Origin of the sequence: Snuella lapsa, assembly GCF_039539345.1 — a bacterium.
Classification (GTDB): domain Bacteria; phylum Bacteroidota; class Bacteroidia; order Flavobacteriales; family Flavobacteriaceae; genus Snuella; species Snuella lapsa.
In genome coordinates this window covers 1-57,671 of record NZ_BAABCY010000015.1, presented here as the reverse complement: position 1 = coordinate 57,671, position 57,671 = coordinate 1, and the positions used below count along the sequence as shown (strand labels likewise).

At 35.0% G+C, this 57,671-nt stretch carries 42 protein-coding genes (1 of these 42 running past the window's edge); 38 read left to right on the top strand and 4 right to left on the bottom strand.

Features of this window, described 5'->3' with window-relative positions:
- From ABD792_RS02255 to ABD792_RS02200, 12 genes are all read left to right on the top strand, one after another.
- Nucleotides 1–1,594 carry the 3' portion of a molybdopterin-dependent oxidoreductase gene (locus ABD792_RS02255; protein ID WP_345004131.1) on the top strand. It extends 692 nt beyond the left edge of the window, so only the last 1,594 of its 2,286 coding nucleotides appear in the window; its start codon lies beyond the left edge, outside the window; it ends in the stop codon at nt 1,592–1,594.
- A gap of 3 nt (nt 1,595–1,597) precedes the next feature.
- Complete coding sequence (locus tag ABD792_RS02250) at nt 1,598–2,293, top strand: multiheme c-type cytochrome (RefSeq protein WP_345004130.1); 696 nt, start codon at nt 1,598–1,600, stop codon at nt 2,291–2,293.
- Entirely contained in the window at nt 2,286–2,903 is a 618-nt protein-coding gene (locus tag ABD792_RS02245) for a cytochrome c3 family protein (RefSeq protein WP_345004129.1), read from the top strand. The genes ABD792_RS02250 and ABD792_RS02245 overlap by 8 nt, the downstream gene beginning before the upstream one ends.
- Before the next feature lie 34 nt (nt 2,904–2,937).
- On the top strand, nt 2,938–4,017 hold the full coding sequence (locus ABD792_RS02240) for a 4Fe-4S dicluster domain-containing protein (RefSeq protein WP_345004128.1): 1,080 nt from the start codon (nt 2,938–2,940) through the stop codon (nt 4,015–4,017).
- Nucleotides 4,018–4,027: 10 nt separating this feature from the next.
- Nucleotides 4,028–5,245 carry a sulfate reduction electron transfer complex DsrMKJOP subunit DsrP gene (gene dsrP / locus ABD792_RS02235; RefSeq protein ID WP_345004126.1) on the top strand — a complete coding sequence of 406 codons (1,218 nt, stop codon included), beginning with the start codon at nt 4,028–4,030 and terminating at the stop codon, nt 5,243–5,245.
- Between the two features lie 158 nt (nt 5,246–5,403).
- A complete protein-coding gene (locus ABD792_RS02230) occupies nt 5,404–6,162 on the top strand; it encodes a Crp/Fnr family transcriptional regulator (RefSeq protein ID WP_345004125.1) in 759 nt (252 codons plus the stop codon).
- Nucleotides 6,163–6,664: 502 nt separating this feature from the next.
- On the top strand, nt 6,665–8,059 hold the full coding sequence (locus ABD792_RS02225; RefSeq protein WP_345004124.1) for a CmpA/NrtA family ABC transporter substrate-binding protein: 1,395 nt from the start codon (nt 6,665–6,667) through the stop codon (nt 8,057–8,059).
- Between the two features lie 8 nt (nt 8,060–8,067).
- On the top strand, nt 8,068–9,174 hold the full coding sequence (locus tag ABD792_RS02220; protein ID WP_345004123.1) for an ABC transporter permease: 1,107 nt from the start codon (nt 8,068–8,070) through the stop codon (nt 9,172–9,174).
- 63 nt (nt 9,175–9,237) lie between these two features.
- Nucleotides 9,238–10,083, top strand: coding sequence for an ABC transporter ATP-binding protein (locus ABD792_RS02215; RefSeq protein ID WP_345004122.1), 846 nt, complete (start codon nt 9,238–9,240; stop codon nt 10,081–10,083).
- An 86-nt stretch (nt 10,084–10,169) separates the two neighbouring features.
- A complete protein-coding gene (locus ABD792_RS02210) occupies nt 10,170–10,928 on the top strand; it encodes an ABC transporter ATP-binding protein (protein ID WP_425568099.1) in 759 nt (252 codons plus the stop codon).
- Between the two features lie 142 nt (nt 10,929–11,070).
- Nucleotides 11,071–12,339, top strand: coding sequence for an alginate export family protein (locus ABD792_RS02205; protein ID WP_345004120.1), 1,269 nt, complete (start codon nt 11,071–11,073; stop codon nt 12,337–12,339).
- A 180-nt stretch (nt 12,340–12,519) separates the two neighbouring features.
- A complete protein-coding gene (locus ABD792_RS02200; RefSeq protein ID WP_345004119.1) occupies nt 12,520–13,674 on the top strand; it encodes a TlpA family protein disulfide reductase in 1,155 nt (384 codons plus the stop codon).
- A 148-nt stretch (nt 13,675–13,822) separates the two neighbouring features.
- Here the strand turns inward: ABD792_RS02200 and ABD792_RS02195 are convergent, their stop codons facing one another.
- A complete protein-coding gene (locus ABD792_RS02195) occupies nt 13,823–14,497 on the bottom strand; it encodes a response regulator (RefSeq protein ID WP_345004117.1) in 675 nt (224 codons plus the stop codon).
- Nucleotides 14,498–14,499: 2 nt separating this feature from the next.
- Nucleotides 14,500–16,674: a tetratricopeptide repeat-containing sensor histidine kinase gene (locus ABD792_RS02190; RefSeq protein WP_345004116.1), complete on the bottom strand. Its 2,175-nt coding sequence runs from the start codon at nt 16,672–16,674 to the stop codon at nt 14,500–14,502.
- A 391-nt stretch (nt 16,675–17,065) separates the two neighbouring features.
- Between ABD792_RS02190 and ABD792_RS02185 the strand changes: the two genes are divergently transcribed.
- The 12 genes from ABD792_RS02185 (at nt 17,066) to trxB (ending at nt 35,215) form a co-directional block, all read left to right on the top strand.
- Nucleotides 17,066–18,511: a DUF6242 domain-containing protein gene (locus ABD792_RS02185; RefSeq protein ID WP_345004115.1), complete on the top strand. Its 1,446-nt coding sequence runs from the start codon at nt 17,066–17,068 to the stop codon at nt 18,509–18,511.
- A 138-nt stretch (nt 18,512–18,649) separates the two neighbouring features.
- The gene (locus ABD792_RS02180; RefSeq protein WP_345004114.1) at nt 18,650–21,796 is read left to right on the top strand and encodes a SusC/RagA family TonB-linked outer membrane protein; all 3,147 of its coding nucleotides are present in this window, start codon (nt 18,650–18,652) and stop codon (nt 21,794–21,796) included.
- A gap of 11 nt (nt 21,797–21,807) precedes the next feature.
- Nucleotides 21,808–23,217, top strand: a complete 1,410-nt coding sequence (locus ABD792_RS02175) for a RagB/SusD family nutrient uptake outer membrane protein (protein ID WP_345004113.1) — start codon at nt 21,808–21,810, stop codon at nt 23,215–23,217.
- Nucleotides 23,218–23,356: 139 nt separating this feature from the next.
- A complete protein-coding gene (locus ABD792_RS02170; protein ID WP_345004111.1) occupies nt 23,357–24,598 on the top strand; it encodes a thioredoxin family protein in 1,242 nt (413 codons plus the stop codon).
- A gap of 85 nt (nt 24,599–24,683) precedes the next feature.
- Nucleotides 24,684–25,193: an SRPBCC family protein gene (locus ABD792_RS02165; RefSeq protein WP_345004110.1), complete on the top strand. Its 510-nt coding sequence runs from the start codon at nt 24,684–24,686 to the stop codon at nt 25,191–25,193.
- 90 nt (nt 25,194–25,283) lie between these two features.
- Nucleotides 25,284–25,571, top strand: coding sequence for a hypothetical protein (locus ABD792_RS02160; protein WP_345004109.1), 288 nt, complete (start codon nt 25,284–25,286; stop codon nt 25,569–25,571).
- A gap of 425 nt (nt 25,572–25,996) precedes the next feature.
- The gene (locus ABD792_RS02155; protein WP_345004107.1) at nt 25,997–28,804 is read left to right on the top strand and encodes a M16 family metallopeptidase; all 2,808 of its coding nucleotides are present in this window, start codon (nt 25,997–25,999) and stop codon (nt 28,802–28,804) included.
- A gap of 320 nt (nt 28,805–29,124) precedes the next feature.
- Nucleotides 29,125–29,574, top strand: a complete 450-nt coding sequence (locus tag ABD792_RS02150; protein WP_345004105.1) for a protein-disulfide reductase DsbD domain-containing protein — start codon at nt 29,125–29,127, stop codon at nt 29,572–29,574.
- Between the two features lie 30 nt (nt 29,575–29,604).
- A complete protein-coding gene (locus tag ABD792_RS02145; protein ID WP_345004102.1) occupies nt 29,605–31,563 on the top strand; it encodes a protein-disulfide reductase DsbD family protein in 1,959 nt (652 codons plus the stop codon).
- A gap of 48 nt (nt 31,564–31,611) precedes the next feature.
- Nucleotides 31,612–32,625 (top strand): thioredoxin-like domain-containing protein, encoded by a 1,014-nt coding sequence (locus tag ABD792_RS02140; protein ID WP_345004100.1) that lies wholly within the window; start codon nt 31,612–31,614, stop codon nt 32,623–32,625.
- A 100-nt stretch (nt 32,626–32,725) separates the two neighbouring features.
- On the top strand, nt 32,726–34,240 hold the full coding sequence (locus tag ABD792_RS02135; RefSeq protein WP_345004097.1) for an aminotransferase class V-fold PLP-dependent enzyme: 1,515 nt from the start codon (nt 32,726–32,728) through the stop codon (nt 34,238–34,240).
- A 12-nt stretch (nt 34,241–34,252) separates the two neighbouring features.
- A complete protein-coding gene (gene trxB / locus ABD792_RS02130; RefSeq protein WP_345004095.1) occupies nt 34,253–35,215 on the top strand; it encodes a thioredoxin-disulfide reductase in 963 nt (320 codons plus the stop codon).
- 137 nt (nt 35,216–35,352) lie between these two features.
- On the opposite strand, the gene ABD792_RS02125 is transcribed toward trxB, so the two are convergent.
- Together ABD792_RS02125 and ABD792_RS02120 are read right to left on the bottom strand one after the other, a co-directional pair.
- Nucleotides 35,353–35,904, bottom strand: coding sequence for a response regulator (locus tag ABD792_RS02125; protein WP_345004093.1), 552 nt, complete (start codon nt 35,902–35,904; stop codon nt 35,353–35,355).
- Nucleotides 35,905–36,388: 484 nt separating this feature from the next.
- Nucleotides 36,389–36,826 carry a hypothetical protein gene (locus tag ABD792_RS02120; protein ID WP_345004092.1) on the bottom strand — a complete coding sequence of 146 codons (438 nt, stop codon included), beginning with the start codon at nt 36,824–36,826 and terminating at the stop codon, nt 36,389–36,391.
- A gap of 455 nt (nt 36,827–37,281) precedes the next feature.
- Here ABD792_RS02120 and ABD792_RS02115 point away from each other — a divergent pair, with 455 nt between their 5' ends.
- The 14 genes from ABD792_RS02115 to ABD792_RS02050 all read left to right on the top strand — a co-directional run bounded on the left by ABD792_RS02115 (nt 37,282) and on the right by ABD792_RS02050 (nt 57,608).
- The gene (locus ABD792_RS02115; protein WP_345004091.1) at nt 37,282–37,818 is read left to right on the top strand and encodes a hypothetical protein; all 537 of its coding nucleotides are present in this window, start codon (nt 37,282–37,284) and stop codon (nt 37,816–37,818) included.
- Nucleotides 37,819–37,898: 80 nt separating this feature from the next.
- Nucleotides 37,899–38,036, top strand: coding sequence for a hypothetical protein (locus ABD792_RS02110; protein WP_345004090.1), 138 nt, complete (start codon nt 37,899–37,901; stop codon nt 38,034–38,036).
- Between the two features lie 28 nt (nt 38,037–38,064).
- Nucleotides 38,065–41,487 carry a VIT domain-containing protein gene (locus ABD792_RS02105; RefSeq protein WP_345004089.1) on the top strand — a complete coding sequence of 1,141 codons (3,423 nt, stop codon included), beginning with the start codon at nt 38,065–38,067 and terminating at the stop codon, nt 41,485–41,487.
- A gap of 430 nt (nt 41,488–41,917) precedes the next feature.
- Nucleotides 41,918–45,046 (top strand): Eco57I restriction-modification methylase domain-containing protein, encoded by a 3,129-nt coding sequence (locus ABD792_RS02100; RefSeq protein WP_345004088.1) that lies wholly within the window; start codon nt 41,918–41,920, stop codon nt 45,044–45,046.
- 2 nt (nt 45,047–45,048) lie between these two features.
- Entirely contained in the window at nt 45,049–45,480 is a 432-nt protein-coding gene (locus tag ABD792_RS02095) for a hypothetical protein (protein ID WP_345004087.1), read from the top strand.
- Nucleotides 45,480–45,605 (top strand): hypothetical protein, encoded by a 126-nt coding sequence (locus ABD792_RS02090; RefSeq protein ID WP_345004084.1) that lies wholly within the window; start codon nt 45,480–45,482, stop codon nt 45,603–45,605. Before ABD792_RS02095 ends, ABD792_RS02090 begins: the two co-directional genes overlap by 1 nt.
- 126 nt (nt 45,606–45,731) lie before the next feature.
- Complete coding sequence (locus tag ABD792_RS02085; protein ID WP_345004082.1) at nt 45,732–46,799, top strand: hypothetical protein; 1,068 nt, start codon at nt 45,732–45,734, stop codon at nt 46,797–46,799.
- A 43-nt stretch (nt 46,800–46,842) separates the two neighbouring features.
- On the top strand, nt 46,843–46,992 hold the full coding sequence (locus ABD792_RS02080) for a hypothetical protein (protein WP_345004080.1): 150 nt from the start codon (nt 46,843–46,845) through the stop codon (nt 46,990–46,992).
- Nucleotides 46,985–49,393 (top strand): DISARM anti-phage system protein DrmE domain-containing protein, encoded by a 2,409-nt coding sequence (locus ABD792_RS02075; RefSeq protein WP_345004078.1) that lies wholly within the window; start codon nt 46,985–46,987, stop codon nt 49,391–49,393. Before ABD792_RS02080 ends, ABD792_RS02075 begins: the two co-directional genes overlap by 8 nt.
- Nucleotides 49,374–53,075 carry a helicase-related protein gene (locus tag ABD792_RS02070; RefSeq protein WP_345004076.1) on the top strand — a complete coding sequence of 1,234 codons (3,702 nt, stop codon included), beginning with the start codon at nt 49,374–49,376 and terminating at the stop codon, nt 53,073–53,075. The genes ABD792_RS02075 and ABD792_RS02070 overlap by 20 nt, the downstream gene beginning before the upstream one ends.
- Nucleotides 53,076–55,070 carry a DrmB family protein gene (drmB, locus tag ABD792_RS02065; RefSeq protein ID WP_345004074.1) on the top strand — a complete coding sequence of 665 codons (1,995 nt, stop codon included), beginning with the start codon at nt 53,076–53,078 and terminating at the stop codon, nt 55,068–55,070.
- A 6-nt stretch (nt 55,071–55,076) separates the two neighbouring features.
- Nucleotides 55,077–56,144, top strand: coding sequence for a DUF3800 domain-containing protein (locus ABD792_RS02060; RefSeq protein WP_345004072.1), 1,068 nt, complete (start codon nt 55,077–55,079; stop codon nt 56,142–56,144).
- Nucleotides 56,145–56,161: 17 nt separating this feature from the next.
- Nucleotides 56,162–57,289: a hypothetical protein gene (locus ABD792_RS02055; protein WP_345004070.1), complete on the top strand. Its 1,128-nt coding sequence runs from the start codon at nt 56,162–56,164 to the stop codon at nt 57,287–57,289.
- A 166-nt stretch (nt 57,290–57,455) separates the two neighbouring features.
- A complete protein-coding gene (locus ABD792_RS02050; protein WP_345004067.1) occupies nt 57,456–57,608 on the top strand; it encodes a hypothetical protein in 153 nt (50 codons plus the stop codon).
- Nucleotides 57,609–57,671: the final 63 nt, after the last annotated feature.

The window sequence follows — 57,671 nt, the reverse complement described above, 5'->3', positions numbered from 1 at the left end:
GACCACGCGAACTAGTATGGCTGCCGATAAATCTATTATTTTTAAACCTCAAACAGATTTGGCGGTTGCTAATGCTATCTGTTATGAAATTATAAAAAATGGCTGGGTAAACAAAGCTTTTGTAGAAAAGCACTGTAGCTTTAATAAAGGCTTGACCAATATGGGGTATGGTCTGGAAGACGGTTATAAGTTTAATGATAAACCAGAAAAAATTGATTTTGAATCGTATAAAGCTTTCCTAGAGGATTACACTCCAGAAAAAGTAGAAAAGATTTCTGGAGTATCGGCAAAAGACATCAAGTACATGGCGGCCTACTATGGCGATCCAAACAAAAAAGTAATGTCTTTATGGTGTATGGGAATGAATCAGCATACACGAGGAACTTGGATCAATAATTTGGTGTATAACATGCACTTGTTAACTGGTAAGATATCGACTCCAGGCAACAGTCCGTTTTCTTTAACCGGTCAGCCAAGTGCCTGTGGAACAGTTAGGGAAGTGGGGACATTAACCCATAAGCTACCCCACGGTGTGGTTATGAATAAAGAACATAGAGAACATGCTGCTAAAATATGGGATGTTCCTGTAGAAAATATCCCTTCTAAGCCTACTTATCACACTGTTGAAATGTTTAGAGCATTAGATAGGGGCGATATACGGTTTATGTGGATACAAGTTACCAATCCTATGGTAACCATGCCAAAGCTTAAGCGTTATCGCGATGCGACCAAGAAAGAAGGCCGTTTTATTGTTGTTTCAGATATTTATCCGACGCCAACAACAGACATTGCAGATGTTATTTTGCCATCGGCTATGTGGATAGAACGTGAGGGTATGTATGGTAATTCCGAAAGGCGAACACAATATTTCGAACAGATGATTGACCCGCCGGGAGAAGCTATGAGTGATACCTGGCAACTTATAGAGGTAGCCAGAAGATTGGGGTATGAAAAACAATTCTACTATAAAAAAGAAACACACATAGAGGAAATTTATAACGAATATAGAAAGCACCACGAAGGTAAGAAACATGCCATGGCACCTTTAGAAGTATTAAAAAGTCAGCCCGGAGCACAATGGCCTTATGTGGATGGGAAATCAACACAATGGCGCTTTAATGCAAAATACGACCCTGCTTGTAGTAACGGTGAAGATTTTCATTTTTATGGCAAACCAGATGGCAAAGCCGTTATATGGCAGCGTCCGTATGAACCAGCACCAGAAGTACCAGATAACGAATATCCTTTTTGGCTATGTACCGGACGGGTGGTAGAACATTGGCATACAGGATCCATGACCCGTAGAATACCAGTATTGCATCGCGCCATGCCCCATGCTTATGTCGAATTGAACCCAGAGGAGGCTAAGCAAATGCAGATACGAACTGGAGACAAAGTAAAATTAACCACAAGACGTGGTGAAATTATTCTGCCCGCTTCGGTTAATGAGCGGGGCGTGCCAGAAAAAGGACAGGTATTTGTGCCGTTTTTCGATGAGAACATGTTAATAAACGATGTTACTTTAGATGCTTTTTGTCCGATTTCGAAACAACCCGATTATAAAAAATGTGCTGTAAAAGTAGAAAAGGTTTAGACTATGAAACGATTAGGTATCATATCATTATTCGTACTTTTATTTGTTGCTTTTATAGCTATTTGGGACTTGAGTTATAGACAAGGGTTGGAATCCGCCTACGTTCCAATAGATAATGGAGCATCAATACCGTTAATTCCTTCGGAAGAAGGTGTGTTTAAGCGTTCGGAATTTGCTTTGGACTATATTTTCAATATGCCTGTCGACGAGACCCACCAGCGTTCGTTACAAAGCTATTATAACAATCGTGCGTTTCATGGAGCACCTCCAAGTATACCGCATCCTGTTACCGACGAGCGAAGTATGGGGGAAAAGCAATGTTTAAAATGCCATCAAAATGGCGGTTTTGTAGCGAACCTAAATGCGTATGCACCAGTAACGCCACACCCTGAAATGATAAATTGCAGGCAGTGTCATGTACCACAACATACAGACGACGTATTTAAAGGAACCAACTTTAACAAAGGAGCGGCTACTTTGGTGGGAGTAAATAATGCATTGCCAGGTAGTCCACCAGTTATTCCGCATCAAATACAAATGCGCGAAAATTGCTTGGCTTGCCATGCGGGACCAAGCGCTCCAAAAGAAATTAGAGTATCGCATCCCAATAGGGTTAACTGTCGACAATGCCATGTGCCAAGCAACAAAGAATTAGTACAAGGTGAAATATTTAAAAGAAACAACAATGCATATGAATAGTTTTAAATGGTTTGTTTTTGCTGCGGCTTTTGTGTTATGCTTTTTATCATGCAAACAACATCATGAAGAATACCATGGTGTTATGGATAAAATTGAAGCAGAAGGAAAACAGTATCATGGTGTAAGTGTTTCCTCTGAAGATTATTTACAAGGTATAGAAACGATAGAAATCACCGAAGGCGATCATACGTTTTTAATTCCAGAACGTAAAAGCCATATCAAATCCTTTAAGTGTACAGAATGTCATACCAAACCTTTAAAAGAATTGCAAAAGGGTTTTTATAAAAAAGCCCATTGGGATATAGATTTGGATCATGCCAATACCAATACCATGAATTGTGTTACATGTCATGATGCGAATAATATGGATGCATTAAAAAGTTTAACGGGCAATAGTGTCGATTTTAATAAAAGTTATAATCTGTGTAACCAATGCCACACCAAGCAGTTTGAAGACTGGAAAGGAGGGGCACATGGAAAACGTATAGGCGGTTGGGCACCTCCACGTGCAGCAATGACCTGTGTAAATTGTCATAATCCGCACAAGCCGCATTTTGAATCCAGGTGGCCTGCCAGGTATAACACCCAAAAAGTAAAGGAAAGAGAATAAGTGGCGCCGTTAATTGTAATAATAAAAATTAGGTATGAGCAGTAAAAGCAAAAAATGGTTTTCTTTAAATCTAGGCAAAAAGGATAAGCATCCAGAGAATACTTGTGGTTGTGGAAAAACCACTGGAGGTTTTGGTTCTCATGATTTGGCTATTGGAGAGGAAACAAGGAAGGATGGCTTCGACCAGGTGTTCGATGTTAAAATGAGCAGACGTACAGCCTTTAAACAGCTTACGGCCAGTTTAGCAATAGGTGCTGGAGCAATAAGTACATCCTGTAGTATGATTAGTGGCGACGAGACTAAGGAACAAGCGCAAATAGACTGGGAAGAACAGTTTAAGGGAAACTACAAGTTGATGACCAATGAAGAGAAAAAAGCAACAGTAGACAGGTTGGTAAGATCCTATCAATTAAGAACAGGCAAAACCTTAAACATGTCTTCAAAAAATGCTGAACCAGATGTGCTGTTTGGTTATGCATTTAACATTTCCAAATGTCAGGGGTATATGGATTGTGTTACTGCTTGTGTTGAAGAAAACAACCAGGACAGAAACTCTCAAATGCAGTACATACGTATTCATGAGATGAAAGATGGAAAAGGGTTTAATTTTAATGAGGCTGACGATAATTATTACCATGAAGTACCGGCCGAAGGGCACTTTTATATGGGAACCCAGTGTTTTCACTGCGATAACCCGCCTTGTGTTGAAGTGTGTCCGGTACAAGCAACATGGAGAGAGGACGATGGATTGGTCGTGGTAGATTACGATTGGTGTGTAGGGTGTCGTTACTGTATGGCAGCCTGTCCTTACGATGGAAGGCGTTTTAATTGGAGCAAGCCAGAGGTGCCTGAAGCAGAAGTTAATAAAAATCAGCATTATTTAGGAAACCGTATGCGTAAAAAAGGCGTCATGGAAAAATGTACGTTTTGTGTGCAGCGCTCACGAGCTGGTAAAAATCCTGCTTGTGTTGAAGCTTGTCCCACAGGGGCTCGTATATTTGGAAACTTGCTCGACCCCAACAGTACCATTCGATGGGTGCTTGACAATAAAAAGGTATTTCGTTTAAAAGAAGATTTGGGTACCGAACCCAAGTTCTGGTATTTTATGGATTAATTATAGTTACATGAGACGGTTAAAAGTTTTTAGAAGTTTAGTTAAAGATAGCTTGGATACCATTACCCATGGTTCAAAAAAGTACCATTTATGGATGGCACTGTTGACTTTTGTAATGCTGGTAGGGATGTATTGTTATTCCATTCAGTTAGAACAAGGTTTAAGTGCTACGGGGATGACCGATAGAGTGAGTTGGGGTCTGTATATTTCAAACTTTACCTTTTTGGTAGGGGTTGCTGCTGCTGCGGTTATGTTGGTAATGCCCACATACGTACTCAAGGATGTAGACTTTAAGCAGGCGGTATTAATTGGAGAAGGACTAGCTGTTGCCGCACTTATAATGTGTTTGGCTTTTGTTATAGCCGATATGGGAGGGCCATCGGTGTTATGGCATATGATACCCGGAATAGGTGTTTTTAATTTTCCTAATTCTATGCTAACATGGGATGTATTGGTGCTTAATGGATATCTGTTTATTAATATTACCATTCCTTTTTATATTTTGTTTAGACATTACCAAGGAAAAGAAGCTAAATCCAATGTGTATGTTCCAGGTGCTTTTTTGTCCGTTTTTTGGGCTGTTGGGATCCACTTGGTGACAGCCTTTTTGTATCAAGGACTTCAGGCACGTCCTTTCTGGAATAATGCCTTATTAGGACCACGCTTTTTAGCCTCTGCTTTTGCAGCTGGGCCAGCACTTATTATTTTGGTTTTAGCAATTATAAGAACTTTTACAGCTTTTAAAATTGAAGATAAAACCATAAAGAAAATAGCAATGGTGGTTACGGTTGCAGCTCAAATTAATTTAATTATGCTGATTTCTGAACTGTTTAAGGAGTTCTATGCGCCAACACATCACAGTGAAAGTGCATACTACCTGTTTTTTGGGCTACATGGAAAAGATGCATTGTTGCCTTGGATATGGACTGCTATTCCATTAAATGTGTTGGCTACAGTTTTATTAACATTCCATAAATTAAGGAATAATTTTAAAGTGTTGTTCTTTGCGTGTTTTATATTGTTTGTAGCTATTTGGATAGAGAAAGGGTTTGGATTAATTGTACCCGGATTTATACCTGGTCCATATGGTAAAATAGCAGAGTATACACCAACACTTATAGAAATAGGTGTAACCTTGGGGATTTGGGCATTAGGTGCTTTTGTGTTTACTATTTTGGCTAAAACAGCTATCGGTATAGAAATTGGGAAACTCCGATATAAAAATTAGGTAGAATTATATTTTGTGTATTAAAAGTCCTTAAATATTCGAATTGTACAAGAATAACCTACAACTTTTATAGAACTCTCAAAAATAAGTAGTTTGTTTATTTTGTTAAGTAATAATACTTATATTTGTTCGGATTAGGTTATTAGTTATAATTACTTTTGTATACCGCTGTTGTAAATACCGTTTCTACTTCAACTCGTAAGCGTACGTCTTATGATATCTCTTGTAATGCATGTGAAAATCAAAACTGTTTAGTTAAAAGAAACTTAGCAGCATTAGAGAATTATAAGCTTACTGTCGAGAAAAATAATTTGAAGTGCAAAAAAGGGCAGCAATTTATAATGGAGGGAGCTCCTGTTAATAGTTTGTTCTTTATCATGAAAGGGAAAGTTAAAGTATTTAGAACAGGAATTAACGGTAGAGAGCAAATAGTTCGGTTTGCAAAATCAGGAGAGATTATTGGACATCGCGGTTTTGGAACAGAAGAACATTACTCTATTGGAGCTATTGCTTTAGAAGACACTACACTATGTTATTTTTCCAAAAACAATTTGCAACAAGCCTTGCTAAGCAATCCTAAATTTGCTTACGACTTCATGCTCTTTTATGCTAATGAGCTTAACAGAAGTGAGTCTAAAGTTAAGACTATTTCTCAAATGACCGTTCGCGAACGTGTTATTGATACGTTGTTGTATATCAATAGAAAATTTGGTGACAATAAAGGGTTTCTTGATGTGTTTTTAAGTAGGCGCGAATATGCCGAATATGCAGGAACAACAGAAGAGCAGGTTATTAGAGTGTTCTCAGCTTTAAAAAAGGAAAATCTTATTGTTACCAGAGGAAAAAAAATAGGCATTGTTGATTTACAGCTCCTTAAAAACGAAATTAGCGAGCATAATTTCTATTTAGACAGCTAGTTTTTGAGCTGTCTAATATTATTCAACTTTAAATTCACATACATAAATACGCCTTTTTTGCACCATGCATCATTATGAAAAATGAACCGTAGCCATTGCTATACTTGGGTTTTTCCTTTTTTGCCTAGTACTAAAAATCTATCATTTTCTATTGAGAAAATTTAAAATCGAATAGATATCATACTTCCATTTGTATCTAGTTGAATGTGTTATACGTATTGTTTATGCGTTTGATTTAGTTTGTAATTAGCATTGAATCAGTTTGTTATGTTGGTTTTGTGGTTTTTGGCAGGTTTAAAGATGGGATAAAAAGAGGTTGTTAGGTGGGTATTCTCATATAAAAGAAATAAGCTTACTTATATATTTGCTTTATAAATAAGTATAAATACTTAGTGTAATTAAAACTATTTAATATGAAATGCCCATTAACAGTTTGTGTAAAACAACCTAAATGATAGTTAGGGCATTACATCTAACCATTAAAAACAATAAACATTAACAGATGAAATCACTAGTAACAAAAACAGTATGGCTTTTATCCTTTTCTTTCCTATTGTTCTCCTGTGGGGGCAAAGGTTCGAAAAAGATGTCGGCCCAAGGAGAATTAGTCGAATTGTCAAAAACGGAGTCACTTGAAATTGAGAAACCCCAATTAACTTTTGGATTTATAAAATTAACTGATATGGCTCCTTTGGCCATTGCTAAAGAGAAGGGTTTTTTTGAAGATGAAGGCCTGTTTGTGTCCGTTGAAGCGCAGTCTAATTGGAAAAATGTTTTAGATCGTGTAATAGATGGACAATTGGACGGTTCGCATATGCTTGCAGGACAGCCGATTGCTGCAGGAGCAGGTTTTGGAAGACAGGCAGCATTGGTAACACCCTTTTCTATGGATTTAAATGGCAATGGTATTACGGTGTCTAATGATGTATGGACAAAAATGAAGCCCAATGTTCCTGTGGGAGAAGATGGTAAACCTGTTCATCCTATCAAGGCCGATGCATTAAAACCTGTTATTAATGAATATAAAAATTCTGGTAAGGCGTTTAAAATGGGCATGGTATTTCCCGTTTCAACACATAACTACGAGATTCGATACTGGTTGGCCGCGGCCGGTGTACACCCCGGTATGTATACCGCAGAAAACGTGCAAGGACAGATAGATGCCGAAGTTTTACTATCAGTTACTCCACCACCACAAATGCCAGCTACGCTTGAAGCAGGAACCATTTATGGTTACTGTGTAGGAGAGCCCTGGAATCAACAAGCTGTTTTTAAAGGTATAGGTGTGCCCGTAACTACTAATTACGACATCTGGAAAAACAATCCAGAAAAAGTTTTTGTAATGACCAAGAAGTTTGTGGAAGAGAATCCTAACACGGCTATTGCGGTTACCAAAGCCCTAATTAGAGCAGGAAAATGGTTGGATGAGCCCAAAAACAGGACAGAAGCCGTTAAAATATTATCTATGCCACAGTACGTTGGTGCCGATGCGGTAGTTTTGGCTAACTCAATGACAGGCACTTTTGAATTCGAAAAAGGAGATAAGCGTGCCATGCCAGACTTTAATGTTTTCTATAAATACAATGCAACATATCCTTTCTACTCAGATGGTATTTGGTTTTTAACCCAAATGCGCCGTTGGGGACAAATTCCCGATTCAAAACCAGCTGCGTGGTATGGAGAAACCATAAAAGAGATATACAGACCAGATATTTGGAAAAAAGCAGCCAATTTGTTGGTGTCTGAAGGTCTTATACCAGCAGAAGATATTCCAACTACCGATGGTTATAAACCAGCCACAACCGATTTTATAGATGGAAAAGTATATGACGCTAAAGACCCAATAGGATATATAAACAGTTTCGCTATAGGAAACAAAGAAGAGGCAATTAAATAATTAAGAATATGAAGCAAAGCATCACATTAGGTAAAGTAACAAGGATTATTGGGCTCGGGTTCTTAGTGACGATCAAGGATTTGTTTACAGGGAAAATGGAAAGAGAACAATTTAAAGATTTCTTGAGAAAATTTATTGTACCCATTGCCTCGATTGTGCTGTTTATTGGTTTGTGGCATATGGGAGCTAAAACACTGTATAACATTGAAGCTTCTTATAAAGTCGATAAAGCAGCAACAGAGCAGGGGCAAGAAGCGGCTGATGCGATGCGTGCTTGTATTGCATCTGGAGATGTAAGTTGTCAGCCAAATACCTTACCATCACCCTTACAGGTATGGGAGTCCTATAAATCGCTACTTCGGGATCACAATAGTATTGCAGCCGATAAACGTGCATTTAAGGAAAAAACAGCTGCTCTTAATGCCAAGCGTTTGGCAAAAGGCAAAGACCCTATAACTTACACAGGACGTCCATCATTTGTCGATCAGATATTTACGAGTTTAAAGACCGTCTTTGCAGGGTTTTTGCTGGCATTATTTATAGCCGTACCCATAGGTATTGTTATAGGACTTAGTAAAACCCTGAGAAGTTCATTTAATTGGCTGATCCAGATCTTTAAACCCGTATCACCAGTAGTTTGGTTATTGTTGGTTTTTATGATAGTAAAAACGCTTACAAAAGATTCAAACTCAGATAGTGCTTTCATTATCTCGTTTATAAGTGTCGGGCTGTGTTCTATGTGGGCAACCCTTGTAAATACAGCAATGGGCGTATCATCTGTAGATAAGGATTATATAAATGTTGCGAGGGTTTTGAAACTGGGACCAGTACAAAAAGTATTCAAAGTCATTTTACCATCGTCGCTACCTTTAATCTTTACCGGATTGCGAATTACATTGTCGGTTGCCTGGATGGTACTTATTGCTATTGAGCTATTGGCACAAAGTCCTGGACTAGGATCCTTTGTTTGGGAAGAATTTCAAAATGGAGCAATTGATTCTAACTCAAAGATTATAGTCGCTATGTTCATTATAGGAACCATTGGGTTCCTATTGGACAGAATGATGTTGACCATTCAGAACATGGTATCATTTAATAAAAATGACGGAATATAATCGATGCCTTTACAATCTAAACCAATTAACGATTAATCAGTTTAACGAATCAATAAAATAAAAATGGCATATCTGGAATTAAAGAATGTATATAAGACTTATGCGCAAGATGATACAGGTACCCAGGTACTTTCAAATATTAATTTGTCCATTGAAGAAGGTGAATTTGTTGCCATTGTGGGATTTACAGGAAGCGGGAAGACCACCTTGGTTAATTTAATAAATGGATTATTAACACCAACACGTGGTCAGGTCTTATTTAAAGGCGAACCAGTTTTGGGAACAAGTCACGAGCGTGGTGTTATTTTTCAAAACTACTCGTTATTGCCATGGCTAACTGTAGGTCAAAATGTATATATGGCCGTGAAGGAAGCCTTTCCTAAAGAAAAGAAATCCGTATTGCACGATATGGTAAACACTTATGTTGATATGGTAGGATTAACCCCGGCAATTAATAAACGTCCTAAGGAGTTATCGGGAGGCATGCGGCAACGGGTTGCTGTTGCGCGTGCTTTGGCTATGAAGCCCGAAATGATAATTATGGATGAGCCTTTAGGGGCTTTGGACGCATTGACCCGTGGAAACCTGCAGGATGAGATTTTAAACATTTGGGAAAAAGATAAACGAACCGCTTTATTGATAACCAACGATGTGGATGAGGGCATTTACATGGCAGACCGCATCATACCCTTGCGTCCTGGCCCCAATGCTACTTTGGGACCTGAATTTGCAATAAATATTGAACGCCCCAGAGATAAAACAGAGCTAAATGATGATCCTAATTTTAAAACAACAAGAAATGCCATTATCGAGTACTTAATGGAAATTGGAAACGAAAGAAGAGTCGAGACAGAAGAAGCTTATGTATTACCAGATTTAAGTCCGAAAAACTTTGTTGAACAATTTTAAAAAATGGAATTATGAATACAAATACCTTAGATCATAAAACTGTCAATATTGTTAAAGAGAATGGTATTGCCTATCCCTCAAAAGTTATGTTAGATTTGGTTAATCTTAAAAAAGTATACCCAACACCTAAAGGAGATTACACCGTTCTCGAAGACCTGAATCTTCAAATAATGAAAGAAGAGTTCGTTACCATTATTGGGCATTCCGGTTGTGGTAAAACAACTATGTTATCTATGATAGCCGGACTTAATGCTATCTCAGGTGGTAATATTGCCGTTTTAGGAAAACACATTAAAGGGCCTGGCCCCGACAGAGGAGTTATTTTTCAGTCGCCGAGTTTAATGCCCTGGATGACCTCGCTTCAAAATGTGCTTCTAGGGGTAAATCAGGTATTTCCCCATGCAACAAAATCCCAACGTACCGATATTGCAAAATATTACCTTCAAAAGGTGGGGCTGGAAGATGCCTTTCATAAAAAAGCCATTGAGCTTTCACAAGGGATGCAACAACGCGTGGGTATTGCAAGAGCATTTGCCATAAAACCCAAAGTATTGTTGCTTGATGAACCTTTTGGTATGCTGGATTCCTTAACAAGAGGTGAATTACAAGACATTCTTATCGAAATATGGAACAAAGAAAAGATCACTGCGGTCATGATAACACACGACGTAGATGAAGCTATCTTCTTAGCCGATCGCGTGGTAATGATGACAAGTGGCCCCAAAGCTAAAATAGGCGATATACTTTCTATAGACTTTGAAAGACCAAGAACACGAAAGGCTGTTTTAGAGCATGATGATTATTACAAATACCGAAAACACCTTATAGATTTTTTAGAACATTAAAAGGATGTTCTGTAAATATTAGCAAACATGAGATTTGTCATAAGATGGTATAATGACTACCTATATATTTGCTAATCACGAATTAATAATAATCTTTAAAATAGATTTATAAACAAACCGATTAAAAGTAAAAACGAAAAAAATGAAAAGACAATACATAATTTTAGGACTGTTATTAGGATGCTTACAATTAGCACAGGCACAGTTTACTTTAGATGGTGAATTTAGGCCACGTACAGAATACCGCAATGGCTATAGTAGTTTAATTGCTGATGATGCCGATGCTGGTTTTGGCATTTCAACCCGTATACGTTTGAATGCAGGCTATGAGGTGGATGCTTATACCTTTTATGTAAGCTTGCAAGATATTATGGTTTGGGGAGAGAATAGGCAAATTTTACCTTACGACCAAAACAATTCCTTTGCCGTTTTTCAGGCTTGGGCCGATATTAACCTGGGCGAAGGGTTTTCAACAAAGCTTGGACGTCAGGTTATTTCATATGACGATCAACGTATTTTTGGAGGACTGGATTGGGCGCAACAGGGAAGAAACCATGATGCCGCTTTATTAAAATATAAAAAAGGTAGCTTTTTAATGGATATTGGTTTGGCTTTCAATCAAGATTATTCACATCCAACAGGATTTGTTAATGCTGGTACAGCATACAATACAACAGGCTTCTTTTCTTATAAAACAATGCAGTATGTGTATTTAAAGCAAGCTTGGGAACATTTCTCGGGAAGTTTGTTGTTCCTAAATAATGGCTTTCAAAAATTTGAAGCCGATGACATAACACCCGATGGTATAAATAGTCTGCAGACGGTAGGAACACATTTAGATTATAAAGCAGGTAGCTTAGGGATTGCTGCCAATGCATTTTTGCAAACTGGGGATGTGGTAAAAAGCGCTTATCTTTTAGGATTGGGTCTTACTTATAAAGCCTCTTCTAAAGTAGGGCTTGGTGCAGGACTAGAAATTATAAGTGGTAACGATGTGTCGACCTCAAAAAATGAAGCTTTCTTTCCTCTTTACGGTACAAACCATAAGTTTAACGGATTTATGGATTACTTTTATGTAGGTAACCATGCTAATAACGTAGGGCTGTTTGATATACACGTAAGCGCTAATTTTAAATTATCGGATAAGTCCAGTCTTTTGGTAAAAGCACTAAACTTTAGTAGCGATAGGGAATTAGCCAGTGGTGAAAAATCTCTGGGAACCGAATTGGATTTAGTTTTTTCACAAGCATTTAAAGGCTATGCCTTAAAAATAGGTTATTCTCAAATGTTTGCCGCAGACGGTATGTATGAGTTAAAGGGAATAACAGAAGATGCTGCCGCTAGTGGGCAGAGCTGGGCATGGGCTATGTTGGTAGTAAAACCAAAGTTTTTAAATGGAGGAGCTAATTAATGTGCCTAGCGTAGACTCATAATCAATAATAACTCAGATATAAGGAGCTGTCTAAAAATCTAGATAGCTCCTTTTTTGTTGTCATTATTACTAACCTATTATTAAAAATGAGGAATCTTCCTTATATGCACTCCATACAGTATAAATACTTTTACTCCAAATTAAACTAAATAGTAACAGATGAGAAAGTATATTGTAATATTGGGTATAATGGCAATGGCGTTTTATTCTTGTAATAAACAATCAGAACAACCCCAAGTACGTAAAATTCAAATAAAAGGTCATGTGAAATTTGCTGATAACAAAGACAAATTTGGGATTACGGTAAATAAGCGAAATGACGATAATGAATACGATGTTGTTAAGGAAATTGTATTGGATTCTGCAAATAATTTTGTGTTTGAACTAGAAACCAATACACCCGATTTCTATACTTTAGACGTATACAAACAACAACGTGTTGAATTTTATGCAGATGACGAAAATTTGGAAATCAATTTCAGAGGTGTCGATACAGCAAAGATTAAGATAAAAAATCCTCCTCACGTGCATATTGCCGGTGGTGAAAAGAATAATGTTTTAAATGCATTGCATTGGGCTTCTTACCAAAATTACCAATACATGATAGCGACAGGGCAGGCACAATACAGGGCTTCTTTATCAGACTGTAAAGAATGGAAAGATGACGCGGCAAAAGCTTGGGATATCATGTATGATGTGCACGAAAGGGATATTAAAAACATTATTACCATGTATAAAGATCAACCCACTGTTGTTAAGGTATTACAAAGTTTATCATGGAAGAGACACCAAGAGTATATGGTAGAACAATACGAACAGCTAGCAAAAAAGTTTCCAAACGTTGCTTACATTCAAAATGCAAAGTCTGATTTATTGGATAAAATTGAAAGCGTTGCAAAAACAGAAATAGGGAAAGTAGCTCCCGATTTTACCTTTCCAGATATAGAGGGCAATGATGTGTCACTTAGTTCTTTTAAGGGAAAATACGTGTTGATTGATTTTTGGGCATCGTGGTGTGGTCCATGTAGAAAAGAAGCACCTAATGTAAAGGAACAATACCAACTTTATAAAGATAAAGGCTTTGAAGTAGTAAGTGTTTCCATTGACAAGAAAATGGATGCCTGGAAAAAAGCAGTGGCAGAAGATGGGACCGAAGGAGTTTTATTGATTGCCCAAAATTCTAAGCAAATTATGAAGGATTACACGTTTTCAGGAATTCCCTATATGGTTTTATTGGATAAAGAAGGGAAAATAATAGCTAAGAACTTAAGAGGGGAAGGGTTACAGGAAAAGTTAAAGGAGCTCTTTAAATAGTCTATTAAAATAAAAAGTGTTGTCAAATGAGATAATACATCTCTTTGTCAGGTTGAGCGCAGTCGAAACCTATTCAGGTATCAATAAGTCAAAACATTTCGACTGCGCTCAATGTGACAGCAAAGTTATATTCTTTAGACAACACTTTTTATTTGTTAAAAACCGAGTTGTATAAAGACTCAACTAAAGACTTGTTTTTTATAGCGATAGCCTGTAAATTGTTATAACCACTAATGTCTAACTTCTTTGCGATGTTTGTGCGGTGGTTATCAATTGTTTTTGGGCTGTTAAACAAAGCTTCCGCAATTTCTTGGGTAGAGAGGTTTTCAGAAATTTTAAAAAGTATTTTAATTTCTGTCTTTGTGAGATCTTTTAAGTTTTCCATTAAATGTTCGGTATCTACAATATCACTTTCGTGCCTTTCAAAAAATGCCCTACAATTACGTCCCCAATAGTAGTTTCCTTTCTTTAATTCGTTAAGGCATATTTTAATTTCTTCGTGCATACCGTCCTTGAACAGGAAACCATTGGGTTTTAAATTTTTTGCCCGGATAAGGGTTGGTATATCCATTGAGTTGGTAAGTAGTACCACACGCTTTTCAGGATGTCTGGTTTTTATGTGTTCCAAGGCCCTTATGCCATTAACAACAGGCATTTCCAGATCCAGAATAAAATAATCCGCGCACTCAACCTGATCTATAACATCCTGTCCGTTTTCGGCCTCCATAACAACTTTAAAGCCCTCAAATGAATCCACAAGGATTTTTAAACCCAACCTAACAATATAATGGTCGTCTGCTATGAGTACTTTTAACTTATCCATGGTTAATGCATTGGCTTTATTTGTAAAATAAAAATAGAACCTACAGGCTCATTTTTTTCATAAATAATTTGAGAATCAATATTTGTTAGCATCTTTTTACACAAAGATAACCCAATTCCATAACCTTCTTCCTTATCTGTACCCGAAAAGCTGGGTACACGTTCGGTGTTGCTTTTTAACAGATCATGTATTTCTTCTTTAAACCCTACGCCAGTATCCGCTATTCTAACCTGTACTAAAGTGTCTGGGAGTTTTTTTATATTTATGTGAATTGAACCATTAGTATTGGTAAACTTTACTGCATTAGACAGAATGTTTCGCAGGGCAAAATCTATAATATTTAAATCAGATTTAATTGTGGTGGGTTTATGTTTAGAAGGAAAAATGACCGTTAGGTTTTTCGCAATAATGGAACTTTCCATTAGCTTTAAATTGGCTTCGACTAATTCAGTTAACGATACCTTGCTTACTTTAACTTGGACTCCAGACGATTGACTAATAATCCAGTTTAATATATTATTTAAAAAATGGAGCAGATTACTTGTACTGGTTTCTATTGCAGTTAAGTTTTTTTGTAACTCAGCTTTACTCAGCGAGTTTATGTGATTGCGTAGGATAGTTAGTAGATTGTGTAAGTTGGTAATTGGACTTTTAACATCGTGAGCAATAATGGAAAGTAGCTGATCTTTAATTTTATTGAGGCCGCTAAGTTCCTTTCGCTGCGCTTTAATTTCTTGATTGGTAAGAGTTAGCTTTTTGTATTGCGCATTGATTTTTTCATTTTGAATAGACAACAAACGCTGCGATTTTTTGTTTAAAAAATAAAGCCGTGATATTAAGATTAAGACCAGTATAATAAGTATAGAAAACAAGATCAAACCCTGAAATTGTTGCTGCTTGTTCTTTAAATTTAATTTGTTTAGGGCCAGGTTTGTTTCTAGGTTCTTTAAATCCTGTTCCTTTTGTTTAAGGCTGTATTGAATTTCAATTTGCTCTTTTTGGCTTATTAATTGATCGTTCCTAATCTCATTATCGTATTTTAAATAGTCTTCAAGGTAAACTAAGGATAAAAGCGTATTTTGTTTGTTTTTCTCTATTTGGTATAAGCTGTAAAAAGTATCCTTTAATAACTCATGATTTGTGATACTGTCCTTTTCTTTAATGATTTTATGATAGTAAAAAGTCGCCTTGTTAAAGTTTGAGGCTTCCTTAAAGTATTGTCCTATATGGAAGGAAGCTTCCGAAGCTACTTGTAAATAGTTGTGATTCGAAGCCAAATCGTAAGCGGCCTCATAATATTTTAGAGCTGTAATTTTTTCCTTTTTTAAATAAGAAATATCACCCAAACGTAATAGAATATTACTATGGTCCTTATTTAAGTCGAGGTGTTCATAACCTTTAAGAGCATCCTGGTAATAATGTGTCGCCGAATCCAGTTCTTTTAAATCAACATAGGTTTTCGCAAGGTTTACCTTGGCCTTAAATATTCTTAGAGTATCTGTGTTTTTATTGGCATCTTGCAATGCAGCTTCAAATGAGTTTAAGGCATTTTGGTAATCGGTTAAGTTAAGGCTAACCGTTCCAATGTTCATAAAGTATTTATAGCGGTCTACCTTAACTTCTAAGTCGGTAATAATGTCATAACACTGTAAATAGGATTGTAAAGACCTTTTGTAGTCGCCAATATTGTTATAAAGCAATCCTAAATTATTGAGAACTGTAAATATGTTGTCTTTGTCGTTTAGTTTGGTATAGAGATCCAGAGCCCTTTTGTAATGGTCCTCAGCCTTAACTGGGTGGTTTAAATCGGTTTCTACCAGTCCTCGTAACGTATGGTAAAGTGCTCTGTGGTTCTCGGCCATTTCGAGAGATTCGATGGTATCTAAAATATTTAAGGACTTGTTGTAAGCTTCATTTATATAAAGAGCTGTAATGTAATTGGATCCTATTTTAAATTTTAATTCTGGATTCAGATCTGTATTAAAATAACTAAAAGCTTTTTCTGCATAAGAGAGACCCGTTTTTGGGTTTTTGTTAATGCTTTTATAGTAATTAATTGATAGGCTGTCTATGGTATTTAATATAGGAGCTGATACCTGTTGGTTTTGGCAATAAGAAGTTGCGTCCCACAACAAAAGGACAATGGAAATACCTAAGATGTGATTGAGGAACTTCATAAATTATTTACGCGATAATCGAGGTTTAAATACGTCGATACTTACTTCTAAATCAACATGGGTTACCCTATAAAAGCCTTGTGACTTTTTATAAGGTAGTTCGTTATAACAAAAGTATATGATTTTTTCCATTTACAAGCTCACCCAATATAAATGAAAGAATCAAGTGTTATTCAATAGGTTCCCAATATGTGCTTAAATTTTGTAGAGAAACTATAAAATAGCTAATCTATAAACTATATAAAGATAAAAAATGAGGATTTGTCCCTATATATTAATTAGCCATTAGTTATAGGTTTGTCGTTAAGTAAATGTAAATATTTTATTAACAGTAGGTTATGTTGATTGTAGCCAAAAGAATTAATTAACTATCTAAATTTTGTTTAAAATTATGAAAACAAACCAAAAATTAAAGAGCCTATTCTCTATAATAGTATTGGCAGGGGGGCTTCTTGTAACAACAAGTTGTCAAAAAGATGATCCTTTAAGTGATTTAACGGGTATTTTGTCGTTTGAGTTTACTAACGATATAATTAAAGATTATCCTTTTACGGTAGATAACGGATCATTTGTGATTAAAAATGTGGATAGTTTGCCCTATCAGTTTGATGTTAGTGGTTTAATAGCCAATTTTAGTGCTATTTCTGGATCTACAATTACTGTAAATGGAGTAGCCCAAACCAGTGGTGTTACAGCTAACGATTTTAGTAACACCATCACCTACGTAGCAACTGCAGAGGATGGTGTAACTACAAGAACCTATACGGTTGAAGTAAATGTAGCACAGTTAAATCCAGAAGCTGTACAATGGAACCAAAAAAGTCCAAATGCATTCGATAATACCTATGAAACTCAGGAGTACTTTTACTTGAATGGTAAGCATTGGGTTGTTGTGGGGAAAAAATTCCAGTGGTTTTCAAGCTCACCAGAAGCGTCGCTATACAGTTCTGAAGATGGTATTACCTGGACAGAAGAAACACCAACAGGAGATTTTCCAGTAGGATATGACCACAATATCATTGTAGAAGGCAATAAAGCTTATGTTGTTGGGTATGTTAGTGGAGTCGATACTTGGGGTGCCGATCAACCAACGTTGGAAAACAATTTGTTTACAACAGAAGATGGTATTAACTGGGCCAAGGCCGAAGCGGCATTGGATGTTGCAAGAATCTTAGCACCTGTTTATGTTTTAGACGGAAGCATCTATGCACATGGCGGAAACTTACAAGGCGGATTTGGAGCTTTTACGGGGGCAAAACCAATTGGAGCACCATTCTTTCCAGCAGCTAGTGTTAGTTCAACTACCCTTGTGTCTACAGACGGTGTTACCTTTACGGCAAGCTCAGATTATACTTCAGAAATGCCAAAAAGAACCCTGGCATCAGGTTACGTTTACGATGGTAAGATGTATGTTGCAGGAGGCTTAGGATTGGATGGTTACCCACTAAGTGACGTATGGTCGTCTACCGATGGCGTTACATGGACACAAGTATCCGACGGTGCTTTTTCTGCAAGAATTAAGGCAAGTACTGTGGTGTACGATAATAAAGTATGGATGTTTGGAGGACAATTGGTTGATGGAACGTGTACAAATGAAATATTGGTATCTGAAGATGGTGGCGTTACATGGGCTACGGTAGCAGCCGAAAAAGCCTTACCAGCTAACTTTAAGGCTCGTTGTAATGCAGATGTTACCGTAGATGAAGATGGTAACCTGTGGATAGTAGGAGGAGAAGCTGTTGATGCTGTAACCTACACAGACGAAGGTTATGTAGACACCATAGAATATTCTATTTTAACAGATGTTTGGTCTGGAAAATTAAACAAGTTAGACTAAAATAATTTCTGTATTAAAACTAAAGAGATAAGGCATTCTTGTTAGTGCTAGATTTAATAAGAATGCTTTATCTTTAAATAATATACCTTTTACTTTATAGTAAATTGAGAGGATCGATTAAAAAAACGGTTAAAAGGAATGATTAAAAAGACAATTTTATTGGTAATTGTAGTGGTGTTTGGCACATCCCTGTTTTATGGACAGAATATAACCAAAGCTCAAACGATAAAAGCTATTGAAATTCAGGGGACGGTCATTGCAGAAGAGGATAATCAACCTGTATTGGGGGCTACAGTTCTGGTAAAAGGAACGACCAAAGGCGTTGCTACAGATTTTGACGGTAAGTTTACAATAGCCTTGAATGTAGGTGACGTTTTGATCTTTTCGTCTTTAGGTTTTGAGACCAAAGAGCTTAAGGTAACTGAAAAAAAAGCACTTACAGTATATTTAAAATCAAGTGTTGAAGCTTTAGAATTAATTACAGTGGTGGGTTATGGTGTTCAAGAAAAGCGTAATCTAACCGGAGCTATAGGAACGATAAAAGCTAAAGACCTTGATAAAACCATCCCTAGCTTTGATAATGCACTAGCAGGAAAAATTGCAGGGGTGCAGGTAATATCCAGTTCGGGAGCACCAGGAGGCGCTACTGCCATTACTATTAGGGGAATAACCTCACTAAATGCAAATAGTAATAACCCTTTAATAGTGATAGACGGCGTGCCCGTATACGGCACCAATAGATCCAATAATACTGTAGGTTTTGAAAGATCCTCAGTATTAGCCTCTGGTTTTGGTGGAACTTTTGTTGCCAGCACCTTGGAGAATAAATCAGAATTCGAGAGAAACCCTTTGGCTATGTTAAACATGAACGATATAGAATCTATTGAGGTTTTAAAAGATGCGTATGCTACGGCTATTTATGGTTCAAGAGGAGCAGCCGGGGTTATATTGATAACAACAAAAAACGGAACATCCAAGGCCCCACGCATTAGCCTCAATTATACCACAACCTTTAGTGATCCAATAGATACCCCATCGTTACTATCAGCAAGCCAATATTCCGATTTTTACAACCTTTATACCGAAGGGAATAATTATCCGTTAGAGGCCGAAACGAACTGGTTGGATAGTGTGTTACAAACGGGTATTACCAGTAATTTAAATATATCTGTTTCTGCAGGTGACGATAAGTTGAAGTACTTTGTTAGCGCATCTTATCTAAATCAAGAAGCCTACATTGTAAATCAGGATTATAAAAAATATAGCTTTCGAGGTAATGCCGATTATAAGTTGACCAATAAGTTAAAACTAGGCTTAAACGGAACAATTAGCTATACCGATAACGCTGCGTTGAATGCGCAAAGTATTTATAGGAATGCCGTATTAAAAGCTCCAAATTTAGCTGCAAAAAACGACGACGGTTCCTATAAGTTTGGATTTTCACCAAATCTTAATGGATTAAGAGATAATCCGTTAGCCCAAGCATATAAAGACAGGAATTATGTGAAGGACGATCGTGTTATTGGAAACGTGTATTTGGAATACAAACCTTTTAGATGGTTAACGTTAAAATCTGAAATGGGTATAGATGTACTAAATTCCAAATCCTATAGTCGCTTAATTAGCAGGCCTGTTGATCTTGAAGGAGGTAGCGCAACACAAACCAAAAAGAACAACAAAAAGTTTGTAGTAAATAATACAGCTTCCATTGTTAAGGTATTTAATAATATCCATTCAATTAACAGTGTTATAGGGCAGAGTTTTGAAACATCAAGAGAAGAATCAGCTTCTATTTTTGGAGGAGATTTTGCCAGTGACGATATATTGGATATATACCAAGCGGGACGAGTTGGAGGAAATCCAGAGCCAATTATAAGGGAATGGGCTTTGTTTTCTGTATTCGGACGCTTAAACTATCAGTATGATCACAAGTATTTGGCGGGAGTCACTTACCGTGTAGACGGCTCGTCGCGTTTTAGTAAGAACAATCGCTATGTGGGCTTTCCTTCTTTTTCATTAGGATGGCGTGCATCCGAAGAAGCTTTCCTAAAGGATGTGTCTTGGATGGATCAACTAAAATTTAGGGGGAGTATAGGTTTTTCAGGTATTGATGGAACTAGTGGCTACTATGGAGACCAGGGACAGTACGAATTACTACGAGCTGGTGATAGACGTTTGTTATATTATTCAGGTTCTGAAATACTTCAAGTTGTACAACCTAATAATCCGAATCTTAAATGGGAACGTACCAAAACGATTGATTTAGGATTGGATTTGGATCTGTTTGGGGAAAAGGTGAGCCTTACAGTTGATTATTATTATAAAAAGATAACCAATCTGTTATATGCTTCGGCTGTACCTTGGTATCAAGGTTATGCCATACAGCAACAAAACATTGGCGATATGGAAAATCGTGGTTTTGAGGTTGATTTAAGTACGGAGAACATAGCAAATGCTAACTTTAGTTGGGTTACTAATTTTAATATCTCCAGAAATACCAATAAGATATTAAAACTTAATTTTGAGGGGAGTGATACCGGAGGTGCAGCTTTGGGCTATAAATATTTTGCCGAAGGCCAACCAGCAGGTCAGTTCTTTTTATACGATTGGGCAGGTGTAAACCCATTAACAGGTAATCCGCTTTGGAATTATCCTGATGGCACACAAAGTGAAGTACATCCAGCTTCTAGGTTTTCTCCCATTAAAGATAATCCACATATAGCAAGAAAGCCTATGGGGGATGCATTACCAGATTTTTTTGGAGGACTTACTAATACATTTAGATATAAAAACTGGAAATTAGAAGCATTCTTTTCATTTTCTTATGGAAGTCAGTTATACAACGGAACCAAAGCCTTACAGTATACATACTCAACTAAAGAAGCAAATAACTTGAGTCCAGGCATACTGGATTATTGGAAGATTGTTGGTCATAGAACAGATATACCAAGTATAAACAATGCATCTATTGAAAATACTGGATTTGGTAGTAGGGTCGATTATATTTCAGGACGTGATTCCAATCGCTTTTTAGAAGACGGTTCCTATATACGCTTGAAGAATATTAGTCTAACCTATAATGTGCCCGAATCATTTTTGGAAAATAACTTTCTTAAGAGTGCATCCATCTATATCCAAGCGAACAACCTATTAACATTCACAAAATACTCTGGATTGGATCCAGAAGTGAGTGCCTTTGGTTCATCGGCATTATTAAGTGGTTATGACGAGTTAACATTACCACAGTCGAAGTCGTATAGTATAGGTGTAAATATTGGATTTTAAAGTTAAGGATCATGAAAAACGTACGAATTAAAATTATAGTATTTATAGGGCTTTTAGGAGTGATGTCATGTGATAGTCAGTTGGATTTGGCTCCTGCAGATGTATATATTGAAAAAGACGTGTTTGAAACTGCAGAAACTGCAGAAATGGCAATTTCAGATCTTTATCACAAACTTTTTCTGGCTTCAGTAGGGCCTACTCATGTAATACCCGATGCCTCATTACCTTATGTCGGATTACCACCTATAAGCTCTTATGCTAATTATTTTGGAGGAAATTTAACGCCTACGGATGGTCAGGTAGAGAATATTTGGAGGTCGTATTACGAAGCTATTAATGTGGCCAATGTATTTATTGACAAAGTGCCCATTTTTGGACAGTATGATGAAACTTTAGAGCAGCAACACATCGCAGAAGCTAAATTTAATAGGGCATACTGCTATTGGGCTTTATTGTGTTTTTATGGACATGGTGCCCTAACTGGTAACGACAATGGGTTGGGCGTACCATTGCAATTAACCCCGTACGATGGCTTTAATCAATCCGATTTGATACCGAGAAACACCAATGGAGAAGTGTATACGCAAATTATATCAGATTTAACAGATGCGGTTCAGGGTTTGCCTGAAACATATGAGACTCAGTTGAAAACACGTGTTAGAGCGACCAAAGCAACAGCTCAGGCAATGCTATCGAGAGTATATTTGTACCATAGAGATTATGATGCATGCAATGAGGTATCCAATACAGTTATTGCAAACACCAATTACAAGTTAGAACCAGAACTATTGGATCTCTTTCCTCTTAATACAGAGGGAACAACCTCTACCTTTAGTGATGAGGTGATTTTTGGCCTCCCCGTAAGTTCAAACGGAGGAAACTTTCAATACGGGACGCATTCAATATACTATTATAACAAATTTATATGGGTAGAAGATGATTTTATTGAAAGCATGGATCCTTCAGATAAACGAAGAACAGAACTTATATTTCAGGGAAATCCTAATATTACGAATCCCAATACCATTAACGAGAGGACGACATTCAAGTTCAATAACCCAGAACAGCGTGATGATGTTCAGATAATTCGATTAGCAGAAGTATTATTGAATAAAGCTGAAGCATTAACCCAATTAGAGGGAGTTAATGACGAAGCCATAAGCTTATTAAATCAAATAAGGGAACGTAGCGGGTTGAATCCCGTTCAAGAAAGTGATTTTGCTTCTAAAGATGCTTTGTTAACAGCACTTTATAACGAACGCTATATTGAGACCGCTTTTGAAGGTCGCGGACGTTTTGATTTTATTAGAACGGGCAGACCATTACGAAATCCCGATTTAACAGAGAATCAAAAAGTATTTCCTATTCCTCAGCGAGAGATTGACCTTTCTGAAGGTATTCTAGTTCAAAATCCCAATTAAATTAATTAAAAAGGAACATTTAAAACAAATTAAATAATTAGAAACGGAATGTTTAAAGAGATCTTTATGCACAATAGCGTAATGATTATTTTGGATATCTGCAGTTTCATTTAACCATTTTAAAAAATAAAAATATCACATGAAAATTGTATCAAGAACAATAGTGCTGGCATTTGCCTTAATTTTAAGTATTTCAGTAAATGCCCAGGAACATCACATAGCCTTTTTAAAGCAACCAAAATGGAAAAAAGTATTAAAAATGGCCAAAAAACAGAACAAGCCCATTTTTGTAGATGCTTATACTACCTGGTGTGGCCCATGTAAAATTATGGACAGAGATGTTTTTACAAATAAAGCAGTAGCCGATTTTTTCAACGAAAGCTTTATCAATGTAAAAATGGATATGGAAAAAGGAGAAGGGAACCAGTTAAAACTAGACTGGGAGGTAAAAGCTTTTCCAACTTTGCTGTACTTTAATGCTGATGGAGAAATTGTGCACCGTGTGGTAGGAGCCTTTGGCGTGGACGAATTTATGAACTATTCTAAAATGGCTTTAGATGAAAATAAAATGGCCAAAAATCTACAAAAGCGCTACGATGCTGGAGATAGAGATGGGGCATTTATGTATGATTATCTAGTGTCGTTAAGACTTGGCTATCATAAAGAATTGGAAACTAAGGTTGCCAATGATTATTTAGCGTCATTGTCTAATGACGACTTGTTGAAAGAGGAAAACTGGAACGTTGTAAAGTATTTTATGAAAGACCCAACATCAAAAGGATTTCAGTTCTTAGTTAATAATCAAGATAAATTAGCCAAAGTTATTGGTGATGAAGAGGTAGCTGCTAAATTCTATAAGACCATAGACAAGCAAATAGAATCATGGTCGTTTTGGTATGGGGACAAACCTTTTGAAACAGAAAAAGAAACCAGTTTAATTACTTTTTTACAACAATCAAACTACGATAAAGCTCCTGTCTTACTAGGTAAACTCTTGGCTAATAAGTATAAAAGATTAGAAGATAAAGAACAGTACCTAAGTACATTGGAATATATAGTAAACTTTAATCTTGCCGAAGGCTCTAACAGAATTGTTCAATATGCCAATAATGTAATGGATACGTACAAAAGTGATCGCGCATGGGCAAAAGCACTACTGTGGCTAAAAATAGCTGAAGCCAAAGAAACAAGAGTAGAGCATAAGGTAGCCATTTTAGAGGCTAAAAGTAAAGTGCTTGGTAAATTAGGAAATAAAACCGAAGCCGAATTGGCAGCCCTTGCTGCTAAAAAAGCAGATAAAGAAGCCGAAAAGGCAGGAACTAAAATCCATACAGTTCCTATGATGAAAATGACTGGGATGACCCCAAAAAAAACAAACTAAGCTAATAAGTAGAAAGAGACCAAGGCGGATGATATTTAAACTTTAATCTCAGGGCTTTTGGTCTCTTATTTTAATATATCATATAATGACAAAAACCTATATTCTAATTGCAGTCTTAATGCTGACAGTTGTAGCGGGGAATGCGCAAATGACACCTGCGAGACAAATTCCTCCTAATGTAACCAAACAAATAAAAATAAAGGCACCGGTTCATGCTGTTTACGATTATTTAAAAGCATTTAACAATGCCAATGAATATGCAAGTGATTTAGTTCTAACCAGTAAAATTGTATTGGAGGCTAGCAATCCAAAGCGGGAAGTGGTTTTTAAAAGCGGAAACAAACGTTTAGAAGAGTTGGCAATAATAGCTCCTAAAATGAATAAATTGGGCATAAAAGTAATAAACCCAGACAATAGGTTTTCTAGATATTTTTATTATTTTGAGATTCAAGATGATGGACCCAATAGAAGTAAAGTAACGCTTAAAGCTTATTATGGACTTAATAATGGTGTTAAGGGTAAATTGGTTAAAAAGGAGGTGTCGAACGAATTTAAAATCATTTTAGAAGGATTAAAAAATTATTTCGAAAACTAAAATTTTAACAATCTTTAATATTTCTATTCGAGTTTTGCAGAGGTATTATCGTTTTAAAAAATTACTTTTGTAATAAAGTACATTAACACAATGAAAGTTTTTTTAGGAAACATACAAGATTCAATAGTTGTGCAAGATACAGCCAAAACTATAAAAGCCGCCAAAATTTTGCCAGCAGCCAAAATTAATAGCGAAGAGGGGGCTATCATTCCTAAAGAGGCTATGTCTATGATAAAATTGGTGCCTTCCACACCGTTAAAACAAAAGGAAGATACACCTGTATTAACCTATGTTTTGTTAGGAGTTGTACTTGTAACTGTTTTTATTTTAGGTAGAATCGTACTTAAAAAGATAAAGGCCAGTCGAGAGACCAAATAGGGATAAGAAGTAAATGATATATTTAAGGGACTTTAAAAGTCCCTTTTCTTGTTTTATTACTTGAGACATAAGAGGATAAAGAAGTCTAAAATTAAGGAATATTCCCTATAACCACCTCTATGGTATTAAATAACTTTACACCTAGAAAGGTGTTTTGTTGTATTCGTCAAAGCGCTTGTAAGGTTATGTCTTATTGGGAATTGGCGTATTTCTAATTTCATAAAATTATCTTAAAAATTAAATTTAGGGTAGGGGTTTCTACTAGTTTTGAAGTATAGTTATAAAAAGCTCCCATAGTAGTGTTAAAAATGGAGCAAAAATATGTAAAAGATAAATTAACATAGTATTAACGTAATTAAAACCACCCTTTTTAGAAGTAATCAAGTTTTATTAAAAAAGAAACTAAACGTATTAAAAATTTAAAAATGAAAAAAACAGTTGCCGTATTAGCATTTTTAGTATTGGGTTTATATAATGGTTTGTCGCAAACCGCTAACCTCAAGGACAAATTGCCTGCAGACACAAAAATTAAAAAAGGAGTTTTGCCCAATGGGATGACTTATTATATTCAAAATACAGACGTAGTAAAAGATGCGGCTAGTTATTATATCATTCAAAATGTGGGATCTGTACTCGAAAACGATGAACAGCAAGGATTGGCACATTTCTTAGAGCATATGGCATTTAATGGAACCGAAAATTTTGAAGGTAAAGGCATTTTAAATACCCTTCAAAAACACGGAGCCGTATTTGGAAAAGACATTAACGCGTATACATCATTTGACGAAACGGTGTATAACATGAACAATATTCCCACTACCGAAGCATTGATAGATACTTGCTTATTGGTATTGCACGATTGGTCTCACTATTTATTGCTAACCGATGAAGAGATTGATGCAGAGCGTGGCGTTATTAAAGAAGAGTGGCGTACACGCCAGTCTGGACGCATGAGGATATTTAAAAAGCAATTGCCTGTTCTTTTTAATAACACCATATATGCAAATAGGATGCCCATCGGTTTAATGGATGTCGTCGAAAATTTTGAGTATAAAGCTTTACGGGATTTTTATCATGATTGGTACCGTACCGATTTACAGGCCATCGCTATTGTGGGAGATATAGATGTGGAAGCTATTGAGCAAAAGATTAAAGACTTGTTTTCGGACATTCCAGCTGTCGAAAACCCAAAAGAACGTATTGTCGTAAACATACCGGATAATGATGAAATGTTATATACTATGGCGATGGATGAGGAAGTGACTACCTCTCAGGTAAGTTTTAATATTAGACACCCAAGATCCTTGGAGGATGAAACAGTTGCCGATTTAAAAGAATCCTTGTTAAATAGCATGATAACGAGTATGTTTTCAGATCGTATTAAAGAAGTTACACAAAAACCAGATGCTCCCTTTTTGGGAACTTGGATTAATTATGGCAAACATTCAAGAACAGCGAACACGTTTAGCGTAACCATTTCACCTAAGCCAAATAACCAGCATGAGGCCTTTAAAGCGGCGCTAGAAGAAGTTAACCGTGCAGTGAAGTTTGGTTTCACAAAAGAAGAGATCGATCGTACCGTAGTACAGTTCAAGAACTATTACGAAAATCAAATATCTAAGGAAGACGATCGCAGTCATGGAGCCATAGTGCAAACGATGCAACGTAACTATCTAGATAACGATGCTATGATAGGCATAGAAGACGAGTACGCTATTGTTAAGTCCTTATTCGAAACATTAAGTGAAGATGAAGTTCATAAAAGAATAAAAGAGTTATACACTAAAAAAAATAGATTCGTTACCGTTATAGGGGTAGAAGGCAGGAGCAACTTAACTGAGGAAGATGCCGCCCGTATCATCCAAGATGTAGAGAATGATGCAACCCTCGAACCATATACCGATGGTTTTGCCGGTAAGACCTTAATTTCTGGCGTAAACATAACAGCTGGTAACATAGTGTCCGAAGATAAAAATGAAGCGATCGGTTCAACCACTTATAAATTGAGTAATGGTATCACAGTACATTACAAGTTTGCAGATAAAAATAAAAATGATGTTAAATTAAGAGCTGTAAGCTATGGAGGTCTTTCTTTAGTTGAAGACGAGGATTTGCCATCAGCAGAATACACAACAACTATTGCACAAAAATCAGGACTTGGAGACTATTCGGCTGTCGATTTAAGTAAAGTATTGGCAGGAAAATCAGCTTCAACAAGTGTGGGTATTTCCAATTTAAGTGAGAGTGTTAATGGCTCATCGGTGACGAAGGATGTAGAAACGATGCTACAGATGGTTTATCTACGATTTGTAAAACCACGATTTGACGAAGACGCTTTTAAAGTGTTCCAAGGTCAGGTAGATAATTATATCATCAGAAAGTCGAAAGATATCAATTCAAAAATAGCAGACAGTGTTACTGTAACATTGTATGGAGATAATAACCCAAAGCATAGGTTGTTTACTAAAGAATATGCAAGCGAAATAAACTTCGATAAGATAAAAACAATCTATGGGCAACGCTTTAACAATGCAGCCGATTTCGAATTTTTTATTGTAGGCGATGTTCAGGAAGCCCAATTAAAACCTTTGTTGGAGCAATATATAGCAAGTATACCTACAAACAAGATTGTTGAGGAATGGCAGGATAATTCGGTAAATTGGGTTAGCAATACAATCGACAAAGATGTGTATTTAACAATGGAAGATCCAAAGAGTTCTGTGAAAATTGCTTACAAAAATACGATTGATTACAATTTAAAAAATGTTATGTTGGCTAGAGCTTTAGGCGACATTCTAAAATTACGATATACAGAAACCTTAAGGGAAGAAGAGGGAGGTACCTATGGAGCTGGTGCTAGTGCATGGGTATCTAAGCGTCCTAAAGAAGAGGTGGGAGTTGGAATAGGTTTTGATTGTAATCCCGATAAGGTAGAAAAACTTACGGAAATAGCCCATAATGAACTGAAAAAAATTGCTCAAGGAGCTATTAACCAAGAGGATTTGGATAAAACAACTACCAATTATTTAAAAGAAAGAAAGCAGCAAGAAGGTTTTAATAGCTATGACATGAACTTGTTAACTGCATTCTACCGAGAAGGATACAATATGAATGATCCAGAGAATTTTGAAAACATTGTAAAGAGTATAACAGCAGAACAATTGCAGGCATTTACTACGAAAGTACTGGATAATGCAAAATCTTACGAGATCATAATTAAACCTAAAGAATAAATTAATACGCTTCATTCACTAAACTTTTTTAATAAACCGATATATTTGAATTAGTCACTCAAAATAAGTGAAGAAGCTTAAAGAGGGGGCAGGTAACATCCTCCCCCTCTTAAAAAACTAAATGAGACCTAAATAAATTGGAGAAATGTAATACCCTTAGCTAAAATTTAATTACCTGAATGGGGTATAGGTGTTACATGATATCTTAAAAAAATAATAATTACAACTGCATGAAATGCACATTAGCAAAAGGTTGCAAACCTAATCCATATGATAATTGGGCATCGCATATGACCACTAAAAACAATAAATATTAACAGATGAAAAAAATAATTGTATTACTGATTTTAAGCATAAGTATGAATGCTATGGCGCAAATCCACAATCCAGTAAAGTGGACGACCAAAACCGTTAAGATTTCTGATACAGAATACGAATTAGTAGCAACAGCAACCATCGAAGGAGAGTGGCATTTATATTCACAGTCTGTGCCTGACGATGGTCCCGTTCCAACAAAATTTGTTTTTGAAGGTAATGGCAATTACCTAAAAAAGGGCAACACAAGTGAAGGCAAGGGACATGTAATAGACGATCCTGTTTTTGGGATGCGCATTAAATATTTTGGACATAAAGCAGATTTTAAACAGCGTATTAAATTAAAATCTAAAGAAGATTTTGATGTAAAAGCAACCGTAGAATTTATGGTGTGTAACGATACCCAGTGTTTGCCTCCAAATGAAGTCGATTTAGAGTTTAAAGTCGTACAATAATTGAAACTATTTTTAACAACCAAGATAGCAATGAAAAGATTCCTTACTTCACTACTACTTCTAATTAGCTTTTTTAGTTTCTCACAGATGATTCCAGAAGTGAAATGGAAGACCTCTGTAGAAAAACTGTCTGATACCGAATATAATTTAATAACAACAGCTGTTATTCCATCTGGGTTTCATTTATACTCTCAAGCGGTGCCAGACGGTGGTCCCATACCAACTAGTTTTATCTATGATGACGCCAATGGAGCTTTTAAAATAATAGGCAACACTACAGAAGAGGAAGGTCATACGGTGAATGATCCTGTTTTTGAAATGGAAATTAAGTATTTTGAAAACAAAGCCGTATTTAAGCAACAGGTAGAAATTTTAGGAGATAAAACAACATTAGACGCAATTGTTGAATTTATGATTTGCGACGATGAACGTTGTTCGCCTCCAACGGAAGTAGATTTAGTGTTTGAGCTTTCAGGTAAAGCAAAAGCTAGTGTAGCAGAATCATCGGTTGGTGCTGAGGTTAAATCAGCATCAGGAAAAGAATCTAAAAAAGGATTATGGGCCATATTTTTCATAGCATTTTTATCGGGGTTCGCAGCCTTGTTAACACCTTGCGTGTTCCCAATGATTCCAATGACAGTTAGTTTCTTTACCAAGCAAAGCAAAACAAAGGCAGCAGGTATTAAAAATGCCATTATTTACGGTATCTGCATCATTGTTATTTATGTGTTATTGGGTACTGCTGTTACGGCCATTTTTGGAGCAGATGCGTTAAATGCGTTAGCGACCAATGTATGGTTTAATATCATCTTCTTTTTACTATTGGTAATTTTTGCAGTGTCCTTTTTAGGGGCTTTCGAGATTATGCTACCCAATTCTTGGGCCAACAAAGTAGACTCTCAAGCCGATAGAGGAGGCCTAATTGGTATTTTCTTCATGGCTCTAGCATTGGCAATAGTATCCTTCTCCTGTACAGGCCCTATTGTAGGAACCTTGTTAGTAGAAGCTGCTTCCAAGGGAGGATTGGCTCCTATCATTGGCATGTTGGGGTTCTCATTGGCTATAGCCTTGCCCTTTGCACTGTTTGCAGCTTTCCCAGGGTGGTTGAATTCCCTACCCAGATCAGGAGGATGGCTAAATACAGTGAAAGTAGTTTTAGGGTTTTTAGAACTGGCTTTAGCGTTTAAGTTTTTATCACAAGCAGATTTGGTTCTGCAAGCCCATATTCTGGAACGGGAGGTGTTTATAGCCATTTGGATAGCTATATTTGGAGCCTTGGCATTTTATCTTTTCGGAAAGATACAGCTACCACACGATTCCCCGTTAACGCATATTTCTGTAGGGCGTTTAGGGTTAGGTCTTTTTGTGTTGGCATTCACTATTTATATGATTCCGGGACTTTGGGGTGCTCCTCTAAACTTAATTAGTGCATTTCCACCTCCATTAGAATATAGCGAGTCTCCTTATGGGGTTGGATATTCTAAAGTAGTAAGTGGTTCGGGATCTGCAAATGCACACAGTGACCTACCAGATGGAGCGCATTTATTGGCTCCCCATGATATACTAGCGTTTAATGATTACGATAAAGGATTGGCTTACGCTAAGAAAGTAGGAAAGCCGGTTATGATTGATTTTACTGGCTGGGCATGTGTAAACTGTAGAAAAATGGAACAGAACGTATGGCCCAAGGAGGGTATTTTGAATATTTTGAAGAACGATGTCGTTTTAATTTCATTGTATGTAGACGATAAACGTAAACTTCAAGATGATGAAGTTGTGGAATCTCAATTAAAACCAGGGAAAAAGCTAAAATACATTGGTCAGAAGTGGAGTGAGTTACAAACGATTCGGTATAAGGCAAATTCACAGCCATTTTATGTACTTATGGATCACGAAGAAAATAATTTAATAGACCCTGTGGCTTATACCCCAAACGCAGATGATTACCATGCTTGGTTAAAAAAGGGTATAAGCAACTTTAGTAAATAAAAATAATCAAATAACAGCTAACCAATAAAAACAATAAAACTTAAACTAATGAAAAAAACACTGTATGTTGCTGCAATAGCTTTGGCATTTGTAGCTTGTAAAGAACAAGCGCCAAAAGATTATGTAACCTTATCAGGAACTATAACCGATAAAAATTCAGATTCCTTATTGGTGCGTTCCAGAACGTATCAAAAGAAAATAGATGTTAAGGCCGATGGCACTTTCTCAGATACTTTAAAAATTGAAAAAGGTACCTATAACTTATTTGATGGTAAGGAATCTACAACCATATTTTTAGAAAATGGATTTGACATTAAATTAACATTAGATACCAAACAATTTGATGAAACGATCACTTATTCCGGTATTGGAGAAGCCGTCAACAATTATCTGGCGCAAAAAGCTCTGTTACAAGAAAAAGTACTTTATAATTTTGATCTGTACGATTTAGAAAAGTCCGATTTTGAAAAAGAGACGAATGCCGTTTTTGAATCGATGACAGTTTTATTGGAATCTACAAAGAATTTGGATTCAACGTTTGTAGCAGGTCAAAGCAAACAAATTGATGGTCTTAAGAAATATGTAGTTACAAATTACGAAGACAAGCAGTATACAAAAACGGTATTGGCAGCAGGTATGCCATCGCCTAAATTCTCCGATTATGAAAATAATGCAGGAGGAACAACATCGTTTGATGATTTAAAAGGAAAATACCTTTATGTTGATGTGTGGGCAACGTGGTGCGGGCCTTGCAAAAGAGAAATTCCATTTTTAAAAGAAGTGGAGGAAAAATACCATGGTAAGAATATTGAGTTTGTTAGTATCTCCATAGACAAACAGGCTGATAGGGAAAAATGGAAAACCATGATTGCCGATAAAGAACTTGGAGGTACCCAATTGTTAGCAGATAATGACTGGAGATCTAAGTTTGTACAAGATTATAAGATAAAAGGGATTCCCCGATTTATTTTAATTGGTCCCGATGGTAACATTGTGTCTGCCGATGCTCCAAGGCCTTCAGATAAACGACTAACAGATCTGTTTACTGAACTAAAGATATAAACGATAAATAGTTTTAGTTGATTGTTTTAGTGAAAAGAATTGCTTTAATACAATTTATACCTTAAAAGTATTAAAGTGATTCTTTGTTAATTTTTAAACTATGAATGCACTCAATACTCTTAAAAACGTTTTCAAAAAAACTAAAAGTTCAAATCTGGAATCCTATTTTAAACCATTTAGAGATAACATTGTTGGAATTGACCAAGAGTTTACTTCCCCTTATGGTAAACAAAAAATAATTTATTCCGATTGGACAGCTAGTGGCAGGCTTTATAAGCAAATAGAAGACAAATTGCATCATGAGATAGGACCATATGTAGCAAATACCCATACCGAGACCTCAATTACGGGATCGGCCATGACCATGGCTTACCATGACGCAAGAAATATTATTAAAAAACACGTTAATGCCTCTGGGGATGATGTGTTGATTACAGTTGGAACAGGAATGACAGGTGCAATTAATAAGTTTCAACGTATTTTAGGTTTAAAGGTGTCCGAGAACCTCAAAGATTATACTCAGGTACCTGAAACATTACGTCCTATTGTGTTTATTTCTCATATGGAACACCATTCCAATCAAACCTCATGGTTGGAAACAATAGCTAGGGTAGAAGTGATTCCTTGCAATAGTGAAGGCCTTATTTGTTTGAAAAGCTTTGAAGCTTTGTTGCAAAAGCATGCCGATTGTCCAATAAAAATAGCTTCGGTAACGGCCTGTTCTAATGTTACAGGAATAAAAACTGATTATCATAAGATTGCTGGACTAGTACATAAATATAATGGGTTGTGTTTTGTTGATTTTGCCTGTTCGGCTCCCTATGTTACAATAGATATGCATCCTGAAAATGATGAGGAATATTTGGATGCTATTACTTTTTCACCACATAAATTTTTAGGAGGTCCAGGAGCATCGGGTGTACTTATCTTTAATAAGAAACTATATAAGAACATGGTTCCCGATAACCCAGGAGGTGGTACAGTGTCCTATACGAATCCATGGGGAGACCATGATTATATAGATGATATCGAAACCCGTGAGGACGGTGGTACTCCAGGGTTTTTGCAGGCCATTCGTATTGCATTGGCCGTTCGTTTAAAAGAGCAAATGGGCGTAAAGCAAATTTTAGATCGTGAACATGAATTGAACAAGCGCATATTTAAAGCACTTTCTAAGATTAAGAACTTGCATATTCTTGCAGAAAAGCAGATAGATCGTTTAGGTGTGTTTTCATTCTATATTGACGATGCACATTATAATTTGGTCGTAAAGTTATTGAACGATCGTTTTGGGGTTCAAACCAGGGGTGGATGTTCTTGTGCTGGTACTTATGGACACTTCTTGCTCAACGTTGATTTACCAAAATCAAAAGCCATTGAACAAAAGATTTTAGAAGGATGCCTGATTGAAAGACCGGGATGGATACGTATGTCGATCCATCCAACGATGACCAACGATGAAATTGATTTTATATGTAATGCGATTAAACAGGTGGCCAAAAACATAAAGGTTTGGGAGGCAGATTATGAATATAATGCATCGAAAAATGAATTTATCCATAAAGGTAACAAAGTAGTAGAAAAGGAAATTACTAAAACATGGTTTAACTTATAATATTTAAAGGTTATGTCAGAAACAATAGAACATGTAAAATGCTTAATCATAGGTTCGGGACCAGCGGGCTATACCGCTGCGATCTATGCGGCACGGGCCAATATGTCGCCTGTACTGTACCAGGGCACCCAACCGGGAGGCCAATTAACAACAACGAACGAGGTAGAGAACTTTCCCGGTTACCCCGATGGCGTTACCGGTCCGGAGATGATGCTTGAGCTGCAAAAGCAGGCGGAGCGCTTCGATACCGACGTGCGAGACGGCTGGGTGACAAAGGTAGACTTTTCAGGCCCCGTCCATAAGGTATGGGTAAACGACACCAAGGAGATCCATTGTGATACGGTTATCATTTCTACCGGGGCCTCGGCCAAGTACCTTGGGTTGGAATCCGAGCAAAAGTATTTGAAGTTGGGCGGCGGTGTTTCGGCCTGTGCGGTGTGCGACGGTTTTTTCTACCGCAACCAGGAAGTGGTGATCGTAGGGGCAGGCGATTCGGCATGCGAAGAGGCGCACTACCTCTCGAAGCTATGTAAGAAGGTGACCATGCTTGTCCGCAGGGACGAGTTTAGAGCCTCCAAGATCATGGAGGCCAGGGTAAGGAACACCGAGAACATCGATATCCTTTTCAACACCAATACCGATGAGGTTTTAGGTGACGGTCAGGTGGTAACGGGCGTTCGCGTAAAGAACAATGTCACAGGAGCTGTTAGCGAGATACCCGCCACAGGCTTTTTCGTTGCTATAGGGCATAAGCCCAACACCGATATCTTTAAGGACTATTTGGAACTGGATGAAACGGGCTATATTATTAATGTACCAGGTACCTCTAGGACCAATGTAGAGGGTGTTTTTGTATCGGGCGATGCGGCCGACCACGTGTACCGCCAGGCAGTGACGGCAGCAGGTACCGGTTGTATGGCAGCATTGGATGCAGAACGGTATTTGGCAGCTAAGGAAGCTGAGGTTCACGTTTAAAATAATTAACCTAGTTTTGAATATAACAAAAGCAATGTGTTTTCACATTGCTTTTGTTATATATATAAATGGTTTGGAAGCTGTGCGTGAGTTATTGTTATATTAACAAAATGATTTTAGAAAGAAGTAGAATTATATTATAAAAGCTTTATTTCTGCTTCAGTAAGCAAATCATTAAAAGCGTTATTATCTACCATATCTAATATAATTTGGTCAGACTTATAATTTCTTAAAATATTGCTAACGATGTTGCTGTAGTAATGCATACCATGAAGTACATTCGTTAAAGCCTGTATTAAATCTTCATACAAAAAGTCATTTTTAATTAAAAAACCATGAGGTTTTAGCATTTTAATGTTGTTGTAAAGTTTTCGGTCATCATCTTCAGATGTTAAAATGATGAATTTTGTACGAGGATTTAGTTGTTTTATTTTAATTCCCAGGTCAATCCCCGATGGTATTTCGGGTCTATTGGTACTATGTAAATTGTAGTCTAATAGAACCATATCATAAGGAGCTTCCTGTAATGTTTCATTAATTTTTATGTCGGCAGCAATATAATCATGAGCAATATCTATATTAAATTCGAATGTGTTGTTTCCTGAAGCAGTTTGGTTTAGAGCCATTTTATAAGCTTCAATGATAATGGGGTAATTTTCTATGATGAGAACATTTAACGGTTGAATCATAACAATAACGATTTATAATGTGCTATTTGCTGGATTTTAGCAAACGGGGCTAATCTATTAGGTTTGTACGAAACAGTGTGAGGGAAACGCCTTGAATTTGTTAAGGTGTTTCCTTAGAAATTTATGGTCAATTTAAAAGTTGTAGAGTCAAAAAAGAAGAACAGTGAATCTGAGGGACTATTCTAAAAACAAAAAGGCCGCTCAAGTAAACTTAGTGATTTTTTAATTTTAACCTTTGCACTTGTTTTATAGAGGATACTTAGGAAGCAACGACTCTTCCTAAAATGCGTTCCAAAAGACTAAGTAAAATAATAACTGCGTCACCTCCAGTTTGTAAACAGGTTCTTGAATTGCATAAAATGGAAGGTTTAAATATCAAGAAATGGCTCAGCTATTGTGAGTTTTATATAATCGAACAACTCATATGTGTAACAAACCTATGGACTTTCAGTCCATAGTGGTTTAGTTTTAAGTATTGGGTACACTAATAAACGGCTGATACGTGTTTTATAATCTCGTCTAATTCTTTTGACACCTCATAAGCCATTGCCCTTAAATTTGGAATACGTCGTTCGTCTTTTGAAAAGCTTTTATAATTATCTTTCATAATTGAAATCTGTTTTAATAAATTATTTTCAGGGTTTAGCAGTATTCTTTTGGCTTCAATCTTAAGATTAATTTCATTTATATGATTCTCTATATCAATCAATTCTAGGCGTAGTTTGGCCCGTTTTGCTTTTTCGAGTTCACAATTTTTCTTTTTATGTGTAAGATTGTTTATGGATTTTTTTAGATCCGTTACCTCCTTTTGTTTTTTGAGCTTAACTTCAACATATTCAAGTTTGGTGTTTTTTAATTCAGTTATTGTACGCTTAATGTTTTCTTGTATTCTTGTAGTAGGAATTAATTCTTTATTTAACATATTTTTCTCACAAATTAAATAAGTTCGAAGGTCTGCTTTTTATTTTAAATTACGTCTTAAAAAACCGTTAATTTTGGTTATCTATTAAAAAATTAAGAAAATAGCTGAATTTCATGAGTCAAACTATTTAGACAGTTTGATAACAACTAAAGAAGGCTATAATAGTTTTGCTAATGAAGGCATTTAAAATGTAATGCTTATTTCTAATAGTAACAATAAAGGTAAATAATTTCAAATTAAAGAAGAATTATATTACATATTCATTATATTAGTACACAGTGAATTCTTGGACTGAATATTATTTTACAGAAGATTTAACTCTATGAATTAAACTTGTAAATTACACTTTGAACATTACCACTAAATTCCTCAAATGAAAAATGTAATGGCATTTCTAAACCGAAAATTAGTATATAACTCTGTAACTGACAGTTCCGTTTTTATGCTTTAGAAAAATGAGATATTTAAAACTAACTCTTTTACTTTTATCAATAACTTGTTTCGGACAAAACGATACGGTCTTTATACGGAAGAATATAAAGCATTATCCTGAGAAGGCAGTTTACAAGACCGACACAATAGTATTTGAAACTCCCAATGCACGCAATATTTTAATCGGGAATGATATTTTAACCCAAACCTCCAATCAACAAGGAGCAAAAGGCTATGGGATTTTCTTTGAGAGTTTTAATGTTAAGGGCTGTCGAGAAAGTGAAATGCCCCAACCAAACAAAGTCATTAGAATTGGAAAAAGTAAAGAGGAATGGAATATAACAATACTTGCTTACACTAATTGTTGCCAAGATTTCCTCGCTGATATAAGTGTTGAAAATGGTAATACTTTGGATTTAATTTTTCATAATTATGGTATGTATTGTTCTTGTACCTGTCCATTTGAATTAACATACAAACTCAGGATTATGGAATTTGAAGATTTAAAAAAAGTTAAATACTTGACAATAAACGGAAAAACTAAAACTGAATTAAAATAAAAAATGCACTACAACACAATCGAAATGCAGCCGCCATTATTCCTGAACATTGTATATAAATTACCAGAAAATCTTAACCAATGATAGAATTTATAAAAGCCCTTAACACCTGGTTTCGAAACTTTATGCTGGATGATGTTGATAAAGACTATGGAAAAATATTACCCTATCAAAAGGTCTCTTTGCTCATTGTCCTTTTTATCAGTGGAAAATTATAGGGATTTAATTCAATAAATTAACATGACCATGAAACTAATTATCCACTTCTTATTTGTTTTTACGATTACATTAGCATTTTCCCAACAATCTCCAAAGGTTATTTTAAATGATTCCAGTAATCTAAAACTTTCTCAGTTGAAGATTAGTGTAAACATCACGGGAAACTCTGCAACTACTACCTATGACATGAGCTTTTATAATGGATTGGATAGAACATTAGAAGGTGAATTAGTATTTCCATTGGGGGAAGGTCAAGCTGTATCACGTTTTGCCATGGATGTCAATGGAAAACTACGTGAGGCCGTAATAGTTGAAAAAGAATTAGCAAGAGTAGCCTATGAAAGTACAGTGAGACAAAATATAGATCCGGGGCTATTAGAAAAAACAGAAGGCAATAATTATAAAGCCAGGGTGTATCCCATTCTGCCTAAATCATATAAGCATATTGTAATCACTTATGAACAAGAATTATTCACTTCTGGTGAAAGACTCATTTATGAGCTGCCTTTAAGTTTTAATGAGACTATTGATCAGTTTTCAATGACCATTGAAGCATATACCAATAGAACTCCGACAATCGAAAACATAGATTATAATAATTTCTTTTTCAGAAAAAAGGGGGATATGTATAGGGCATATTTTGAGGACAAAAGATGCATTCCGAATAAACCGATAATTGTTCAAATCCAAAACAAGTTTGGCCATGAAAACATACTAACTTATAGTGACTATTTCTATATCAACAAAACCCTGAATCCTGATTTAAAATTAAAAGGAAAACCAAAAAATGTGACTATTCTTTGGGACGCTTCCTATTCCATGCGCAATCGAAATTTAGAAGAAGAATTAAAACTATTGGGGAATTACATCAACTATTTGGAGGATATAGATATAACCTTTATAAATTTCAGTAATGCAGTTCATTCCAATACTATATTTAAAATTAGAAATGGAAAATGGAGAGGTTTAAAGGAGTATATCAAAACTATTACTTATGATGGCGGCACTTCGTTTAACCTTTTTGAAAATTTAAACCTGAATACAGATGAAGCACTTTTGTTTTCAGACTGCTTGTCGAATTTAGGAATCTACTCAAAAGAGTATAAAAATCCGGTTTACACGATTAATTCTATTGTCTCTGCTAATCACAGTAACCTCAGCACCATTGCCACTAATTCTGGAGGCAACTATATTAATCTAATTCGACTTCAACACCAAGATGCACTTCAACTTTTAAAACATGAAACCTTCCAATTTTTAGGAATAGCAAATAATACTTCTGTCACAGAAGTTTACCCAAATACAAACACCAATATTACTAATGATTTCTCAATTACAGGGAGGTTTTCAAAAGACACGGAAATAGAACTTTTATTTGGATATGGTGGAAAAGTCACACAGAGGATTCCAATTGTTATTGGGGCTTCTGAAAGTTCCAAATTGGTAAAACGTCTGTGGGCCAAACAAAAGCTTAAAGACCTAAATCGTGATAAAAAACAAAATAGAGAGCTTATAATTGAGCATTCAAAACAGCATCATCTTATTTCAGATTATACATCAATGCTTATATTGGATAGATTGGAAGATTATGTGCGTTACCGTATAGAACCACCACAGGAACTTAAACAGGAGTATAAACAACGAATCAAAGATTTAGACGACCTTAAAGCTGAAAACGAAGAAGAAATACAAGAAAGAAGAACCGATTTGTTTGGTGATTATGAGGATATTAAAAAGTGGTATGCTACTAAATTTCCGCTAAAGATTAGTGAAAATAAAAAAACAACACAAAACCAACAAGAGAGAAATACCAACACCGACAATATCGATGTAAGTGAAACTTCTCGCTCGCAAAACACATCTCCAATAAACCAAGAAAGAGATCGAACTTTTGTTGACTCCACAAAACGAGTGGTTCGAGGTCAAGTGCTTGACGCTTCAGGAATACCATTAGCAGGAACGAATATTTATGTTAAAGGAACTTCACGGGGAACCCAAACAGACTTTGATGGTAATTTTATCATTAACGCAGAAGAAAATGAGGAATTAGAGATTTCATATATTGGTTATATAGTAAAAAATATTACTGCTGAAAATTCTAATATAAACATCAAATTAGAAGAAGATAGTTCGACACTGGATGAGGTTGTGGTTGTCGGTTATGGCGTTCAAAAAAGAGCCTCTGTAACAGCTTCTGTTACAACTGTAGTTGCTCAATCTTTAGCTGGGCATGTTTCTGGAGTACAGGTAACAGAAGAATCCAACGATTCTGAAACTGCAATAAGAGGTAATGCATCTATAGCCAATAATTCTCCACTTTATATTGTGGATGGCGTAGTTTCAGAAACGAATCCTTTAACAAACTTAAAAGCAGAAGATATAGAATCCCTTCAAACATTAAAAAATGAAGCAGCCTCCTCTCTATACGGTTCAAGAGCCAGTAATGGTTTAATTATCATAGTAACTAAGGATGGTAAAGAAAAAAACCAAGAAGCTATTGATAAATTGAATGAAGAAATATCTGAAAAGATAGAACTAAAACCATGGAATCCAGATACACCCTATATTCCTATTTTGAATAGAGAATCGACAATCGAAGCAGCATACAAATCCTATTTGAATATACGAATTAAATATGCCAACAGTCCTTCCTTTTTTCTCGATGTTTCAGATTTCTTTGATCAAAGAAATGCTCCTGAATTAGCCATTAGGGTTTTAAGTAACCTTGTTGAGGTCGAACTTCATAATCATGAATTGATGCGTGCATTGGCATATAAATTGGAATACTTTAAACAATATGGCTTAGCTGTGTTTGTGTATGAAAAAGTTCTTGATTTAAGGCCAGAAGAGCCACAATCTTATAGAGACTTGGCTTTAGCATATGAACATACGGGAGACATCCGAAAAAGCTTTGACTTGCTATATAAAATCTACAATGGGGATTTATTGGAGAAGGATGAAGATGAGCGCTTCTATGGCATAGAGCATATCGCATTTATGGAATTAACCCGACTGGTATCCAAATATGGGGATGAGCTTAAATTGAGTGATGAGCAACAGCAGCGATTTTCTAAAATGCCATTGGATCTGAGAGTGGTTATTGATTGGAATCATAACGATACCGATATTGATTTATGGGTGATTGACCCTAATAACGAAAAAGCATACTTCAGTCACTCTAAAACTAAAATTGGAGGAAGAATGTCTGAAGATTTAACCGAAGGCTATGGTCCAGAATCCTTTATACTTAAAAATGCAATAAGGGGTAATTACAAAGTTATGGTAGATTATTTTTCGGATAATGTTCAGAAAATATCTGGACCAACAGTTTTAAAAGTAACCTTATTTACGAATTACGCCAAACCTAATGAACAAAAGGAAACTATTATTGTAAGGTTGGACAAGGAAGAAGATGAGATTGAGGTTGGAAATTTAAAATTTGAGAACTAAAAAATCTGCTACTAAATAAAGTATCATTAACGTTTTAATGTCTGGTTTTATAACATGTCAGTTTTTATCAGGGGTCCTATAGTAAGTGGTCCTACAAACTTTTTTTATGTGTATAACCACCCTAAAGGGAAATTAAAAGCAAGCAAAATATTTCGTTGCACAAGAAAGTTAAATAAATTGCTAGCTTTTATGATATTAATTATTTAGACAATCTAATTTATAGCATCTATTAGGAAATTCAGTTTCTTAGATGAAAGTGACATTTAAATAAGAATTGGTAAAAATTAGAATTACAATAGTAAGAAAAAACAACTATGGTGGTGGTGTTTGCAATAACTTTATTAACTTTAAACTCTCTCTCAAACTAATTATTAATAGCTCATTATAGAATTATTTTAAAAATTAAACCTGATGAGGTTTTTAGCAACATATGCCATTATTTCAAACATCAGTATTAAAAACATATTTGGCCCAACAAGATGTAACCATTGTAGAACGTGCCTATAAAAAATACACCAAGTATTTTCATAATGCTACCATTCAGGAGAATATCAAAAACTCTAAAGAAGAACAATATCAGGCAAAGTTTCTGGACGAGTTGTTTGTAAACGTCTTGGATTACACCCTAAATCCAAAACCTGATTTTAATATTACAACCGAGTTTAAAAACCAAAAAGGAGCCGGTAAGGCAGATGGTGCCATTTTAAAGGAAGCAAAAGCCATTGGTGTTATTGAGCTCAAAGGGACAAATACCAAAGATTTAGAAAGCATTCGTAAACAAGCGTTCGACTATAAAGCCAACCAAAAAGGCTGTGTCTATGTAATCACATCCAATTTTGAGAAGTTACGATTTTACATTAATGATGCTACCGAGTTTTTGGAATTTAACCTATTTCAGTTAGCACCAGAAGAATTTGCTTTAATGTATTTATGCTTACAAAAAGACAACATTCTTAACCATGTACCGCTAACCATTAAAGAAGCCTCTTTGGTAGAGGAAGACAAGATTACCAAACAGTTTTATAACGACTATTCCGTATTCAAGCGCGAACTCTTTAGAGACCTCGTAAAACGAAATGCCAAACGTTTAAAACAAAATGTCATTGCGAGCGAAGCGCCGCAATCTCATAATGAGGACGATAGTAACGAACTAAAAGCACTCGAAAAAAACGTCAAACTATCCCTGTTCAAAAAATCACAGAAGCTCATAGACCGTTTTCTGTTCATTTTCTTTGCTGAAGATAGAAACTTGCTACCACCAAACTCAACCATCCAAATTCTGGACAAATGGAAAGCCGATATCGATTTTGGTGATGAACGCCCATTATACGGCTTGTTTAAACAATATTTTCACTTTCTCGACCAAGGCAGAAAAGGCACAACCTCAAGAGCCGAAATATATGCCTACAATGGTGGTTTGTTTAAACCAGATACTATTCTCGATAATTTGGAAATAGATGATGAGTTGTTGTACAAACATACCTATAAACTCGCTAAATACGATTTTAGCAGTCAGGTGGATGTCAATATTTTAGGGCACATCTTTGAAAACTCACTTAACGAGATTGAAAGTGTAAATGCCGAAATTGAAGGGGGTGAGTTCGATAAGCAAAAAAGTAAACGTAAAAAAGATGGCGTATTCTACACGCCCAAATACATTACAAAATACATAGTAGAAAATACGGTAGGCAAATTGTGCCAAGAGAAAAAAGAAACATTAGGCTTTAAGGAAGAAGCCTATTTTGAGGTAAAGAAAGGCACACACCAAAACACCAAAAAGCAACTATTAGAGGTTTTAGATAACTACAGAGAGTGGTTACTGCAAATAACTATTTGCGACCCTGCTTGTGGCTCTGGAGCATTTTTAAACCAAGCCTTGGATTTTCTCATTAAAGAACACCGTTACATTGATGAGCTAAAAGCTAAAGTATTGGGTGGTGGCTTAATATTAAGCGATATAGAAAACACCATTTTAGAAAACAATATTTATGGGGTGGACCTCAACGAAGAATCGGTGGAGATTGCCAAACTATCGCTGTGGTTGCGTACCGCACAACCACGCCGTAAGTTAAGCGATTTAAGCAGTAATATTAAATGTGGCAACTCATTAATTGACAGCAAAACCGTAGCGGGCGATAAAGCCTTTAATTGGCAGGAACAGTTTCCCCAAATATTTGCAAACGGTGGCTTTGATGTAGTGATTGGGAATCCACCCTATGTTGCAAGGTCTCTTGACGACGGTACAAAAAAATATATTAACAAACATTTTCAAACTGCCCAATATCAAATTGACCTATATGTATCGTTCATGGAAAAAGGAACTGAAATTTTGACTAATAATGGAGCCATAAGCTATATAGTTCCAAATTCTTGGTTGAAAAATCTTAAAATGTCTGATTGTAGAAAGTATGTGCTAAATAATCTTCATTTTACAGTTATAATTCCAAATTTAGATAATGTATTTCCTGATGCTTCTGTGGATACCTTGGTGTTTGTTGCTCAAAAGAACATTAATACTATTGGGAAGATAGATATTGTTGAGATTGCTGAAAAACAAACATTTTTGAAACACGAAATAAAGCAGGATAGATTCTTAAATAATGAGGGATACATATTTGATGTTGAAATAAGCGAATCTATTTTGCCAATTATTCAAAAAGTTAGAAGCGAAGCTATTTCTGTTGGAGAAATTATGGATGTTACAAGAGGTGTAAATCCTTATGATAAGTACACCGGTCAAAGTGCTGAAGTAATTAAAAATAGAGCTTACCACTCAAACTACAAGAAAGATGAATCATTTGTTCCAGAATTAAAAGGAAAACACGTTAGTACCTATAATTATAATTGGGATGAAGAACATTACATAAGTTATGGAGAGTGGTTAGCTGCACCGCGTCAGGAGAAATATTTTAAAGGTCCAAGAATTGTTTTTAGAGAAATATTAGGAAAGACACTGGTTAGTACTTTGATTAGAGAGCAATTCATTATTGACCGTAGTTTGTATATCGCCCGAATAGACGATGAGACTCAATCAAACTTCATTATTGAATACATAATTAGTATTTTAAATTCAAAATTAATGTCATTCTATTTTCGTTATTCAAATAATGAGTTCGATACTTTGTTTCCAAAAATAAGAGTTGCAGAATTTAAAAAGCTTCCTATTAAAATAACCAAATCGGTTGTTCAACATAAGGCAAAACTTTTAGTGGATGATTTATTATCAGCAAAGTCGAAACTAATTACTACGGTTGATAAATTCAAAACATTCTTTAATCATAGCTTTTCATTAAACAATATTCCGCGAAAACTCGAAAACTGGCACGAGTTAAACTTTGCAGACTTTATAAAAGAACTCAACAAAATCATTAAAAAAGCTGTAGGTACACCACTATCCAAAAAAGATGAGTTTGAGTGGCTGGAATTGTTTGAGGACAACAAGAAAAAAGCCCAAGAGTTACAAACCCAAATCACCCAAAAAGAAAAAGCTATAGATGAATTGATCTATTATTTATATGGCTTAACACAAGAAGAACGAGAAATTGTTGAAAACAGTTAAATATGGGCAAGTCAAAAAAGGAAATAGAAGAATGGAAAGAATATCGTCTATCCGTATTAGAGCAAAAAAGTAAAAGTGATGATGACTTTGAAAAGTATATAACTTTCATCGCATCAGGCGCACTTGGGTTAACTATCACGTTTATTGATAAAATAAGTCCTTTGGAAGAGTCTATTGTTATTTGGGTAATAGCATTAGGCTGGGTGTTATTGGCATTTACACTATTTATAAACTTACTATCACATTTTTTGTCAAGTAAATACAATGAACAAACAATTCAAGATATAGACGATGAAATAGAATACGACAATTTAATAAACAGAATTGACAACCGAAATAGAATCATCTCTCAATTGAATTTATCATCCATAATCCTTTTAGGTTTAGGAATCATTTCAATATTAATTTATACAATCGTTAACGCATATCAATAATGGCTAAACAACACAATCCAAGACCAAAACCAAGTCAAAAACCATCTGAACCTCGACATGGAGGTAATAAAGGACGTACAACCCCCAAACCACCAGTAAGACCAAAACAATCACCTTCTAAATAATGTAATTATGGCAAAGCAAAACAATTCAAGCAAAACCAAAACAGTGAAAATTGATTTAGGAAGAACTACTTCTAAACCGTCTAATTCGCTAAAACCAAAAGATAACAAAACAAAAAAATAACTCGTATGAAGTCATTACGGTTATATAAAAAAATAATAAAATGGGTGTTTTGGGCAACCATTGCACTTATTGTGTTTATAACAGCCCAGGCCATTTATGAAACAGATAATTGGAAGTTTTTTGATATGGATTTCAACACCCGTGACCATATCATTTCGGCTTATGGAGCACTCATAGGTGGAGTATTGGCGTTTTTATCTATCCTCTTTGTGTTGTATCAAGTCTACGAACAAAGAGAGCAAATTCTTATTGAAAAACAAGAGGCAGCAGAAGAAAAGGTTCAGGATTTAAGAGACCGTTTGTTATTATTAATAAACTACTTAACAACCCTAAATAAAGATATAGTTGCTCATGGTAATAGAATGGAAGTGTTCTATAAAGCAGAACAAGATCATCCGGCAGCAATGAATACCATTTATTTTAATGTTAATAAAAATTTTGAGAGAGTTATTGAAATGGATGTACTATCCAATTTCAAGGCATTTCAGCACTTTTTTGGTAATACTTCAGAAGACTGGCAAAAGCTCTTTATTAACCTATATGAATTAGCAGAATTCTATAATGAAGCTTTCAAAGATTTAAAAAGGAAGTATGAATCACACATCAACGATAAGGTAAAAACTATGAAAGGCATAGCTGTAGATATGCACAACATGTTAAATGCTATTGCAAGATTAGTAGATGATTATAGAGATAAATATGGTCAAGAAGATTATTTAAAACATTCTTGGTCACATTTGGTAAATGAATATACACCAGCGCATTATGCATATTTGGAGGAAGTAAAGGAAAAAGGAGATGTGCCTGACTTTAGGTATATAGCTGACAACCTTTTATTCCCGTTCATCAAAACGGCAATGGATATTAGAAGCAATGAAGGATATGATGATATGGGAAGTAGAGACATTATAGGAGTGGCGTCAACAATAAGAAAAAAAATATGGGAGGTAGAGGAGTATAGCACCCAATATGCTGGAGATATTAAAAAGCAATACAATAATTATTTCTGTCCTGATAACGAGAGCTTAAACGAGCTTATGGAGATTAAATCAAAAATCGAATCTAAAATTTAACAAATCTAATTTTATATGTAAATACAAAAACACCTCAATATCTATGCAAGAACACTTAAAAACCAACATACTCAATTTTAAATGGCCAAGTAGTACGCCTACCATTTATCTTTCGTTAGCAGGTATAGAGAACATTTCCCGATCCTGTAAGTCTTCATATAAATTATTGGTTTTTATAAAAGACAATGAATGAAATCCATCAATATCTAAAGGAGTTTAAATATAAAACAAGGAAGAAGTTCTTTGATCAATACAGCTTTAATCATTTGAAGTTTAATGATTTTCAATGGTTGAATTTTGCATTAATAGAGGAATCTTTAGATAGTGGAGATAATTTATTTATAGGTTCCTTTAATAAAGAATTACCATCACTCTCAAAATTTCCAACCGTACTTTCTGTAGCTATATCAATGTTTTTTAAGAATTATTGTGATAGTGAAATGTCATTTCAAAAAGGCGACATTATCCAAAAGAATAGACAAAAATTCAAAATTATTAGCAAAACAGATGTGGGTTATTGGGTCTTTGGTGGTAAAAAAAATCAAGAGTATAAAAAATTAGTTAATCATTGCAACATTAAAGAATATTCTGTAGTTACTACAGGTCTTTCAAGTAGAAAAGTGAAAACAGGGCTTAAAGAGTACAAAGAGTTTTACAATACGCTATTTTCAATAGAATCAGAAGTACCTTCAAAATTCAAGTATAAGTCTGCAATCGTACTTGTTAAAAAAGAATTTGAAAAAGAAATAAAAAACCAGAATTATCTAAAAGCTGATATAAAAAAATCCATTCCAATGAGGTGGATTACAGCCAAAGGAAAAGAATATTGGAAGGACTTACCAATAGAACCTATGATTTACTGCGTTCCTGATTTTGAAACATTGGAAGAATATGTCCTGGATAAAGGTATTGAAATTGAAACATTGGTTGTAATTGGCAAAAATAAATATAAAGAAGAACATGGTACCAATATAAAAAGAGCGGTTAGAGAAGGAGTTATCAAGAATTGCATCATTTTGGGTAGCGAAGAATTACAAGATAAAGCAGGCCAATTTTTAAAATGGAATTGGACCTATCCTGAATTTGCTTATTTAATGAAACACCCTTATGGGGAAATTACGGTAGCCAACATACAAGACCAACCTTTTGAGCAAGCCTTAAAGAGTTTTATTGACTACTTGTCTAAATTGGAAAAACAACACGGTATTTCGCTTAAAAATATTAAAGGTCTGCGTAAGTTCTTATATGCTTTGGTTTTAGCTAAACAAGAAAACAGTAGAAACCTTACGCAGTTGGAATATGTAAAACATCTTATTGGTAAAGTTACTAACGAAACAATCTATGAAGAGTTTTATAACCAAAATTTAGAACCATATGAGGTTTTGGAATATGTAAATCGATTAATTCAAAACATCTTTAATTGTTTCAATAATGAGAAACTCAAATTCTTGGAACAACTCAACTTTGTGAAAGTATTGATTGTGCCAGAAAAACTCGTCGATAATTGGAAAGAAGAGCTTCAAACCAAATTCGGTACAATCTGTTCATTTAAGGAGTTTATGACCTTTCAGCATAAGTTTGAAGAAAGTAAAAACGTTTTTGTATTGAGTTTGTTTGGTAAGGGAATGAATCAAGGAGAACTTATTGAAACAGCAGCTAATACAAAGCATAATTTCAACTTTTTGGCATATCCTGAAGAAGCAGAGATAATTGAGTTATTCAAATCGAATAGGAAGAACAATCTACTAAATGAATACAAATCTAAAGACAGAAAAAAATTATCTGGAATTAAATTTGAAATTCCTGTGAATAAGATTGAAATACCTAAATCTCTTGAAGAAATAATGGATGAGTTATACGATAGGCAGGATAGAAAATCGTATGATTATGAATATGAGTCTCAAGGTCAGGTAAACTATCAGGTGTATTTTGAAGACCAAGCAACCCCTATTGTAATAGATGGTTCAAAAACTGTTTTAATGCTAAAAGGAGAAAATTGGATTAAAACAAAAACTTACAATTTAGTAGTTGGAGACACAGTTAGAATTTACAATAACCTTTCAAAAGAAAAATTGTTTGAAATAGCAGCAGGAGAAGATAGTAATGGGCGTTTTGCTGAAATTATTGAACTCTCTCAACTCTGGAAAACAGAACTTCGTAGTTATTTTTCTTCTAAAGTAATGAGTAATAAATATTATGATACTTCAGATTTATTAGAGGATTTAAAAACCAAAGGAGCTACTATATCTAATCAAATTACTGTAAATAAATGGTTGGATGAATGGGATAAGGAGCGGTTTCCTAACGATTCAAAAAACATAATGGCAATTAAAACTTTAATAAATAGTGAAGTGTTAAATCAAAACTTTGATCAAGTTCTTAAAGTAAGGAGTTTTTACAGAGGTGTAATGATTTCTTTGGGAAGAGATTTGAGTGATGATGTTATGGACTATGTAAAATCAAGAGGCCTATATAAAGGTCGAATTTTATCTAAATTCAATGAAGATGAAATTCAATCCTTTATTCATAATGCAGCACCAATTAAAAAGATACAAAGTATAAAAATCACAGACGATGAAGAATCCAACGGATGAAATAGATTACAAAGCAAGACAAATTTTTCAAAATCGGATTAACCGGGGAATGATTGGTCCAGGTTCAGATACTTGGGGTTTGCCTGATGAAGAAGAAATAATTTCCGATTATCCACTTCCACGATATTTTAGTGGTGTTTTGTTTCCAAATAAGTCAGTATGTCCTACTCAAAGTGCACAAGATGATGCAGATGGGAATAGTGAAGGATTAGAAGATGATGTAGATGTAAATGAAGAAAATCCTGAAATTGAAGAAGTTGACATTGAAGAAAAAGACGTCACCGATAAAACAGTTACAACGAAAGAGGAGTTCAATTTAAGTTCAAACAGTTTTTTTCCTACCAACATAGGAGTAACAGTAGCAGTTGAAAAATCGGTTAATGAAATTGATGTAGAATTTTCATTTGGTTTATATCACCAACCTAAAAATGAAGAACAAAAAATTAAAATACCAAAAGCAGGTTACGATTCATTTTTTGAGGAAGGTATTCCATATCCTTTACCTTTTAGAAATATTCTAAAATATAGTGAGGATGGGTTTATGTATTTAGAAAGAGAATTAAAAGGAGAACAAAGAAGGCCTCAACGTGCTAATGGGGAATATGGTCAGTATGATGAATTTAAGAGGACACAAAATTTAACAAGGCAAACAGAAGAGGGCGGTTATTTTTCAGCCTACTATTATATAGGGTATTTAGATAAGTTGTTAAGTCGCTCTTGGAAAAGGAAACAATACAATTTTAAATTGAAAGTTCCTGTTGTAAAATCAACACCTATACCAGAATATTTTCAGTTTGAAGATGAAATTTTTAAACAAACAAGGGCAGGATATAATATTAAGATATTTGAGGATAGTAGGGCGAAATATATAAAGGTTCAATTGGTAAACTTATCTGATGACCATTCTGCTAATAGGTTTTCCAATAGGTCTGAAAATTTAAACTTGAAATCGTTATTTCAAGGAAAAATAAAAGTGCATTCAGATAAGCTTATTGAGTATAAGGATAATACACTTTCAACATATACAGCTGGTGATGATATTAGAGATTTTGAAGCAGAAGAAATTGAGTTTATCTACAGAAATATTAAGAGTTATGGCATTGGACACAATTGTTCTGTAAGTTGGGATATTGAGAACAAAACCGTTGAAACAACATTCCTCCCAAAGCAAGACATTAAAGACGTTATTAATGAGTTTGAAGATTCTTCATTAGATGATTGTTTAGATATGCGAAACCTCTCAATCTGGGGCGTTTCCAAAGAGCAATTAAAATCCAATTTAAGACAATTTGTAGTTAGTTATAAAGAATGGATAGAGAAACAATTGGACAAAAAAAGTAAATTATCTAAAAACGAACAGGAAATAGCTATACGTATTATCGACCGTCAACAAGCCAATTACAACCGCTTAAATAACAACATAGATTTATTAGATAATGAGGATATTTATGAAGCGTTTAAACTGGCTAATACGGCAATGCTTGTTCAGTTTATTATTGCCAATGATAGTAAGTTGGGGAAATATGAAAAAGAGCTGCACGAAGTAGATAAAAGTATCAATGCAAATCACTTGGAGTTCTTTAAAAATTATGATGCGATAAAAGGATTGGGTTTCATTCCAAAGTATAGACCTTTTCAATTAGCATTTTTGTTGTTAAGTATTGAAGAAATTGCCATACCCGAAAAAAGACAAGAAAATAGTACAGTAGACTTAATTTGGTTCCCTACTGGTGGAGGAAAAACCGAAGCCTATTTAGCAGTAGGAGCGTTTACAATTGCTTACCGTAGAATAAGTAAAAGCAAAGATTATGGTGGAACAACGGTTATGATGCGTTATACCTTGCGATTACTAACAGCACAGCAATTTGAAAGAGCTTCACGATTAATAGCGACATTAGAATTTTTAAGAGAACAAAAGGAGTTTACAGACCAATTAAAAGATGAGCCAATAACTATTGGTTTGTGGGTAGGTCAAGCCTCAACACCAAATAAAATTAGTGATGCTAAAAAGCTTTTGGATGACAAGTATGGTATGGAAGCTGAAGCCTTAAAAGGAAAAGATGGAGACCCTTCAAAGAAAAATGAATTTCAAATAAGTAGTTGTCCTTGGTGTGGCACAAAATTAGTGTCTCAAGAGAAAAATGCAAAGGGTGAGCTAAATTGGAAATATGGCTTTAGGGTAAGAAGTAGTGTTTTGAATATTCATTGTATAAACAGTAAATGCCATTTTCATAATAGCTTACCAATTCAGGTAGTTGATGAAAACTTATATAAAAATCCACCTACATTATTATTCGGTACAGTAGATAAGTTTGCAATGTTAGCATGGCAGGAGGATGCACACAACTTTTTTAAGGCAAGTATTGATGAAGGATACCCACCTGATTTAATTATTCAGGATGAGCTGCACTTACTTAATGGACCATTAGGTTCAATAACTGGCTTATTCGAATCTACAATAGAATTATTATGTAGTAAAAATGGTATTGGTCCTAAAATTATATCCTCAACGGCAACAACACGTAATACGCAATTCCAGATTGAAAAATTATATGGTAATCGGACAGTGAATGTATTTCCGCCTTCAGGTATTAATCACGATGATAGTTTCTTTTCAAGAGAAAGTAAAACCAGTAAAAGGCGATATATAGGTTTTATGCCTACTGGTAAAACATCTATCGATACACAATTACAATTACTGGCACATTTATTCGTAGCGAGATTAGAAGTGCATAGGGATAAGGAAACGGAGACAAGAACAGACCCGTATTGGACAATTGTGTCTTATTACAATAGTTTAAAAGATGTTGGTAAAATCTATAACAAAATAGGTGATGAAATAACAACGTTTACATCAACTTTACAATATAGATTAGCACAACTTTTTAACCCTTACGACGATTTTAAATTCAATTATTTAGGCATAACCAATAGAACAGAAGAGCTAACAAGTAGGGTGGAAAGTGCCAGAATTAAATCTGTTTTAAAAGAATTGGAAAAAGAGTTTGATACTAAAAACATTATAACAAGTGAACGAGGTCATAAATACCTTAACGATGTAGTCGATTTTGTATTAGCTACAAATATGATTTCTGTAGGTATTGATATTAGCCGTTTAAATGTGATGCTTATTAACGGTATGCCAAAAAATATAGCAGAATACATTCAGGCATCCAGTCGTGTAGGACGAAAAAATAAAGGATTGGCTATTGCTTTATTAGACCCAAATAGGGCAAGAGAGAAATCATACTTTGAACATTTTGCTAATTTCCATCAAGCATTTTATAAATGTGTTGAACCATTAAGTATTACACCATTTACAGAAAGTACAATTGATAAAATGCTCACAACTGCTTTAGTAGCTTACATAAGAAATAAGCTAACCAAAATGAACGAGGATAAAGATGCATCAAAATTCGTAAAGGAAAACGCAAGGGAATTCAAAGAATTTGTAATGAGAAGATTTAATGAAGACGTTCAGATGTTGGCATATTTTGATAACAAGTTAAACGATGTAGTAGATGATTGGTATAGAAGGGCAAATACAGAGGGAGATTTGAAATACAAAGCTTTATTAAAAAAGCCTTCCCAAAAATCTGAAGGAGATGTAGATTGGACGGTGATGCAATCCATGAGGGAAATAGATACAGATACATTCATTCAATTAAAATCTAATTTTTAAATGGCAGTAAGAAGAAATAACACAGCTACTGATAATAAATATGTCAAGCTTCAAACTCGAAAAGTATTGAGCGCTTATGGTGGTTCTGGCTCAATTATAGAAACACCTTTTGGAGCTTTAATGATTGAGGATTTTGATAAATGGCATTTTTTTAAACCTGAATATAAAGATGGTGAATGGGTAGTTAATATAAATGGTCTGTTTCACGTAATAGATGAAAGATTATTACAAAGGTTATCACATAAGGATGGTTTCGAGCAATTAGAAGCTTTTGTTTATGTACCGGATAATGTATCATCATCAAGTCGAGCAGATATTCCTGAAACACCTGAAAATACGGTAAGTGCAGAGTTTTTTCCTAAATGGTTTTATTGTAACAAATGCAATAGATTGAAGAAAATTAAAGAGTGGTGGGATATTTGGCAAAATGAGAAAACAGGAGCAACTAAAAAAGATTTTGCACCACCTAAATGTGGAGTGTGTTATAAAAGCAATGGCAAGAAATATGCACCAGAATTAGAACAAGTAAGGTTTATAATGACTTCACCTATAGGTAGGTATAAAGAAATACCTTGGGAGAGATGGAATAAAGCAGAAAAGGAAGCCAATGAGGAAGATACATCAAGTGGATCGATTCGATTAGATTATGAAAGCCTATGTTGTGATAATCAAGATTTACACTACATAAAGTCCAAGAAGTTTTCTGACATGGCTGGTATCAATATTAAATGCATGAATGATACTTGCGAACATAGAGGACGTCAAGTTACATTGGCTGGTATGTTTGGTTTAAGAGAGCGAGTGTGGTTTTCAGATGAAGAGATTTTAGAGCGCCAAACAGAGAATAAGGAATTAAAAGTGTATTACAAACCAGTTATTCGAAGCAGTAATAGTGTGTATTACCCAATTTTGGTAACCAGTATATTTTTACCTACGGATAAAGGTATTCGAACCAAAGATTTAGAAAAAATTGAAAAATGGAAAGAAAAAGGTAAAGATGCTGAATTTATTTTTGATGCACTATTAGAGGAGTATTCTTTAGAAGTGATACAAAAGTTATTGGATAAGGAAGACAAAAACGAATACATTCCAGAATTGGAATATCGCCTATATGAGTATAATTTTTTAGTTAATCATAAAGAAGATAAGTTTGAAGATGAAAGTCAGAATTTGATTTTTCAGAAAGAAAAATTAAAAACACTAATTGATTATGGCTTTGAACAGCTTATTGGTTTAAGAAGAATAAAAATGACTTCGGTACAAATTGGCTATACAAGACAGGAACCTTTGAGTAGTGATGATTTTTTTACGGAAATGGATGCTACGCAAGGCTTGATTGAGAAAAAATATACTTCAAAATGGCGAAGAATGACAAAGTACTTGCCAGCAGTAGAAAGCTTTGGTGAAGGCGTTTTTATTAGTCTATCTAATGATAAAATTCAAGAATGGATAGAATCAAGTGAATTAAAAAGTAGATTTAAAAATAAAATAGACCGTTTACAAAATAACATATTAAATCATGCTTATCGTTCTGTAAATCAAAAATTTGACACAGAAAACAGTAGGGAGCATTTAATTAGATTTTTATTGCTTCATACCTTATCCCACTTGTTAATTAAGGAGTTAGAGTTTCTTTGTGGATACCCTTCGACATCATTAAATGAAAGGCTATTTGTAGATGACACAAGAATGCAAGGAGTTTTGTTATATACAATCGCAGGGGCAGAAGGTAGTTATGGTGGCTTGGTTTCTCAAGCGACCGAAGAAAGAACGTTGAGGTTATTAAAATCTGCTATCCATAGAGCTACCGATTGTGCTTCAGATCCAATATGCTATAATACCGAAGATGGTCAAGGAATAGGTGGTTTAAATATGGCGGCCTGCTATAGTTGTACATTAATACCTGAAAACGCTTGCGAAGAGTTTAATTCATTCTTGGACCGTTCATTACTAATTGATGAAGAATATGGGTTTTTTAAAAATTTAATAAGATAGTTTTATATGGGAAACACAATATACTTTGATGAAGCAGGAAATACAGGTCAAGATATGTTAAATCAAGACCAACGTGTTTTTGTTTTAGCGTCAGTAAATTATAATATTGAACAACAAAATGAGATAAAAAGTGATTTCGATTTAGATGGTGAATTACATTTTAAAAACTTAAAAAATAGTGGTGCTGGTCGTCAGAAAGTATTAACATTTCTCAATAGTAAATGGATCAATGAAAACCATATTTTTTTATCCTATACTAATAAAGGCTTTGCTACTTGTGGCTATGTGGTAGATTTGTTAGTAGAAACAGTTTTTTATCATAAAGGCTATGACCTATACTTACAAGGTCGCCACATTGCTTATACTAACTGGTTATTCTATTTTGGTAATTTTTATTGGAACAAGCAATTATTTAAAATATTCTTGGAATCCTTTGTAGTTATGATAAGAACAAAGGAACAAGCAGACATAAATAATTTTTACACTCTGGCAAATGAGTTATATAATCAAATAGAAGAAAAGTTAATTCTTAAGCCTATTATAGAAAGCAAAAAACACATAGATGAGGTAATGACTGCAATTGATAAATTTTCGATTGATGTTACATTTTCTACATTTTTAGTGTTGAGTGATAAATGGTCCAAATTTTTAAAGGAGAGGATTGAAGTGAGGTTTGACCAGTCAAAACAGTTAGAGCATTATAATAAATATATTGAAGAAACGCTCAAATTGCAGGAAGCCGATGCTAAAACAATCGAAATAGGCTTCGATAATAGAACAATGACATTTCCTCATCAAATCAATTCTGTAAAATTGGTTGATTCAACAGATGAATTTGGTGTTCAATGCGCAGATTTAATAGCGAGTGCATTGGCGTTTGCCTATAACAACGAAGATGGTAAATTTCAAAAGTTCTCAAATCAAATAAAAGAATCAAAACTCTTTCAGTTGTCAAATGCTCACAGTATATGGCCTATAGACGATGTATCACCAGAAGCATTAGGCTTAACAGAAGGTAAGGGAATAAACCCACTTGATTTTTTAGCAATTAACTTTCCACAAGCGTTCACATAAAATAGAAATCATTTTTAATGTCTAATAATAAAGGACTTAAACGAAAGGAACTATATGATTTAGTTTGGTCAAAGCCAATATCCAAAATACTCGAGGATTATGCGGTAACCTATTCTGTATTTAAATCACTTTGTAAAAAAAAAAATATTCCGTTACCTAAAACAGGGTATTGGCAGAAACTAAAACATAACAAAAAGCCAGTTATTACTGCATTACCTGACTTAAAAACAGAAGAAACTCTAATTGTTTTGCCTAAAAGTATCCCAGGTGAAGATGACCTATCCCAGTTGTCTGAATTAGCTCTATTAACACGAGAAATAAAGAAAGACAATAAGTTAAACCTAATAGTCCCCAAGAAACTCTCTAAGCCAGAAAAAATCACTTTAGCCACTAAGAGATATTACAAGGAAGTAAAAGCCTCTAAGAGGCCTTATTCAATTAAAGACCCCGAAGAAGGTCGTTTGAGTATATCTGTTTCCGATAACTCAGTAAATAGAGCATTATTATTTTGGGATTCATTCATTAAACTATTAGTTAATAGAGGACATAAAGTTGAGGTTATAAGAAATCATAAGTACAGCTACTACAACGGAACAAAATTTGTTATTCACGGTGAATACTTTAAGATAAGACTTAGAGAAAAAGACAGAAGGGTTATGGAAGATACTGGCCACAAATGGAAGACAGCCAAATATTATCCTACAGGAAATTTTGTTTTAAAAGTTGATGAATTTCCAGAACATGAATGGCAAGACACCAAAACCAAAACCCTTGAAGATAAATTGGCAAACATATTAGCCTATTTAGAGCTTTGGGCCAAGCGCAGAACAAAAGAACGTATAGAGAACGAAATTTGGAATAGGGAATACGAAAGAAAAAGAAAGATTGAAGAAGAACAAAAACAAAGAAGAACCGAAGAATTAAATAAGTTCAGATCAATAATTAATGAATCCAGTAGATGGCAAAAAGCAATGAACTTAAGGAACTATATTAATGTCATTGAAAAAGACGCTACCCAGAAAAATAAATTGAATAACCAGCTTAAAGAATGGCTTAATTGGTTAAAAGACAAAATTGATTGGTATGATCCTTTGATTGAAAAAGATGATGAACTCTTTAAAAACATTGATAGAGATAGCTTGTAAATTATCCCAACGATTTATTATTGAGTAATTCCATCTCTCTATTACTATATACTATTTAACCCCCTCCCCATCATCAATTTTTTGGGTAGGGGGGCTCTTATATATAAACTTCAAAAGAGAGTCTTTAAAAATTAATCAATAAAGCCCTGGAAACAGGCAAACATTTATGGAAACAAATCAAGATGGACACATCGTAATCGTGCTGTCCAACAAGGGCTATGTAGCTGTAGAAAACGGACAAATGTTTCAACTCTGGAAAAACAAATGCCTAAAGGATATCTACCAAGAATTAAAAACAAGGTACCCGAGATTTGGCTAATTCAGTTCGATTTGTGCCACCGATTTCGGAGTCATTGTGCCATTGATTTCGGTTTAAACCGTG

Bases quoted from the DNA above. Each gene is read 5' to 3' on its own strand.
- ABD792_RS02225 (WP_345004124.1), top strand. From the start codon at position 6,665: ATGAAATCACTAGTAACAAAAACAGTATGGCTTTTATCCTTTTCTTTC.
- ABD792_RS02095 (WP_345004087.1), top strand. From the start codon at position 45,049: ATGGGCAAGTCAAAAAAGGAAATAGAAGAATGGAAAGAATATCGTCTA.
- ABD792_RS02085 (WP_345004082.1), top strand. From the start codon at position 45,732: ATGAAGTCATTACGGTTATATAAAAAAATAATAAAATGGGTGTTTTGG.
- ABD792_RS02250 (WP_345004130.1), top strand. From the start codon at position 1,598: ATGAAACGATTAGGTATCATATCATTATTCGTACTTTTATTTGTTGCT.
- drmB (WP_345004074.1), top strand. From the start codon at position 53,076: ATGGCAGTAAGAAGAAATAACACAGCTACTGATAATAAATATGTCAAG.
- ABD792_RS02120 (WP_345004092.1), bottom strand. From the start codon at position 36,826: ATGTTAAATAAAGAATTAATTCCTACTACAAGAATACAAGAAAACATT.
- ABD792_RS02080 (WP_345004080.1), top strand. From the start codon at position 46,843: ATGCAAGAACACTTAAAAACCAACATACTCAATTTTAAATGGCCAAGT.
- ABD792_RS02195 (WP_345004117.1), bottom strand. From the start codon at position 14,497: ATGGATAAGTTAAAAGTACTCATAGCAGACGACCATTATATTGTTAGG.
- ABD792_RS02140 (WP_345004100.1), top strand. From the start codon at position 31,612: ATGAAAAAAACACTGTATGTTGCTGCAATAGCTTTGGCATTTGTAGCT.
- ABD792_RS02125 (WP_345004093.1), bottom strand. From the start codon at position 35,904: ATGATTCAACCGTTAAATGTTCTCATCATAGAAAATTACCCCATTATC.
- ABD792_RS02220 (WP_345004123.1), top strand. From the start codon at position 8,068: ATGAAGCAAAGCATCACATTAGGTAAAGTAACAAGGATTATTGGGCTC.
- ABD792_RS02175 (WP_345004113.1), top strand. From the start codon at position 21,808: ATGAAAAACGTACGAATTAAAATTATAGTATTTATAGGGCTTTTAGGA.
- ABD792_RS02135 (WP_345004097.1), top strand. From the start codon at position 32,726: ATGAATGCACTCAATACTCTTAAAAACGTTTTCAAAAAAACTAAAAGT.
- ABD792_RS02215 (WP_345004122.1), top strand. From the start codon at position 9,238: ATGGCATATCTGGAATTAAAGAATGTATATAAGACTTATGCGCAAGAT.
- trxB (WP_345004095.1), top strand. From the start codon at position 34,253: ATGTCAGAAACAATAGAACATGTAAAATGCTTAATCATAGGTTCGGGA.
- ABD792_RS02205 (WP_345004120.1), top strand. From the start codon at position 11,071: ATGAAAAGACAATACATAATTTTAGGACTGTTATTAGGATGCTTACAA.
- dsrP (WP_345004126.1), top strand. From the start codon at position 4,028: ATGAGACGGTTAAAAGTTTTTAGAAGTTTAGTTAAAGATAGCTTGGAT.
- ABD792_RS02055 (WP_345004070.1), top strand. From the start codon at position 56,162: ATGTCTAATAATAAAGGACTTAAACGAAAGGAACTATATGATTTAGTT.
- ABD792_RS02100 (WP_345004088.1), top strand. From the start codon at position 41,918: ATGCCATTATTTCAAACATCAGTATTAAAAACATATTTGGCCCAACAA.
- ABD792_RS02185 (WP_345004115.1), top strand. From the start codon at position 17,066: ATGAAAACAAACCAAAAATTAAAGAGCCTATTCTCTATAATAGTATTG.
- ABD792_RS02245 (WP_345004129.1), top strand. From the start codon at position 2,286: ATGAATAGTTTTAAATGGTTTGTTTTTGCTGCGGCTTTTGTGTTATGC.
- ABD792_RS02170 (WP_345004111.1), top strand. From the start codon at position 23,357: ATGAAAATTGTATCAAGAACAATAGTGCTGGCATTTGCCTTAATTTTA.
- ABD792_RS02050 (WP_345004067.1), top strand. From the start codon at position 57,456: ATGGAAACAAATCAAGATGGACACATCGTAATCGTGCTGTCCAACAAG.
- ABD792_RS02150 (WP_345004105.1), top strand. From the start codon at position 29,125: ATGAAAAAAATAATTGTATTACTGATTTTAAGCATAAGTATGAATGCT.
- ABD792_RS02165 (WP_345004110.1), top strand. From the start codon at position 24,684: ATGACAAAAACCTATATTCTAATTGCAGTCTTAATGCTGACAGTTGTA.
- ABD792_RS02145 (WP_345004102.1), top strand. From the start codon at position 29,605: ATGAAAAGATTCCTTACTTCACTACTACTTCTAATTAGCTTTTTTAGT.
- ABD792_RS02105 (WP_345004089.1), top strand. From the start codon at position 38,065: ATGAAACTAATTATCCACTTCTTATTTGTTTTTACGATTACATTAGCA.
- ABD792_RS02075 (WP_345004078.1), top strand. From the start codon at position 46,985: ATGAATGAAATCCATCAATATCTAAAGGAGTTTAAATATAAAACAAGG.
- ABD792_RS02115 (WP_345004091.1), top strand. From the start codon at position 37,282: ATGAGATATTTAAAACTAACTCTTTTACTTTTATCAATAACTTGTTTC.
- ABD792_RS02240 (WP_345004128.1), top strand. From the start codon at position 2,938: ATGAGCAGTAAAAGCAAAAAATGGTTTTCTTTAAATCTAGGCAAAAAG.
- ABD792_RS02200 (WP_345004119.1), top strand. From the start codon at position 12,520: ATGAGAAAGTATATTGTAATATTGGGTATAATGGCAATGGCGTTTTAT.
- ABD792_RS02180 (WP_345004114.1), top strand. From the start codon at position 18,650: ATGATTAAAAAGACAATTTTATTGGTAATTGTAGTGGTGTTTGGCACA.
- ABD792_RS02060 (WP_345004072.1), top strand. From the start codon at position 55,077: ATGGGAAACACAATATACTTTGATGAAGCAGGAAATACAGGTCAAGAT.
- ABD792_RS02070 (WP_345004076.1), top strand. From the start codon at position 49,374: ATGAAGAATCCAACGGATGAAATAGATTACAAAGCAAGACAAATTTTT.
- ABD792_RS02110 (WP_345004090.1), top strand. From the start codon at position 37,899: ATGATAGAATTTATAAAAGCCCTTAACACCTGGTTTCGAAACTTTATG.
- ABD792_RS02160 (WP_345004109.1), top strand. From the start codon at position 25,284: ATGAAAGTTTTTTTAGGAAACATACAAGATTCAATAGTTGTGCAAGAT.
- ABD792_RS02210 (WP_425568099.1), top strand. From the start codon at position 10,170: ATGTTAGATTTGGTTAATCTTAAAAAAGTATACCCAACACCTAAAGGA.
- ABD792_RS02155 (WP_345004107.1), top strand. From the start codon at position 25,997: ATGAAAAAAACAGTTGCCGTATTAGCATTTTTAGTATTGGGTTTATAT.
- ABD792_RS02090 (WP_345004084.1), top strand. From the start codon at position 45,480: ATGGCTAAACAACACAATCCAAGACCAAAACCAAGTCAAAAACCATCT.
- ABD792_RS02190 (WP_345004116.1), bottom strand. From the start codon at position 16,674: ATGAAGTTCCTCAATCACATCTTAGGTATTTCCATTGTCCTTTTGTTG.